57 protein-coding genes (1 of these 57 running past the window's edge) are annotated in these 56,007 nt (G+C 68.2%); 16 read left to right on the forward strand and 41 right to left on the reverse strand.

Annotated elements, in window-relative coordinates:
• Positions 1–32 precede the first annotated feature (32 nt).
• Complete coding sequence (locus HQ314_RS06570) at positions 33–176, forward strand: hypothetical protein (RefSeq protein WP_197027742.1); 144 nt, start codon at positions 33–35, stop codon at positions 174–176.
• Between the two features lie 87 nt (positions 177–263).
• Positions 264–1,076, forward strand: a complete 813-nt coding sequence (locus HQ314_RS06575) for a formate/nitrite transporter family protein (RefSeq protein ID WP_222630622.1) — start codon at positions 264–266, stop codon at positions 1,074–1,076.
• A 63-nt stretch (positions 1,077–1,139) separates the two neighbouring features.
• Here the strand turns inward: HQ314_RS06575 and HQ314_RS06580 are convergent, their stop codons facing one another.
• The 3 genes from HQ314_RS06580 to HQ314_RS06590 are packed head-to-tail and all read right to left on the reverse strand — an operon-like array spanning position 1,140 to position 5,189.
• Positions 1,140–2,849 carry a glycerol-3-phosphate dehydrogenase/oxidase gene (locus HQ314_RS06580; RefSeq protein WP_222649651.1) on the reverse strand — a complete coding sequence of 570 codons (1,710 nt, stop codon included), beginning with the start codon at positions 2,847–2,849 and terminating at the stop codon, positions 1,140–1,142.
• The gene (glpK, locus tag HQ314_RS06585) at positions 2,846–4,357 is read right to left on the reverse strand and encodes a glycerol kinase GlpK (RefSeq protein ID WP_222649652.1); all 1,512 of its coding nucleotides are present in this window, start codon (positions 4,355–4,357) and stop codon (positions 2,846–2,848) included. Before glpK ends, HQ314_RS06580 begins: the two co-directional genes overlap by 4 nt.
• Before the next feature lie 31 nt (positions 4,358–4,388).
• The gene (locus HQ314_RS06590; protein ID WP_222650043.1) at positions 4,389–5,189 is read right to left on the reverse strand and encodes an MIP/aquaporin family protein; all 801 of its coding nucleotides are present in this window, start codon (positions 5,187–5,189) and stop codon (positions 4,389–4,391) included.
• Between the two features lie 191 nt (positions 5,190–5,380).
• Between HQ314_RS06590 and HQ314_RS06595 the strand changes: the two genes are divergently transcribed.
• Positions 5,381–6,373 carry a sugar-binding transcriptional regulator gene (locus tag HQ314_RS06595; protein WP_222649653.1) on the forward strand — a complete coding sequence of 331 codons (993 nt, stop codon included), beginning with the start codon at positions 5,381–5,383 and terminating at the stop codon, positions 6,371–6,373.
• A gap of 1 nt (position 6,374) precedes the next feature.
• Here the strand turns inward: HQ314_RS06595 and HQ314_RS06600 are convergent, their stop codons facing one another.
• The 7 genes from HQ314_RS06600 to HQ314_RS06630 form a co-directional block, all read right to left on the reverse strand.
• Positions 6,375–7,250 (reverse strand): hypothetical protein, encoded by an 876-nt coding sequence (locus tag HQ314_RS06600; protein ID WP_222639013.1) that lies wholly within the window; start codon positions 7,248–7,250, stop codon positions 6,375–6,377.
• Between the two features lie 45 nt (positions 7,251–7,295).
• Positions 7,296–8,045 (reverse strand): ABC transporter permease, encoded by a 750-nt coding sequence (locus HQ314_RS06605; RefSeq protein ID WP_222649654.1) that lies wholly within the window; start codon positions 8,043–8,045, stop codon positions 7,296–7,298.
• Between the two features lie 5 nt (positions 8,046–8,050).
• Positions 8,051–8,827, reverse strand: a complete 777-nt coding sequence (locus HQ314_RS06610) for an ABC transporter permease (RefSeq protein ID WP_308119286.1) — start codon at positions 8,825–8,827, stop codon at positions 8,051–8,053.
• Complete coding sequence (locus tag HQ314_RS06615) at positions 8,824–9,726, reverse strand: ABC transporter ATP-binding protein (protein ID WP_056442941.1); 903 nt, start codon at positions 9,724–9,726, stop codon at positions 8,824–8,826. Before HQ314_RS06615 ends, HQ314_RS06610 begins: the two co-directional genes overlap by 4 nt.
• A 112-nt stretch (positions 9,727–9,838) precedes the next feature.
• Entirely contained in the window at positions 9,839–10,489 is a 651-nt protein-coding gene (locus tag HQ314_RS06620; protein WP_222633000.1) for a response regulator transcription factor, read from the reverse strand.
• 5 nt (positions 10,490–10,494) lie between these two features.
• Positions 10,495–11,613 carry a sensor histidine kinase gene (locus HQ314_RS06625; protein ID WP_222632916.1) on the reverse strand — a complete coding sequence of 373 codons (1,119 nt, stop codon included), beginning with the start codon at positions 11,611–11,613 and terminating at the stop codon, positions 10,495–10,497.
• A gap of 84 nt (positions 11,614–11,697) precedes the next feature.
• On the reverse strand, positions 11,698–12,147 hold the full coding sequence (locus tag HQ314_RS06630; protein ID WP_056442946.1) for an Hsp20/alpha crystallin family protein: 450 nt from the start codon (positions 12,145–12,147) through the stop codon (positions 11,698–11,700).
• Positions 12,148–12,388: 241 nt separating this feature from the next.
• On the opposite strand from HQ314_RS06630, the gene HQ314_RS06635 reads away from it, so the two are divergent.
• Positions 12,389–13,081 (forward strand): tellurium resistance protein, encoded by a 693-nt coding sequence (locus tag HQ314_RS06635; protein ID WP_222649655.1) that lies wholly within the window; start codon positions 12,389–12,391, stop codon positions 13,079–13,081.
• Positions 13,082–13,085: 4 nt separating this feature from the next.
• On the opposite strand, the gene HQ314_RS06640 is transcribed toward HQ314_RS06635, so the two are convergent.
• Positions 13,086–13,967, reverse strand: coding sequence for a LysR family transcriptional regulator (locus tag HQ314_RS06640; RefSeq protein WP_235578888.1), 882 nt, complete (start codon positions 13,965–13,967; stop codon positions 13,086–13,088).
• 102 nt (positions 13,968–14,069) lie between these two features.
• On the opposite strand from HQ314_RS06640, the gene HQ314_RS06645 reads away from it, so the two are divergent.
• Genes HQ314_RS06645 through HQ314_RS06655 form a run of 3 tightly spaced genes read left to right on the forward strand, consistent with a single transcriptional unit; the run spans position 14,070 to position 17,010 of the window.
• The gene (locus tag HQ314_RS06645) at positions 14,070–15,383 is read left to right on the forward strand and encodes a CitMHS family transporter (protein ID WP_222649656.1); all 1,314 of its coding nucleotides are present in this window, start codon (positions 14,070–14,072) and stop codon (positions 15,381–15,383) included.
• A complete protein-coding gene (locus tag HQ314_RS06650) occupies positions 15,380–16,714 on the forward strand; it encodes an acyclic terpene utilization AtuA family protein (protein WP_285184481.1) in 1,335 nt (444 codons plus the stop codon). The genes HQ314_RS06645 and HQ314_RS06650 overlap by 4 nt, the downstream gene beginning before the upstream one ends.
• On the forward strand, positions 16,711–17,010 hold the full coding sequence (locus tag HQ314_RS06655) for a hypothetical protein (protein WP_222649657.1): 300 nt from the start codon (positions 16,711–16,713) through the stop codon (positions 17,008–17,010). Before HQ314_RS06650 ends, HQ314_RS06655 begins: the two co-directional genes overlap by 4 nt.
• Before the next feature lie 8 nt (positions 17,011–17,018).
• Here HQ314_RS06655 and HQ314_RS06660 read toward each other — a convergent pair whose 3' ends face one another.
• The 6 genes from HQ314_RS06660 to HQ314_RS06685 form a co-directional block, all read right to left on the reverse strand.
• The gene (locus HQ314_RS06660) at positions 17,019–18,539 is read right to left on the reverse strand and encodes an alkaline phosphatase (RefSeq protein ID WP_222649658.1); all 1,521 of its coding nucleotides are present in this window, start codon (positions 18,537–18,539) and stop codon (positions 17,019–17,021) included.
• 41 nt (positions 18,540–18,580) lie between these two features.
• Positions 18,581–19,597, reverse strand: coding sequence for a hypothetical protein (locus HQ314_RS06665; protein ID WP_222649659.1), 1,017 nt, complete (start codon positions 19,595–19,597; stop codon positions 18,581–18,583).
• A complete protein-coding gene (locus HQ314_RS21680; protein WP_222632921.1) occupies positions 19,594–20,772 on the reverse strand; it encodes an ATP-binding protein in 1,179 nt (392 codons plus the stop codon). The genes HQ314_RS06665 and HQ314_RS21680 overlap by 4 nt, the downstream gene beginning before the upstream one ends.
• Entirely contained in the window at positions 20,769–21,401 is a 633-nt protein-coding gene (locus HQ314_RS06675; RefSeq protein WP_222649660.1) for a response regulator transcription factor, read from the reverse strand. The genes HQ314_RS21680 and HQ314_RS06675 overlap by 4 nt, the downstream gene beginning before the upstream one ends.
• 94 nt (positions 21,402–21,495) lie before the next feature.
• The gene (kynU, locus tag HQ314_RS06680; protein ID WP_222649661.1) at positions 21,496–22,701 is read right to left on the reverse strand and encodes a kynureninase; all 1,206 of its coding nucleotides are present in this window, start codon (positions 22,699–22,701) and stop codon (positions 21,496–21,498) included.
• Positions 22,698–23,543: a tryptophan 2,3-dioxygenase gene (locus HQ314_RS06685; protein WP_222649662.1), complete on the reverse strand. Its 846-nt coding sequence runs from the start codon at positions 23,541–23,543 to the stop codon at positions 22,698–22,700. Before HQ314_RS06685 ends, kynU begins: the two co-directional genes overlap by 4 nt.
• A gap of 48 nt (positions 23,544–23,591) precedes the next feature.
• On the opposite strand from HQ314_RS06685, the gene HQ314_RS06690 reads away from it, so the two are divergent.
• Positions 23,592–24,599: an alpha/beta hydrolase gene (locus HQ314_RS06690; protein WP_222649663.1), complete on the forward strand. Its 1,008-nt coding sequence runs from the start codon at positions 23,592–23,594 to the stop codon at positions 24,597–24,599.
• 3 nt (positions 24,600–24,602) lie between these two features.
• Here the strand turns inward: HQ314_RS06690 and HQ314_RS06695 are convergent, their stop codons facing one another.
• Both HQ314_RS06695 and HQ314_RS06700 read right to left on the reverse strand, forming a co-directional pair.
• On the reverse strand, positions 24,603–25,004 hold the full coding sequence (locus HQ314_RS06695) for a cupin domain-containing protein (protein WP_222649664.1): 402 nt from the start codon (positions 25,002–25,004) through the stop codon (positions 24,603–24,605).
• A gap of 102 nt (positions 25,005–25,106) precedes the next feature.
• Entirely contained in the window at positions 25,107–25,637 is a 531-nt protein-coding gene (locus HQ314_RS06700; protein ID WP_222649665.1) for a TetR/AcrR family transcriptional regulator, read from the reverse strand.
• Positions 25,638–25,709: 72 nt separating this feature from the next.
• Here HQ314_RS06700 and HQ314_RS06705 point away from each other — a divergent pair, with 72 nt between their 5' ends.
• Positions 25,710–26,624 carry an alpha/beta hydrolase gene (locus HQ314_RS06705; RefSeq protein ID WP_222649666.1) on the forward strand — a complete coding sequence of 305 codons (915 nt, stop codon included), beginning with the start codon at positions 25,710–25,712 and terminating at the stop codon, positions 26,622–26,624.
• Here HQ314_RS06705 and HQ314_RS06710 read toward each other — a convergent pair.
• From HQ314_RS06710 to HQ314_RS06725, 4 genes are read right to left on the reverse strand one after another with little or no spacing between them, the layout of a single operon-like run.
• Positions 26,572–27,360 (reverse strand): cytochrome c oxidase assembly protein, encoded by a 789-nt coding sequence (locus HQ314_RS06710; RefSeq protein WP_222649667.1) that lies wholly within the window; start codon positions 27,358–27,360, stop codon positions 26,572–26,574. The genes HQ314_RS06705 and HQ314_RS06710 overlap by 53 nt on opposite strands.
• Positions 27,357–27,875, reverse strand: coding sequence for a DUF2243 domain-containing protein (locus HQ314_RS06715; protein ID WP_222649668.1), 519 nt, complete (start codon positions 27,873–27,875; stop codon positions 27,357–27,359). The genes HQ314_RS06710 and HQ314_RS06715 overlap by 4 nt, the downstream gene beginning before the upstream one ends.
• 42 nt (positions 27,876–27,917) lie before the next feature.
• Positions 27,918–29,303, reverse strand: a complete 1,386-nt coding sequence (locus tag HQ314_RS06720) for an acyl-CoA dehydrogenase family protein (protein WP_222632930.1) — start codon at positions 29,301–29,303, stop codon at positions 27,918–27,920.
• A gap of 60 nt (positions 29,304–29,363) precedes the next feature.
• A complete protein-coding gene (locus HQ314_RS06725) occupies positions 29,364–32,174 on the reverse strand; it encodes an FAD-binding and (Fe-S)-binding domain-containing protein (protein WP_222650046.1) in 2,811 nt (936 codons plus the stop codon).
• Between the two features lie 337 nt (positions 32,175–32,511).
• Between HQ314_RS06725 and HQ314_RS21685 the strand changes: the two genes are divergently transcribed.
• Both HQ314_RS21685 and HQ314_RS06735 read left to right on the forward strand, forming a co-directional pair.
• On the forward strand, positions 32,512–32,985 hold the full coding sequence (locus HQ314_RS21685) for a DUF3558 family protein (protein ID WP_222649669.1): 474 nt from the start codon (positions 32,512–32,514) through the stop codon (positions 32,983–32,985).
• Positions 32,986–32,995: 10 nt separating this feature from the next.
• Entirely contained in the window at positions 32,996–33,319 is a 324-nt protein-coding gene (locus HQ314_RS06735) for a hypothetical protein (protein WP_222649670.1), read from the forward strand.
• Positions 33,320–33,322: 3 nt separating this feature from the next.
• Here HQ314_RS06735 and HQ314_RS06740 read toward each other — a convergent pair whose 3' ends face one another.
• The 11 genes from HQ314_RS06740 to HQ314_RS06790 all read right to left on the reverse strand — a co-directional run bounded on the left by HQ314_RS06740 (position 33,323) and on the right by HQ314_RS06790 (position 44,620).
• Entirely contained in the window at positions 33,323–34,588 is a 1,266-nt protein-coding gene (locus HQ314_RS06740; RefSeq protein ID WP_222649671.1) for a DUF4185 domain-containing protein, read from the reverse strand.
• 258 nt (positions 34,589–34,846) lie between these two features.
• Positions 34,847–35,248, reverse strand: coding sequence for a hypothetical protein (locus tag HQ314_RS06745; protein ID WP_222649672.1), 402 nt, complete (start codon positions 35,246–35,248; stop codon positions 34,847–34,849).
• Positions 35,249–35,274: 26 nt separating this feature from the next.
• Entirely contained in the window at positions 35,275–36,462 is a 1,188-nt protein-coding gene (locus HQ314_RS06750) for a CaiB/BaiF CoA-transferase family protein (RefSeq protein WP_222649673.1), read from the reverse strand.
• On the reverse strand, positions 36,459–37,925 hold the full coding sequence (locus tag HQ314_RS06755) for a dihydroorotase family protein (protein ID WP_222649674.1): 1,467 nt from the start codon (positions 37,923–37,925) through the stop codon (positions 36,459–36,461). Before HQ314_RS06755 ends, HQ314_RS06750 begins: the two co-directional genes overlap by 4 nt.
• A 12-nt stretch (positions 37,926–37,937) precedes the next feature.
• Complete coding sequence (locus HQ314_RS06760) at positions 37,938–39,305, reverse strand: FAD-binding protein (protein ID WP_222649675.1); 1,368 nt, start codon at positions 39,303–39,305, stop codon at positions 37,938–37,940.
• Positions 39,302–39,934 (reverse strand): hydantoin racemase, encoded by a 633-nt coding sequence (locus HQ314_RS06765; RefSeq protein ID WP_222632938.1) that lies wholly within the window; start codon positions 39,932–39,934, stop codon positions 39,302–39,304. Before HQ314_RS06765 ends, HQ314_RS06760 begins: the two co-directional genes overlap by 4 nt.
• A 28-nt stretch (positions 39,935–39,962) precedes the next feature.
• On the reverse strand, positions 39,963–40,667 hold the full coding sequence (locus HQ314_RS06770) for an ABC transporter ATP-binding protein (RefSeq protein ID WP_222649676.1): 705 nt from the start codon (positions 40,665–40,667) through the stop codon (positions 39,963–39,965).
• Positions 40,664–41,383: an ABC transporter ATP-binding protein gene (locus HQ314_RS06775; RefSeq protein ID WP_197027740.1), complete on the reverse strand. Its 720-nt coding sequence runs from the start codon at positions 41,381–41,383 to the stop codon at positions 40,664–40,666. Before HQ314_RS06775 ends, HQ314_RS06770 begins: the two co-directional genes overlap by 4 nt.
• Complete coding sequence (locus HQ314_RS06780) at positions 41,380–42,423, reverse strand: branched-chain amino acid ABC transporter permease (protein WP_222649677.1); 1,044 nt, start codon at positions 42,421–42,423, stop codon at positions 41,380–41,382. Before HQ314_RS06780 ends, HQ314_RS06775 begins: the two co-directional genes overlap by 4 nt.
• The gene (locus HQ314_RS06785; RefSeq protein ID WP_027504755.1) at positions 42,420–43,403 is read right to left on the reverse strand and encodes a branched-chain amino acid ABC transporter permease; all 984 of its coding nucleotides are present in this window, start codon (positions 43,401–43,403) and stop codon (positions 42,420–42,422) included. The genes HQ314_RS06780 and HQ314_RS06785 overlap by 4 nt, the downstream gene beginning before the upstream one ends.
• Entirely contained in the window at positions 43,400–44,620 is a 1,221-nt protein-coding gene (locus tag HQ314_RS06790) for an ABC transporter substrate-binding protein (protein WP_027504754.1), read from the reverse strand. The genes HQ314_RS06785 and HQ314_RS06790 overlap by 4 nt, the downstream gene beginning before the upstream one ends.
• A 244-nt stretch (positions 44,621–44,864) precedes the next feature.
• Between HQ314_RS06790 and HQ314_RS06795 the strand changes: the two genes are divergently transcribed.
• Together HQ314_RS06795 and HQ314_RS06800 are read left to right on the forward strand one after the other, a co-directional pair.
• The gene (locus HQ314_RS06795; RefSeq protein WP_222645593.1) at positions 44,865–45,665 is read left to right on the forward strand and encodes an IclR family transcriptional regulator; all 801 of its coding nucleotides are present in this window, start codon (positions 44,865–44,867) and stop codon (positions 45,663–45,665) included.
• Between the two features lie 8 nt (positions 45,666–45,673).
• A complete protein-coding gene (locus tag HQ314_RS06800) occupies positions 45,674–46,486 on the forward strand; it encodes a CoA ester lyase (RefSeq protein WP_222649678.1) in 813 nt (270 codons plus the stop codon).
• Here the strand turns inward: HQ314_RS06800 and HQ314_RS06805 are convergent.
• Positions 46,483–47,898, reverse strand: coding sequence for an MmgE/PrpD family protein (locus HQ314_RS06805; protein ID WP_222649679.1), 1,416 nt, complete (start codon positions 47,896–47,898; stop codon positions 46,483–46,485). The two genes, HQ314_RS06800 and HQ314_RS06805, sit on opposite strands and share 4 nt — an antisense overlap.
• Positions 47,895–48,707, reverse strand: a complete 813-nt coding sequence (locus tag HQ314_RS06810; RefSeq protein ID WP_222649680.1) for a cyclase family protein — start codon at positions 48,705–48,707, stop codon at positions 47,895–47,897. Before HQ314_RS06810 ends, HQ314_RS06805 begins: the two co-directional genes overlap by 4 nt.
• A gap of 169 nt (positions 48,708–48,876) precedes the next feature.
• Here HQ314_RS06810 and HQ314_RS06815 point away from each other — a divergent pair, with 169 nt between their 5' ends.
• On the forward strand, positions 48,877–50,229 hold the full coding sequence (locus tag HQ314_RS06815; protein ID WP_222649681.1) for an MmgE/PrpD family protein: 1,353 nt from the start codon (positions 48,877–48,879) through the stop codon (positions 50,227–50,229).
• A 98-nt stretch (positions 50,230–50,327) separates the two neighbouring features.
• Positions 50,328–50,888 carry an excalibur calcium-binding domain-containing protein gene (locus HQ314_RS21690; RefSeq protein WP_222649682.1) on the forward strand — a complete coding sequence of 187 codons (561 nt, stop codon included), beginning with the start codon at positions 50,328–50,330 and terminating at the stop codon, positions 50,886–50,888.
• Between the two features lie 2 nt (positions 50,889–50,890).
• On the opposite strand, the gene HQ314_RS06825 is transcribed toward HQ314_RS21690, so the two are convergent.
• From HQ314_RS06825 to HQ314_RS06835, 3 genes are all read right to left on the reverse strand, one after another.
• Positions 50,891–52,006, reverse strand: coding sequence for a cellulase family glycosylhydrolase (locus tag HQ314_RS06825; protein WP_222639510.1), 1,116 nt, complete (start codon positions 52,004–52,006; stop codon positions 50,891–50,893).
• A 108-nt stretch (positions 52,007–52,114) separates the two neighbouring features.
• Positions 52,115–53,605 (reverse strand): fatty acyl-CoA synthetase, encoded by a 1,491-nt coding sequence (locus HQ314_RS06830; RefSeq protein WP_222649683.1) that lies wholly within the window; start codon positions 53,603–53,605, stop codon positions 52,115–52,117.
• Positions 53,606–53,615: 10 nt separating this feature from the next.
• Entirely contained in the window at positions 53,616–54,077 is a 462-nt protein-coding gene (locus tag HQ314_RS06835) for a hypothetical protein (protein ID WP_056442050.1), read from the reverse strand.
• 94 nt (positions 54,078–54,171) lie between these two features.
• Between HQ314_RS06835 and HQ314_RS06840 the strand changes: the two genes are divergently transcribed.
• A complete protein-coding gene (locus tag HQ314_RS06840) occupies positions 54,172–54,660 on the forward strand; it encodes a hypothetical protein (protein WP_222649684.1) in 489 nt (162 codons plus the stop codon).
• A gap of 70 nt (positions 54,661–54,730) precedes the next feature.
• On the opposite strand, the gene HQ314_RS06845 is transcribed toward HQ314_RS06840, so the two are convergent.
• The gene (locus HQ314_RS06845; protein ID WP_222639501.1) at positions 54,731–54,970 is read right to left on the reverse strand and encodes a hypothetical protein; all 240 of its coding nucleotides are present in this window, start codon (positions 54,968–54,970) and stop codon (positions 54,731–54,733) included.
• Positions 54,967–56,007: the 3' portion of a hypothetical protein gene (locus HQ314_RS06850; RefSeq protein WP_222649685.1), read on the reverse strand. 234 nt of this gene lie beyond the right edge of the window; only the last 1,041 of its 1,275 coding nucleotides appear in the window; its start codon lies beyond the right edge, outside the window — the gene reads right to left on this strand; the stop codon is at positions 54,967–54,969. The genes HQ314_RS06845 and HQ314_RS06850 overlap by 4 nt, the downstream gene beginning before the upstream one ends.

The raw sequence follows: 56,007 nt of genomic DNA on the forward strand, positions 1-56,007 counted from the left end.
CATCTGGTTCCCTTGATCAAGGGGCTGACACCATGGCTGACAAGTCTCCGCGCAACTCGATGACACAGAAATCGGGCAAGTCGCTGAAGGAAAAGCGACTCGACAAGAAGACGAAGGCCGCGGGGAACATCGCTGCCGACGACGCCTCCGCCGCGGTGAACAAGAAGAAGCGCTGACTTCTCGATCGTGGACGTTCACCCCTTCCCAGCGGGGGTGAACGTCCACGATCGTCTGGTGGCAGCCCGTGCGGGGTACACCGAGAGATGAGCGAAGAAGCGCGCCGTAACGACGGCGACAATGACGGTCCCGTCGAAGAGGAGCTCGAAGAGAGCTTCGACTCGGTGGTCACCGAGGGTGCCGAGCGTCTGCACCGCACCGTCCGCGCCGTGATTGTCACCGGACTGTTCGGCGGACTCGAGGTGGCGCTGGGCGTGATGGCCTATCTCGCGGTGCTGGACGAGACGGGCAGCCATCTTCTCGCCGGGCTCGCGTTCGGGATCGGCCTCGTCGCAATCTATCTCGCGCACAGCGAGCTCTTCACCGAGGACTTTCTCATGCCCATCGCCGCGGTGGTCTCGAAGGACGGCACCCCGGCACAACTCGCGAAGCTCTGGATCGGCACTCTTCTGGCCAACCTGGTCGGCGGGTGGGCGGTGATGTGGCTGGTCGCGCAGGCGTTCCCGCAATGGCTGATGGTGCTGTCCGAATCGGCACACCACTTCGTCGACGCGCCCTTGAACACGCAGTCGATCTGTCTGGCGATCCTCGGCGGCAGCACCATGACGCTACTGACCAGGATGCAGCAGGGAACCACGTCGGACGTCGCCCGCATCATCGCTGCCATGGCGGCCGGCTTCCTGTTGGCGGGGCTGCAGCTGTTCCACTCGATCCTCGACTCGCTGTTGATCTTCGGCGCGATCCACGCCGGCGCGGACGTGGACTACCTGCAGTGGATCGAGTGGTTCGGATACACGGTGGCGTTCAACATCGTGGGCGGCGTCTTCCTGGTGACGGCCCTGCGCCTCGTGCGGACGAAAGAGCTGGTGAAGTCCGAACGGAAGGACGAGGCGGCCTGAGACAGCAGAACACCCTCCCCAGTCGACTGGGGAGGGTGTTCTGGTCGTGCGGGGTGCGGAGGGTCAGCCGCCGACGCCCACGCGCACGTCGGGAGCCCCGAGCCGTGCGGCATCGGCGGTCTCGTCGTCCGGCTGCGCCTGCGATTCACGCTCTGCCGCAACGCGCTTACGGTAGTGCTCGATCTCGTCGGACACGTGCTGCTCGTCCCACCCGAGGATGGGTGCGACCAGTCCGGCGACCTCGGCTGCGGCAGCTTCGCCGCGGTCGGCCAACTCGATCGACACGCGGATGCGCCGCGTCAGGATGTCGTCGAGGTGCTGCGCGCCCTCATTGCTCGCGGCGTAGACGGCCTCGGCCTTGAGATAGTCGGGTGCGTTCTCCAGCGGCTTGCCGAGCTCCGGGTTCTGATCGATCAGGTCGAGGACCTCACCGACCAGGGTGCCGTAGCGACCGAGCAGGTGCTCCATGCGTCCGACGCGCATCCCTGCGCGGTCGGCCGCGAGTTGGCGCGCGTTCCAGGCGCCGTAGTACCCGTCGGCACCCACGAGCGGGATCTTCTCCGTGACGCACTCCGGAACCTTGCGCTCCATGTTGTGCACCGCGGAGTCGACCGCGTCCTTCGCCATGACCCGGTACGTCGTGTACTTGCCGCCGGCGATGACGGTGAGGCCACGTACGGGGCTGGAGACGGCATGCTCGCGGGACAGCGTGCTGGTGGAGTCGGATTCGCCGTACAGCAACGGACGCAGACCGGCGTAGACACCGACGACGTCCTTGTGGTCCAGCGGATCCTGCAGCAGCTTGTTGACGTGCCCGAGGATGTAGTCGATGTCGCTCTTGCTGGCTGCGGGATGCGCCAGGTCGAGCTTCCAGTCGGTGTCGGTGGTGCCGATGATCCAGTGGCTCCCCCACGGGATCACGAACAGCAGCGACTTCTCGGTGCGGGTGATGATGCCCGTCGAGCTGTTGATGCGGTTACGGGGCACCACGAGGTGCACGCCCTTGGACGCGCGAACCTGGAACTGTCCGCGACCGCCGACCATCTCCTGGATCTCGTCGGTCCACACACCGGCAGCGTTGATGACCTGCTTGGCGTGGATCTCGAACGACTCCCCCGACTCGAGGTCCGTCGCGACGACGCCGATCACGCGGTCGTCCTCGCGCAGGAAGCCCGTGACGCGAGTGCTGTTGGCGCACAACGCTCCGTAGGCCGCGGCGGTGCGGGCGATCATCATGGTGTGGCGGGCGTCGTCGACCTGGCCCTCGTAGAAGCGCACGGCACCGCGGATGGCGGAGCGCTTGCCCGACGGGAAAGATTCCAGCGTCTTCTTCTTGCCCAGATGCTTGTGGTGCGAGGGCACACCGCGGCCGGCACCCATCACGTCGTAGACGCCGATACCGAGGCCGACGTACGGCCGGTCGATCAGCTTCTCGAGGGGGTAGATGAACGGCACGGGGCGGGCGAGGTGCGGGCACAGGTCGTTGAGGACCAGCGACCGCTCCTTGAGCGCCTCGAAGACCAGCGCGAAGTTGAACTGCTCGAGGTAGCGCAGGCCACCGTGGAACAGCTTGCTGGACCTGCTGGACGTCCCGGCGGCGTAGTCACGCGCCTCGACCAGGCCGACCTTCAGGCCGCGGGTGACCGCGTCGAGGGCAGCTCCGGTACCGACGACACCCCCGCCGATGACCAGAACGTCCATCTCCTCCGTGGCGAGACGTCGGAGTGCTTCCTTGCGTGCTTCGGGGCTGAGAGCTGTTGTGGTGGAATTCATTCGGCATCGACCCAATCGAGTGTTCGTGTGACGGCTTTCTTCCAACCGGCGTAGAGCTTGTCTCGCTCCGCGTCATCCATGGACGGTGTCCATGTCTTGTCCTCGGCCCAGTTCTCGCGGATCTCGTCCTCGCTCGCCCAGAAACCGACGGCCAGGCCCGCTGCGTACGCCGCGCCCAGTGCGGTGGTCTCGGCGACCACCGGCCGGACGACATCCACGTTCAGAATGTCGGACTGGAACTGCATCAGCAGCTCGTTCACCACCATACCGCCGTCGACCTTGAGCACCTCGAGGTCGACGCCCGAATCGGCGTTCATGGCCTCGATGACCTCGCGGGTCTGGTAGGCGGTGGCCTCGAGCACGGCTCGCGCCAGGTGGCCCTTGTTGACGAAACGGGTGAGTCCGACGATGGCGCCGCGGGCGTCGGAGCGCCAGTGCGGGGCGAACAGACCGGAGAATGCGGGCACGAAGTAGGCGCCGCCGTTGTCGTCGACGGAGCGGGCGTCGGTCTCGATATCTGCTGCGGTGGAGATCATTCCGAGGTTGTCGCGCAGCCACTGCACGAGCGATCCGGTGACGGCGATGGAACCCTCGAGGGCGTACACCGTCGGCTGGTCGCCGATCTTGTAGCAGACCGTGGTGAGCAGTCCGTTCTTGCTCATCACCTTGTCGGTGCCTGTGTTCAACAGCACGAAGTTGCCTGTGCCATAGGTGTTCTTCGCCTCACCGGGCGACAGGCACGCCTGACCGAACGTGGCGGCCTGCTGATCGCCCAGGATGCCGGCGATGGGGACAGCGCTGAGCGAACCGCGCTCGCGGACGTTGCCGTACACCTCGGAGGAGCTGCGGATCTCGGGGAGCATGGACATCGGGATGCCCATGTCCGCACAGATGCCCTCGTCCCAGGACAGGGTGTCGAGATCCATCAGCAGCGTGCGCGAAGCATTGGTGGGATCGGTGTAGTGCAGACCGCCGTCGACACCGCCCGTCATGTTCCACAGGACCCAGGTGTCCATGTTGCCGAAGCACAGCTCGCCGGCGTCGGCCTTCTCCTGCGCGCCCTCGACGTTGTCGAGGATCCACTTGACCTTGGGGCCCGAGAAGTAGGTCGCGAGCGGCAGGCCGGTCTTCGCGGTGTACTTGGTGGCGTCGCCCCCGCCGAGCTTGGTGACGATGCGGTCGGTGCGAGTGTCCTGCCAGACGATGGCGTTGTAGACGGGCTTGCCGGTGGCGCGCTCCCACACCAGCGCGGTCTCGCGCTGGTTGGTGATGCCCACGGCCGCGATGTCCGACGGGGTGAGGTCGGCCGCGGCGAGTGCGCCGGCGGAGACGCTGCGGACGTTGTTCCAGATCTCCACAGCGTCGTGCTCGACCCACCCGGCCTGCGGGAAGATCTGCTTGTGCTCGCGCTGATCGGCGGCGACGACGGTGCCCTTGTGATCGAAGATCATGCACCGAGTCGAGGTGGTGCCCTGATCGATCGCTGCGACGTAACGGGTTTCGGTCATGAGTGGTTCCCCTGGGTAGTGGAGTGGACGATCATGCGGACTTCTCGGGCAGACGGCTGGGCTCTTGCTCGTCGTCGCCGTCGGGATCGGCCGGCAGGAACCGACCCACCAGGTTGTCGTACAGCAGGACGCCGATGGGGCCGCCGATGATGGGCCCGAGGATCGGCACCCAGAAGTAGAGGCTGCCGTACTGATCTCGCCATGCCCCACCGTATCCCGTGATGAACGACGCCAGGCGGGGTCCGAAGTCACGAGCCGGGTTGATCGCGTAGCCGGCGTTGGTGCCCCATGCGAAGCCGATGGCCACGACGATGAGACCGATGATCAGGGGCGCCATGTTGGCCAGGGGCGGGCTGTTGCGCGTGTCGGTCACGGCGACGATGAGGAAGAGCAGGATCGCGGTGCCGATGATCTGATCGGTGAGCGCCGAGCCGAGGCTGACGGGCAGCGTGCCGTTACCCGGGAGCGTCGAGAAGATCGTCTGCGTGGCGGTCGTGTGCTCGGGGTCGATCGCGTTGAGCATGTCGTTGTAGTTCCAGCGCACCAGCAGAGCGGCGACGAAGGCGCCGACAGTCTGGGCGAGCACGTACGGCGCGACCTTCGACCACGAGAAGCCGCGGAACAACGCGAAGGACAGCGTGACAGCGGGATTGAGGTGCGCGCCGGTGGCGCGGCCGGCGACGAAGACGCCGAACATGACACCCAGGCCCCAGGCCCAGGCGATCGAGTCGTGGTCGCCGAGGCTTCCGGACTCGCCGCCCGAGACCACCTGCGCCACGACGCCGGCACCGAACAGAATCAGAATCATCGTTCCCGCGAACTCGGCTGCCATCTCTGCGGGCAGCCCCCACTTCGCGCGTTTGTCCGTCACGCCATCTCCTCCGTGTTTGTGATCCAGGCCATAAAGAGCAACTGGAAGCCATGCTAGGTGACATGCACGTTGTCGCAAATTACGTGCACATATGTGCAACTCGGACCGGATCGCGATACTGCGGCGGTCCCGATGTGGTTTAGCGTGGGCTCATGTCGGAGCTGCAGATCTACGGGGAACACCTGCTCCCCGACGCGACGGATCCGCGCACGATCGACGCGGTGCAGGCGGCGCGGCTCTACTACTTCCAGGACTTGACGATGGCCGCGATCGGCCGCGAGATGGGCGTCTCCCGCAGCACGGTGTCGCGGCTGATCACCTTCGCCCGCACGTCGGGACTCGTGGAGATCAAGATCAGCACCGCTCTCGGCCAGGCACCCGGGCTCGAGCGCGCCTTCGCCGATCGGTACGGCGTCCGTGCCCACGTCGTGCCTGTTCCGGAGACCGTCAGCGACGTCGATCGCCTGGACCGGGTCGCCATGTTCGCGGGCCGCCTGCTGACGACGTTCTTCGCCTCCGACCTGGTCATGGGCGTCGCGTGGGGCACGACGGTGAGCGCGGTCAGTCGACACCTCGCCCCGAAGCGCACCCACAACTCGCACGTGGTTCAACTCAACGGCGCAGCCAACACGCGCACCACCGGAGTGTCCTACGCGACGGACATCGTCCGCACTGTCGCCGACGCGTACGGCGCTCTCCCCCAGGGCTTTCCGGTTCCCGCGTTCTTCGACTACCCGGAGACTCGGCAGATGCTGTGGCGCGAACGCAGCATCAAACGCGTGCTCGACCTGCAGGACCGGATGGACCTCGCCGTGTTCAGCATCGGCGTGCACGGCGGCGCTGTACCGAGCCACGTCTACAGCGCGGGATACCTGGAGAAGTCGGATCTCGAGGAACTCGACCGGGACGGCGTCGTCGGCGACATCGCCACCGTCTTCCTCCGCTCCGACGGCAGCTACGACCGCATCGCGCTGAACGAACGTGCAAGCGGCCCACGCTTGGACCGACTCAAAGCCGTGCCGCGACGCGTGTGCATCGTCGCCGGCGAGTACAAGCTCACCGCGCTGCGAGCGGCCCTCGCGGGAAAGATCGTCACCGATCTCGTGATCGACGACCTCAGCGCGGCGACCCTGCTGCAGGCGTAGGTCAGCCCTTCTTCTTCGTTCCCGGCAGGATGCCCGCGGAGATCACGGCCTTGACGTAGGGGCGCGCGGAGGAGATGAGCTCCTCCGCGTCGTCGACACCGCGCCACGCGGCGGCGGCCATCGCATCGGTGCGGTCCTCGATGTGGCGGTCGAGTGCGACACCGTCGTCCGTCAGCGTCTCGACGCCGTCGGCTGTCGTGACGAGACCGCGCGCGGCGAGACGCTCGGCCGCCGAGTCCCACTGTTCGTCCGACCACTCGCGCGTCAGCTGGGTGATGCGACGCCCCAGCACCCGACGAGCACCGGGCTCGGGATGCTGGGCCTCGTGGAAGACACCGGCCTCCGTCGGATCGAGGTCTGCGTCGAGGAGAGCCGCGAGGTGGCCGTCGCCGCGCCATTCCCGCAGAACCGCGATGGCGTGCCACAACTGCAGGTGCGGGACGTCGGGCGCCGACGACTGATGCCACGCTGCGGACAGTGGGCGGCCGGCGAAGGTGAGCGTGTCGCCGATGCCGTGCAGGCGGTCGGCCAGCGACGTGAGGCCCGGGTCGGACACCGACTCACCCAGCGCACCTCCGAGGACGGTGTCCAGCGCGTCCCATCGGCGCCGAGCCACGGTGTCGAGGCCGGCGGCGATCGCCGCGGGCCAGGAGCGCTCGATCAGCGTGGTGTTGAAGCTGTAGAACGCGGCGGCGACCACCCCGGCGGCACACGGCCCCATCGGCTCGGCGCGCGAGCCCACGTACCAGGCGTGTCCGTCGAGACCCGTGTCCCGGCCCGCCGCTCCGAGTTCGGGATTGAAGTACGCCGAGATGTGGAAGGGCTCGAACGTGCGGTACGCGGCGCGGGCATGGGCGGCTGCCGTGGAGTCGGTCATGGGTCGAACCTACTGATGACTCGCCCGCGCGGTACACCGCCTCCTTCATCGCGTGTGCACGTCGCGGCGATCGAGCAATCGGGTCGTGGCCGCCACCACGACCCCCGTGAGCAGAACGGCGGCAGTGACCACTGCGGTGGCTGCGCCGGTCGTCAGCGCCCCGGGGTCACCGAAGGCACCCGACGCGAGCTGGCTCGCCCGCGTGGTCACGGCGTAGGGAAACACGAACACGGCAGCGTGCCACTCGGCTGTCATCGCGACGACGGCAACACCTGCACCCACCATCGCCACCGCGATGGGAGCGGCGAAGGACCGCATCGTCATCGACAACGTCGACTGCAGTGCAGCGAGTGGGATCACGGCGATCGCGGTCAGTGCACCGACCGCGACGTACCGCGTCGGCAGCATGCCCGGCAGCCCGAACACCAGCTTGCCGAGAATCACGACGGCCACCAGTTCCACTGCCAGCATCGCAATTCCGAGCAGTGCCACCGCGACGGTCTTGGCCACCACGATGCGTCCAGTCGGTGTCGCACTCGCCATCAGCGCGTTCCAGTTGCCACCTCGGTGTTCCGGTCGCCACACCAGCGATGCCAGCACGGCGACTCCGAGCGCGACGGGGAAGAGTCCGAAGAAGACGGTGGTCCGGAGCCACAACGTGTTCCAGCCGTCCTCGAGACCGGCGCCGGACGCCGCGGTGTTCACGACGCCGAGTGCCGCCATGACGAGTGGGAGGACGACCACCACCGCCCACACCTGGGAACGCCTGAGCTTGAGCACTTCTGCAGTGAGCATGAGCTTCATCCCTCCTGCCGGTCGAGCCGACGAGTCGCAAGTGTGAACACCACCGATGCGAGTACCGCGAGGACAGCGACGCTGCCGTAGGACGGCGTGAGCGTGACCACCGCGTCGCCCTGGTAGTCCGCGGACGCGATGAGCGACCAGTACCCCCACGGGGTCAGGTGCGCCGCCCACACAGGCAGCCCGAACGAGCACAGCGCGACGACGGTGCCGACGATGCCGTTCCCCAGCGCGACGAGTTGATTGTCGAAGCGCGCCGAGACCAGCACCTGCAGGGCCAGCACCGCCAGCGCGACGACGAGAGCGGACACGGTCTGACCGAGCCACAGTCCGGCGGGCGGTGTGTCCGAGATGCCGCCGAGAACTCCGAGTGCGAGAGCGCCGATGCTTCCGAGGGAAGTCGCGACGACCACGTGCACCGCCGTGCACCAGAACTTGGCGCGGCACAGTCGCCCGGGTGTCACACCCGACGTCCGCGCGAGCAACCACCCGTTTCCCTGATGCTCGATCTCCACTGCGCGGCTGGCGATCACCGCGATGAGCAGAGGAGACGCGAGGGGAAGTGCCAGCGACAGTCCTGCAATGGGAAGGCCCCATGTCAGCGGTTCCCCCTCACCCTGTGGGGCGCCGCCGAGCATGCCCACCATCGTCAGGGCGATGATTCCCAGCGCGAGCGCGGCACTGACTACGCCCAGGCGCAGGTGGCGATACTTCGCGAACTCGTTGCGCACCGACGACGTGCCGGACGTCGTCGACGGTGACAGTGTCGTGGTCACAGCCGACCCCCGCTCGTCAGGTTCATGAAGACGTCCTCGAGGGACTGCTCGTCACGGCGCACGCCGTACACGCCGGCCCCCGCCCCGACCAGGTCCTCCACGACACGCGCCGTCGTGCGATCGTCGATACCCGTCACCCGAACGGTGTGGCCGTCGACACGGGTCGGAAGCTTCTCTCGCAGAACCGCTCCGGCACGATCCGGGTCGACGGTGTCGATCAGCACGTCCGGTGTGGCCGCGCTCGTCAGATCGGAACGCGATCCCTGGAAGATCATGCGCCCGCCACTGAGAATCCCGAGTACGTCGGCGGTCCGGTCGATCTCACCGAGTAGATGACTCGACACCATGACAGTCACTCCGTGTGACGCCAGATGACGCAGGAGCTCACGGATCTCCTCGATTCCTGCGGGGTCCAGTCCGTTCGTCGGTTCGTCGAGGACCAGCAGGCGCGGTTCGCGTGCGAGCGCCATGGCGATACCGAGGCGTTGCTTCATGCCCAGGGAGTAGTTGCGGACCTTCTTGTCGAGCTGGTCCTGCAAGCGCACCGTCCGGACAGCCCGGTCGATCTGGTCCGCGCGCAGTCCGAGACTGCGCTGGACGACGCGCAGATTCTCCGCACCCGTCAGGTGCCCGTATCCCGGCGGTGCCTCGATCAACGAACCGACCTGCGCGAGCTGGTCGCGTCGCGTCTCCCGCGTGAGAGGGCGGCCGAAGAGTGATATCTGACCCGACGAGGGCGTCACCAGCGACAACAACATCTTCATCGTCGTCGACTTACCCGAACCGTTGGGCCCGAGGAAGCCGTAGACGCAACCCTCGGGAATCCGCAGGTTCAGGTCGTCGACGACGGTGGTCGATCCGTACCGCTTGCCGAGGCCCTGTGTGTTGACGATGTCCATGACCCACACTCTGCCGACGGTGGGCGCGAAAATCGTCAGTCCGGGGGCGGATATTCGGAGGTATACCTGAGTAGGAGATCAGGCCGGACAGTGCATCGGCCAGGGCGTCGCATCAGCGGGGGCGCTGCATCAGTCCGGCCTCGTACGCGACGATCACCGCCTGCGTCCGATCGCGCAACCCAAGCTTGGCGAGGATCCGTCCCACGTGTGCCTTGACGGTCACCTCGGAGACCCCCAGCGACGCGCCGATCTCGGCGTTCGACAGCCCGGAGGCGATCGCGTACAGCACCTCGGTCTCCCGCGCGGTCAACTTCTCGAGGTCGGCCGACCTGGTGAACGACGGCGCCGAGCCTCGGGTCACGTGTTCCACCAGGCGCCGCGTGGTCGACGGTGCCACGACCGCGTCGCCGTCCCGGACGTGGCCGAGCGCGGCGACGAGTTCGTCGACCGGGCCGTCCTTGAGCAGGAAGCCGCTCGCGCCGCACCGCAGCGCCTCGAAGGCGTACTCGTCGAGGTCGAACGTGGTCAGTATCAACACCTTCGGAGAACCGTGATTCTGGCAGAGTGCACGCGTGGCGGCGACACCGTCCATGACGGGCATGCGCACGTCCATCACGACGACGTCCGGCTTCGCCGAGCGTGCGACCTCCAGGGCTTCCCGACCGTTCGACGCCTCGCCGACCACCTCGACTCCTCGGGACTGCAGAACCATGCGCAGGCCCGTCCGGACGAGTTCCTGGTCGTCGACGAGGACGACACGCATGGTGGTCACCTCGGCACCGGCAGACGCGCGTGGACGCCGAACCCGGAGTCCGTGGGGCCGACCTCGAGGTCCCCTCCCTGAGCCTCGACTCGTTCGCGCATCCCGATCAATCCGAGTCCCCCGGTTCCGGTTCCGCTCTTCCCATCGTCCACCACGCGAATGTCGACTCCGTCGTCGTTCCAACACAGCGACACACGAACATCGTGCACCTCGCCGGCGTGCTTTCGGACGTTGGTGAGTGCTTCCTGGATCACACGGTAGACGACCGCGGCGGCACCCGCACCGAGCTCGCGCGGTGTCCCTTCGTCCACCCGTACGACCGGGATGCCCACGGCGCGTGACTCGTCGAGCAGCGCGTCGATTCGATCGAGACCCGGTTGCGGGCCGACGGGGTCGTCGTCGGATCTCAGCACGGTCAGCATGGACCGCATCTCACTCATCGCACCGCGGCTGGTGTCGCGCACCGAGCGCATCGCCTCGGCCGCACGGTCCGGATCCGCGTGAGCGATCGATGCCGCACCCTCCGACAGCAGAACGATCGCACTGAGACTGTGCGAGACGACGTCGTGCAGTTCTCGTGCGATGCGTGTGCGCTCACCCAGAACGGCCATGCGGGTGCCGGTCTCGCGCTCGCGCTCGGCCTGCGCCGCACGCTCCTCCAGAGACTGCACGTACAGGCGCCGGGTTCGGGCCAACGTGCCGATGAGCCACGCGACGGCCATGGTTGCGACGAACAGTCCGACGTCTCCCGGCGACAGGTCGTTCGCCTCTCGGTCCGGCAGCGTCACGAGAAGAGTCCACCCGGCAGCGACGACTGCCGCCGGTAGCGAGATCTGCCAGGCGCGAGCGGACGCGACGGCGAACAGGGAGAACACCACCATCACGTCCGCCACCAGGGGCCCGAGGCCGAGGAGTACCTGCAGGTGAGCTGCGGCGATCACGACGGCGAAAGAGCCGACAGGATGGCGACGACGCCACACGAACGGCAGACACAGCCCCACCGGCACGATCAGCTCGAGGGGACTCGATGTGCCCTGAACCGGCAGGTTGTAGGCGAACACCGCCGCGGCGATCGCGATGTCGGTCGCGCGCCGTCGTCGTCCGGATGTCGTCTCCGTCGCCATCGGTCTCGACACTACGACATGGGCACTCACGACGAACGCCGTGCGCCCCTACCGAGGTGCACGGCGTTCGTCAGCGTCGAGTGCTCAGGACGCCGAGGCCTCCAGTGTCGTCTGTCCGCCGGTGTTCTCGGACTGCGCGATGCTGATCTTGCGCGGCGCGGCGCGCTCGGACAGCGGAATGTGTACGGAGAGAACACCGTTGTCGTACGACGCGGTGATGCGCTCGGTGTCGATGCCGTCACCCAGCGCGAGCTGGCGACGGTAGGTGCCCGTGAAGCGCTCCGAGGTGAGCCACTGCCGGGAGTCGCCGCTCGGCGCCGAACGGTGGGCCGTCACCGTGAGGGTTCCACGGTCGACGTCGAGGTCGATCGAGCCCGGATCCACACCGGGGAGGTCCGCGTCGAGGACGTAATGGTCGTCGACCTTGTACAGATCCATCGGCATGAACCGCGGCGAACGGTCGGTGCCCGACCCGGCTCCCAGCAAGCTCGAGGTCACGGCGTCGAGGTCACGGAAAGGATCGAAGCGAAGCACAGCAACACACCTCCTGTATCTCGTGGACACCGAGCCCGTCATGCTCGGCTCCTCTGTGCGTGACACCGAATTTAGCACTCTCCACCCGAGAGTGCCAAGTACCCTCCAGAAAAATTTCTGGCCGAAGTTGCTCTCGCAGTGCAGGACTGGTCGACGGTAGGTGCGGCCCGCTCACGGCGACTACGCTGAGGGAAGTGCGCGAAACGGACACCGCCGTTTCCGGAAGAAAGGCCTCCCATCCATGGCGATCGACTACACCAAAAGGCCGTCCAGCCCCGCCCCGGCAGCGGGCGGCGTCAATCTGAGCAAGGTGACGCTGTCGAAGGCCGCGCCGACGGTGAATCTGGCCAAGAAGGGCGAGAGCCAGGGCGCGATGCGCGTCAACCTCAACTGGTCGCAGGGCGCGGCCGCACCCGAGCCGAAGAAGAAGGGCTTCCTCGCGAAGCTCGCCGCCGCGTCCTACGGCACCGGCGGCGTCGACCTCGACCTCGGCTGCCTGTACGAGCTGGCCGACGGGTCGAAGGGCGTCATCCAGGCACTGGGCAAGAGCTTCGGCGCGCTGGAGAGCGCACCGTTCATCCAGCTCGACGGCGACGACCGCTCCGGATCCGTCACGGGCGGCGAGAACATGCACATCAACCTCGCGCGGCCCGACGCCTTCAAGCGCATCCTCATCTTCGCGATGATCTACGACGGCGCCCCGAACTGGGCCGCGGTCGACGGCGTCGTCACGCTGTTCCCCACCAGCGGCCCGCAGGTGGAGGTGCGCCTGGACTCCGACAACAACTCCGCCCGCATCTGCTCCATCGCGCTGATCCAGAACACCGGCCAGGGCATCACGGTCACGCGCGAGGTCGAGTACATCCAGGGCAGCCAGGCGGATCTGGACAAGAAGTACGGCTGGGGCATGCGCTGGGCGGCCGGGCGCAAGTAGCCGGTCACGCGGTCAGGCACCGCACGAAGTTCTTCACGCTCGCCGTCTCGTGTCGGCCCTCGACCCGCACGAGCGAGATGGTCCGCTCGACGGTCGGTGACAACGGGGCGTGACGCAGCCCCGCGAACTCCATCATGGGCAGGACCAACTGCGGAACGGCGGTGACACCGAGACCCGCCGCGACCAGACCGGCGACCGCACCGACGTTCTGCGCGTGCATCACCGGCCCCGTGCGGACGTCGGCGTCGCCGAGCGCACGGGCGACGGGTCCGGCGATGCTGCTCTGGGACCCGAACGCGATGAACGGCTCGCCGGCCAGTTCCGCCCAGTCGATGTGCTCCCGGCCGTCGAAGGGGTGGCCGGCTGCGAACGCACAGTGAAACGAGTCCGCGGTGAGAGTTCGGTGGACCAGTCCAGGTTCGGTCGTCGGCGCCGAGACGAGTGCCATGTCCACGGTGCCGGTCAGCAGGGCGGTCAGCGCTTCCTGACGCAGCCCGTCACGGATCTCGAGGAGAACATCCGGGTGGTCGCGGCGGAACTGCACCACATAGGGCGGAAGGAAGGTGGCGGCGAGCGAGGGCAGGCAGGCGACCGACACGGTGCCGCGATCCCCAGTGACGAAACGGCCGATCTGCGCGAGCCCCTCGTCGAAGTCCTGCACCATCTTCCGGGCGTATTGCGTCACGGCGACACCGTCGGGTGTCACGACGACCCTGCGCGTCGTGCGCTCGAACAGCGTGACGTCCAGTCGGCGCTCCGCCTCTGCGACCGATCTGCTGAGCGAAGACTGCACCATGCCCAGTGCCGACGCTGCGGCCGTGAAGCTCTCGTGGTCGGCAATCGCGACGATGCAACGAAGGTGCGTCATCCCCAGGTTGAGGTTCACCCGCCAAGTCTATGCATGGGCGCCATCAATGCATCGGCAATTGATATTGGACTTGCAATTGTGATGTGAGCAACATGTGACGGAGTCCTTGGAGGAGGTCACATGGTTGCCGCGCTCGGCTTCGCCACGATCATCACGTTTCTGGCCTTGACATTCACCCGCCGGGTGTCGGTGTTGGTCGCACTCGTGCTGGTACCCATCGGTTTCGCGCTGGTCGGCGGCTTCGGCGCCGACCTGGGCGACATGATCGCGGAGGGGCTGATCAAGGTCGCGCCGGTCGCGATAATGATCGCCTTCGCGGTGCTGTATTTCAGCCTGATGGTCGACCAGGGGCTTTTCGATCCCGCGATCCGCCGCGTCGTGCGGTGGGCCGGAGGCAGCCCCACCAAGATCGCTGTCGGCACCGCGGTGCTCACCCTCATGGTCGCTCTCGACGGCGACGGCACCTCGACCTTTCTCATCATGGTGTCCGCGATGCTGCCGATCTATCAGCGCATCGGCATGCGGCCGCTCGTACTCACCGGCATCATCGCCCTGTCCGCCGGCATCATGAACATCATCCCGTGGGGCGGCCCGACGGTGCGCGCCATGGCGGCCCTCGACGCGACGAGCGCCGACATCTTCACGCCCGTCATCCCGGCCATGGCCGCGGGCATCGTGTGGGTGCTGTTCTCCGCGTTCATGATCGGCCGCATGGAGAGCAAGCGGATCGGCGCCCTGACGGAGACCGCCACGCCCGTGAAAGCCGGCCCCGGTACGCCCCATGTCGACGACTTGCCGGTCCGCGCCACAGTGCATCCCGCCGTCATGGCATTCAACGTCGTGCTGACACTGGTGCTGCTGGTCATCCTCCTGTTCCAGTTGGCCCCGCTGCAGGTGGCGTTCGCCATCGCCTTCGCCCTGGCGGTCCTGGTCAACAAGCCGAGGTGGTCGGCGCAGCAGGAAGTGTTCGCCAAGCACGGCGGCAACGTCACGATGGTGGTCGTCATGATCCTCGCTGCGGGCGTGCTCACCGGAGTCCTCAACGGCACCGGCATGATCACCGCGATGGCGGAAACCTTCGTGTCCTGGATCCCCGACTCCTTCGGTTCCTCCATCCCCGTCATCACCGCGATCACATCGATGCCGCTGAGCCTGGTCTTCACGCCCGACGCCTACTACTTCGGTGTGCTCCCGGTTCTCGCCGAGACCACGGCCTCGTTCGGCGGCGACCCGATGGAGACCGGCCGCGCCGCCATCCTCGGCCAGATGACCACCGGCTTCCCGCTCAGTCCGCTGACCGCCGCGACGTTCGTGCTGATCGGCATGACGAAGGTGGAACTGGGCAAGCACCAGCGCTTCATCTTCGGGTGGGCGTTCGGCACCACCATCGTCATGACCGTGGTGGCCCTCCTGACAGGAGCGATCTCGCTGTGAAAAAGACGATTCGCCTCGGCGCCGGTTCCGGCTTCTCCGGCGACCGCATCGACCCGGCCGTGACCCTCGCCGATCGCGCTGACCTCGACTACCTCGTCTTCGAGTGCCTCGGGGAACGCACCGTCGCCGCGGGCAACGCGAGACGGCTCGCCGATCCCGACACCGGGTACGACCCCCTCCTGCTCGCCCGCATCAGAGCGGTGTTGCCGCACGTGCTTCGCCGGGGAACCACAGTGGTGACCAACGGTGGCGCAGCACATCCCCTCGCAGCGGCGCGGCGCATCGCGGACCTCGTCGGCGGTCGGGCTCGAGTCGCCGCCGTGACCGGCGACGACGTCCTCGACGCCGTCCGCACACTCGATCCCCTCGTGTGGGAGACCGGTAAGGCCCTCTCCGCTCATCCCGAGAAGTTGGTGTCCGCCAACGCCTACATCGGAGCGGACGCGGTGCTTCCGGCACTGAGCGCCGGTGCCGACATCGTCGTGACGGGCCGACTCGCCGACCCGTCGCTGTACGTCGCGCCGCTCGTCCACGAGTTCGGCTGGGACCTCGACGACGCCCGCACCATCGGTGCCGCGACCGCGGTGGGGCACTTGCTCGAGTGCGCCGGTCAACTGACGGGCGGCTACTACGCCGACCCCGTCACCAAACCGGTTCCCGGCATGGCCGACCTCGGCTTCCCGTATGCGGACGTGTCCGCCGACGCGGACGCCGTCTTCGGCAAGGTGGACGGCACGGGCGGGACCCTCACCACGCGCACGGCCACCGAGCAGCTGCTCTACGAGGTCGGCGACCCCACCACGTACCTCACACCCGACGTCACGGCCGACTTCGGGGCGGTGACCTTCGAGCAGGTCGGCCCCGACAGGGTGTCCCTCACCGGCGCCACCGGTCGCACCCGACCGGACGAGCTCAAGGTGACGCTCGGCTTCCTCGACGGGTGGATCGGCGAGGGCCAGATCAGCTACGCGGGACCTCGCGCGTACGAGCGCGCCCGACTCGCCGCGGACATCGTCACGCAGCGCCTCGCCGACGTCCACGGACTCGACCCCGACGGTGTGACCGTCGAATTGATCGGTGCCGGAGCGGCTTTCCGTGGCCTCGCCACCGACACCGCACCGACCGAGGTGCGGCTCCGCGTCACCGGGCGGGCGGGGTCACGGGAGGATGCCGACGTGGTCGGGTGGGAGGTGGAGAGTCTGTACACCAACGGTCCTGCCGGTGGAGGCGGTGCACGACGATCTCATGCGGAGGTCCTGTGCATCCGATCGACATCGCTTCCACGGCACCTCGTACACACCGAGGTTCACCTGATGGAGGGCACACGATGATCGTCGACGACCTGGCCGACGTCCGCACCGGGGACAAAGGCGACACCCTCATCCTCTCGGTCTTCGCACGGGACCGAGCGGCCTTCGAGACGCTCGAACGTGAGCTCACCCTCGATGTGGTGGTCGCGCACTACGGCGATCGCACCACCCGTGCGCCGCGGCGCACGGCACTGGACAGCGTCTCGGCACTCGTGTTCGAGCTGCCAGGCCAGCTGGGCGGTGGGGTCACAGGATCGGCGGAGCTGGACGGGCACGGCAAGGCGCTGAGTTACCACCTGTTGGGCCTCGAGATCTGATCGCGCGGTCAGGGCGCCGGCAGCACCTGTGTGAAGAGAACCGCCCCGGTACCGTCGCACAGGTTCACCGTCAGCGACCGCGAGTCCTCGTCGATCAGCACCTCACCGAAGTGCTGGAAGGTATCGAGTGGTGAGGCGTTCGGCTCCGGCGGTGCGTGCACGAACACAGCCTCCGGGCCGAAGGTGGGATCGAGGTCGTTCGGCCCGAACGCACCCGCGTTGAGAGGCCCGCTGACGAACTCCCAGAATTCACGGAACTCCTGGTAGGCGGCGCGCTCGGGTGAATACCGATGCGCCGCCGTGTAATGCACGTCGGCGGTGAGCCACACTGTGCCGGTGACGTCGTTCCGGTCGATCGCGGTGAGTACCTGCGCGATGTCGGTCTCCCGGCCGAGCGGGGCACCGGGATCACCGTTGCCGACGCCCTCCTGCGCCGTCTTCCCGTCCGGCACCACCAGTCCCAGCGGGAGGTCGTTGGCGATGATCTTCCACGTGGCCTTCGAGCGCGACAGCTCGTCGATCAGCCACCGCCGCTGTGCATCTCCGAGAATCTCCCCGGTCGGGGCAGTGTTGACACTGTTCGCATCCTTGTAGCTCCGCATGTCCAGGACGAAGACGTCGAGCAGCGGACCGTAGGCGATCTTCCGGTACACCCGCCCGTCGACGGCCTCGGCGGGAGCGACCGGGAGCCACTCGTGAAAGGCCTGCAAAGCCCGCTGCGACAACAGGTTCACATCTTTCACGGTGTACTGCTCGAGGTCGAGAATCTCACCGGGATACCAGTTGTTGACGGTCTCGTGATCGTCCCACTGCACCACCTGCGCGACCGAGGAATTGAAGCGCCGGTAGTTGTCGTCGGTGAGGTTGTACGCGTACTGCCCGCGATACTCGTCGAGGGTCTCCGCGACCTTGGACTTGGCCTCGGACATCGTGTTCCGCCACACCCGGCCGTCGGGCAACGTGACGCTCTCCTCGAGCGGCCCGTCGGCATAGATGACGTCGCCGCTGTGCAGGAACAGGTCCGGTTCCCGATCGGCCATCGCTCCGAAGATGGTCATGCCGCCGATGTCAGGATTGATCCCGTAACCCTGGCCCGCCGTGTCGCCGCCCCACAGGAGGCGAATGTTCGACGGGCTGTCGGGAGCCGTGGAGAACACCCCGGTGACGGGCTCCGACGTGGCGCCGTCCTCGCCCTCCAGCGTCACGCGGTAGTGCACTCGCTGTCCCGCCGGCAGACCCGTGAGGCGCAGCACGCCGGTGCCGTCGGACTGCGGTGTGAGGAGAGGTCCCCGCGTCGTCGTGACGGAGGAGAACGCGTCGGTGGCCGACGTGTCGACGATCATCGTCGCGGGCGTGTCCGACCGTGCCCAGACGAGCGCACCATCGGCACGGACGTCGCCGCTCGCGACGCCGTGGGTCAGCGACGGGCGCGCCCGCACCAGGGTGGGCCCGGTGCTGCAGGCGAGCAACGGCGTGGCCGCGGCACCGAACGCGGCGTAGCGGAACAGGGAGCGTCGCGACATCTGCATGCTCCGCACCGTGCCGCACGGACTTGAACGGGGCATGACTCTCAGGAGGACAGCCGGGTGCCCGATCGGTCGAACTCGGACCGGTGCGTTCCGTCCGCTCCCGTGACCAGGATGGACGCCGCCGAGTCCCGGTCCTGCGGGAGAAGACGCACCGTCACCGCGCTGGTGGAGTCGCTCTCGAGGGCGGTGATCACCGAGGTCACGATGTCGCGATCGACCACGCCGGTCGCGTCCGCGCCGCGGTCGTCGAGCAGGACCACGTCGACTCCCCGACTCCGCGCTGCCCGCGCCGCACTGCTCACCTCGGAATCGGCCAGTCCGGCAGCACGCAGGGTGTCCCGCAGATGGAACTCGAGAAGACGACAGCTCAGTCGCTCGTCGTCGGACAGCGGCTCACCCGAGGCGATCCTGGTGAGGAGAGGGCGGGCCAACTCGTCGAGCCGCGTCAGCTGCAGGTCCCGCTCGTGCAGTGCCGCGGCGGCCGCGGCTTCCTCCGCTGCCTGTCTCGTGGACTCCTCCCGTAACCGGAAGATGTCCGTGACGGGTGAGCGCAGCGCGAACGCGAAGAACGTGCCCATCAACACCAGCGCGCCGCTGGGCAGCACGTACAGCACGGCGTCGACCGCGCTCTGCTCGGTCAGCAGGCACCAGACGAGCGTGACGACGAAGATGCCGAGGAACCCGGCCCACGCCCACCACGTGCGCCCACGGACACAGAGGAAGGTGTAGATCCCGGCCGCCGTCCCGATCGGCCACATCTGCAGAGGGTTCCCGATCGGCACCGGAAGCGCGGCGAGGACGATCGCACACGACAGCGGGCCGGTGAGCGTGACGGCTGCCGTCGCGCCGAAGGGGATCGGATCGCCCGGGACGCGGAGGAGTGCCGCTACGGACACGGCATGCAGGACGACCGCCGCCGCGACGAGCGCCGGCTCGGTGACGCCCTCGAGTGTCGAGGCGGCGGCCAGAACGACACCGGCGACGTTGAAGGCGACCACCACGAAGGCTGCACGCGTGTGCATGCCCAGCAGAGTCGTGACATCGTTCGTTCTGCTCACTGTGCCTCCCACCGCAGTTCGACGACGGTGCCCCGACCCACCGCGGTGTGGAGCGCGGCGGAGCCGCCCGGAAGCCGGTGCATGCGGTCGAGAATGCTGACCCGGACGCCCAGGCGATGTGCCGGTATCGACGACAGATCGAAGCCGGGGCCGTCGTCCGTCACCGTCACCCGGAGTCCGAGTGGGGAGAGCGCAGCCACGACCGACCGGTGGGCATCGGGGCCCGCGTGCCGCAGGCTGTTCCGCATCGCCTCGGCCATGGCGGCGCCCACGGTGCGGACGGTCTCGGCCGGCACCGTCCGTTCCGCCGCATCGGCCTCGAACCGGAAGCTCAGTGTCGCCGATGCGTCCACTGCCGCGGCCGCGGCACGAAGGTGCGCGACCACGTCCTGCACCTCGAAGTCCGAGACCGGCAGCGCGTCCCGTCGCAACGTGTCGAGCTCCGCCAACGCGACGCTCGCCTGGTCGACGAGACGCTGATCCATCGGACCGCGCGATGCGGCGAGGAGCGTGGACATGACGTTGTCGTGGATCAACCCGTCGAACCGTCGACGTTCGACCGTCCGCGCCTGCACCGCGGCAGAACTGGCGGCCTGCGCGTAGGTGGACTCGCGGGTGCGATCGAGAAGGAAGCCCGTGCGCGACGCCGTGATCGACGCGGCGACGAAGATGAGGCTGAAGCCGAAGCTGTAGACGATGTCTGCCACCAACGGACTCCGGTCACCGGCGTCACGCAGATAGTGGTTGACCAGTTGGACACCCGTGACGGCCACCGCGAGATGGAGGAACGCCCAGCGCGGCCTCATCGACACCGCAGCCCCCAGAGAGGCCAGGGCAGGGAAGAGGGAGAACCAGGCAGCCTTCCCGTCGGGCAGGGTCTCGCCCGTCCATCCGAGCGGCCAGGTGAGCAACCCGAGCAGAAAGACCACGGCGCAGGCCGCCGCCAGTGGCCGGAGCGCACGCTGACCCCGCCGGCCGAACGACGCGGCGCCCAACGCCAGTCCGGGTCCGAAGAACAGGACGAGCCCGACCGGAGTCCACCAGGACGCCGACACCCCCTCCAGATCGCGGATGAGCGGAATCGACACGAGCAGGTAGAAGACGTAGCCCACGCCGATGAAGCGGCCGAACATCGTGAGGATCTGATCGGCCGCGCTGCGCTCCGCCGTCGTCACGACTTCCTGCGTCGACGAGGAAACGGCAACCACCCGTCCTCCAGTGCCCGTTTGTAGAGGTCGGTCTTGGTCGGGGCGGGCCTGCCGGCGTCGGCGTACTTGAGCCGGATGCGGCCGAGATAGTCGTTCACCGTCTCGGGTGAGATACCCATGGTCGACGCGACCCGCGTGGCGGTCTCCCCGGCCGCGTAGAGCGTGAGGAGCCGTCGATGCTGCGGGCTCAGATCCACCGCGGCGAGGTCGGGATCCCCGTCGATGGCCGCCGCCCAGTCGATGGTGGGCACCATCTCGCCCCGGGCTGCACTCCGCACGGCGTCCACCACCGCGTCGATCGGCTGGGACTTGCGCACCACACCGAGCACACCGGCGCGGGCGGCGGAGCGCACCAGGAACGGATCCTCGCCCGAGGTGAGAACCAGCACGTCGAGACCGCGGGCGCGGATGGCCTCGACGTTGGACACCGGCGACGATCCGTCACGCAGTCGAAGATCGAGGATCACCAGACCGAGGTCCGTGGTCGCGTCGAACAGCTCGGCGACCGTGGGGGCGCTCGCGACGAAGTCGAGGTCGGGATGATCGGCGAGGGAGTCCCGCAACCCCCGGATTGTCAGCTCGTGATCATCGACCATTCCGATACGCGCACGTTCGACCCCCACCGGACCCCCTCAGCCACAAAGTCGTCAGAGCATAACCATCTGACCGGTCGTGTTGTGGTGCCAGGTGTCAACGCCGGAGCTCCTCGGCGATCGCGAGAACGCCGATGCGCACCTCTTCGAAGCTGGTGCTGAGCGGGCTCAGGCCGAGCCTGATGCCGCTCGGGGCCCGGAAGTCGGGGATGACGCCGCGCTTCCACAGCCGCGCCGTGACCTCGCGGAAATCGGGGTGATCGAGCGTGACGTGTCCCCCGCGCTCGTCCGCGTTCTCCGGCGAGGCGATCTCCACGCCCAGTGGCACCAGCTCCGAGCGCACCAGCTCGAGCGCGTACTCGGTGAGAGCGACCGACTTCGCGCGGATCGCGTCCATGCCGACCTCGCCGATCATGGCGAGCGTGTCCTGCATCGCGATCATGCCGAGCACCGGCGGGGTGCCGCTGATGACGCGTCGCACGCCCTCGGCCGGGACGTATCCCTGCTCCATGGCGAAGGCGTCGGCACGCCCCATCCATCCCCATACGGGCTGCCGAAACTCGGGCAGATGCTCCGCGCGGACGTATGCGAACGCGGGCGAGCCGGGACCACCGTTCAGGTACTTGTAGGTGCAGCCGACGGCGAGATCGACACCCCACTCGTCGAGACGGAGCGGCACGGATCCCACCGAGTGCGACAGGTCGAGCACCACCAGGGCGCCGACGTCGTGCGCGACACGGGCCGCCGCGGACGCGTCCGCGAGAAAGCCCGAGCGGTAGGCGACATGACTGAGAAGCACGAAAGCTGTTCGCTCGGTGACGACATCGGCGATGTCCGCAGTCCGTACGCCCGACCGCCGGTCCGAGTCGATCCACACCAGCGTCAGGCCGAGTTCGGACGCGATGGACTCGAGGACGTAGCGATCGGTCGGAAAGTTGTCGCGATCGAGCACGATCTCGGTCCGGCCCGGCCTCAGCGCCGCCGCCCCGCGCGCGATCTTGTAGAGCAGGACGGTGGTGGAGTCACCGATGACGGTCTGCCCGGGTGCTGCACCCAGGGCCACCCGACCGAGCGTGTCGCCCAACGTGATGGGCAGCTCGAACCATTCCTCGTCCCACCCGCGGATCAGCCGGCCACCCCAGTCCTGCGTCATGAACGTCGAGACACGCTCGATGCTCGCCGTCGTCGGCCGACCGAGCGAATTGCCGTCGAGATAGGACACGACGGGATCGGCGTCGTCGGTGTGGAAGCGAGAGCGGTACTCGCGCAGGGGGTCCCGTGCGTCGAGGTCTGCTGCGGTCATGGCTGTCCGATCTCGGTGCGGGCGGCGAACAACTCGGGGAAGAACGTCAACTCGAGGGCACGCTGGAGGAAGCCGACACCACTGGAGCCACCGGTGCCGCTCTTGTGCCCGATCGTACGGAGCACCGTGCGCATGTGCCGGAACCGCCAGAGCTGAAAGTTCTCCTCCAGGTCGACGAATTCCTCGAACGCCTCGTACGCGGCCCAGTTCTCGGTGGGGTTCTCGTAGACGTGCGTGATCAGTGGCATCAGATCGTCGTTGCGCGCGTACGGCGCGGTGACGTCGCGCCGCAGCGCACTCTCCGGAACGTCGAGTCCTGCGCGGGCCAGGCACCGCCACAGGGCGTCGTACACACTCGGCTCGCGGTGCACCCGCGTCAGCAGTTCGGTTGCCACCGAGTCGGATTCGAAGACCGTCAGCATCGCCGCGTTCTTGTTGCCCAGCACGAACTCCACCGCGCGGTACTGCGCGGACTGGAACCCCGACGAGTTTCCCAGGAACCCGCGGAACTGCGCGTACTCGGTGGGCGTGAGTGTCGCGAGCACCGACCACTGCTCGGTCAGCGTCTTCTGAATGTGCTTGACACGAGCGACGCACTTCAGCGCGAACCCGAGGTCGTCGGCGTCGAACGCGTCGCGTGCGGCGAGCAGTTCGTGCAGCACGAGCTTGAACCACAGCTCGGTGGTCTGGTGCTGGATGATGAACAGCAACTCGTCGTGATGCTCCGGGACACTCACCGGCTTCTGCGCGCTGAGCAGAGTGTCGAGATCGAGGTACGCCCCGTAACTCATCCGCTCGCGGAAATCGGTGACGATGTCCTTCTCGATGGCGCGCTCGTCCATTGCTCCTCTTCCGTCGATTCCCCCGAGCCTAGGACGTAGATTCGAGGGATGAGCGAGTCCTCGGAACGAATCGACGTCGTCCTGCACCCGGACGCCGTTCGAGACCTCGGCACGGTGACCGACCTGGTGCAGTCCGCGCTCGCTGCGCGCGGCGCCACCGGGGAGGTCCACGTGTCGGACGACGTCTCCGTGGCATCCGGTGACGTGATCGTGGTCCCGGCCGCGGGCGGACGCGTCGGCACGCAGGCGAGCGACCGGTGTGTGGTGCGTGTCGACTACGGCTACGTGGCCGCGGACCTCTCGGCGGGCCTGCACGCCCACATTCGCGGACGGGGACTCGGCGGGCTCCGCTACGCCGTCGATCGGATCGTGCATCACCGTCGGCACCCGGCGACCGTCGATCGGTACGGCGAGCACCCCGAGCAGTTCGCCGAGGTGCGCGGCACCGGCGGACCCGTCGTCGCTCTGATCCACGGCGGGTACTGGCGGGCACCGTGGCGACTCGACTCGCTCGACGCCGCGGCCATCGATCTCGCCGACCGCGGCTACACCACCTGGAATGTCGAGTACCGCAGCCCCGACGAGCACGGGTGGGAGACGACGGCGGCGGATGTCGCCGCGGCCCTGAAGTACGCTGGTGCGCAGGCCGTCCTCGGCCATTCGGCAGGAGGTCAGCTCGCGCTGCGCTGGGCCGCCGATGCCCGTCCCGCACTGGCCGTGAGTCTCGCCGGAGTCCTCGACCTACAGATTGCCGACGACCGCGGCCTGGGTGACGGCGCGGTGCGTGCCGCCCTGGGCTCGCGGTACACCGATGCTCACGCGGAGTCGTCCCCCCGAGCGCGACTGCCACTCGGGGTTCCGCAGATCGTCGTGGTCGCGGCATCGGACGATCCGAACCTGAACGACATCGGCCGCGAGTACGTCACCGCAGCATCGGCCGCAGGTGACGATGTCACGCTTGTCGAAGGCCCCGGAGACCACTTCAGTGTCGTCGACCCGCGGTCGGAGATCTGGCCTGCCATCGTGGAGCGGATCGAGGGACGTCTCCCCCACTGATCGTCACTCGTGCGCGGTGTACTCCGCGTCGGTGACGGGGTCCATCCACACGACGACGTCGTGCTCGTCGTCGCCCTCGTTGATGGCGAGATGCACCATCAGACGATCCGGTGCGGCGCCGTGCCAGTGCACCTCGTCGGCCTCGAACAGCACGCGGTCGCCGGGACGGATGACCTCGACCGGCCCACCCTGCCGCTGGCACAGACCGACGCCCTCGGTGACGAACACCGTCTGGCTCAGCGAGTGGCGGTGCCAGTGCGTACGCGCCCCCGGCATGAAGTGGACCAGGTTGGCGGAGACCCGCGACGGGGTCGGAGCTGCGGCAACGGCGTCGATGTAGACGACGCCGGTGAACCAGTCGGCCGGACCCTTGGTGGTCGCGATCGAGCTTCGGGTGATCTGCATGCGCGGTTCCTCTCGTCGGTGGTGCTGGTGTCCAGCATTCGCGGTGCCGGTCCACGGGGGAAGTCCCTGCCGAGGAGCGCCCCGGCAGGGCACCCCGGTCGTCTAGGTGAACAGGGCGTCGACGATCGCAGCCTTGTCTGCAGCGCTCTGCGGATGCGTCAGCATGCCCTCGACCGCGAACACCACGACCTTGGTCCGCGCGGCGATCCGCTCCTCGGCGACGCCGACGTGGCGCAGTTCCTCCGCGACCAGCGCATCGGCCATGGTATGGAAACCGTTGTGCCACTCGTTGATCGGACCCGATACCGCAGCGCGGGCGTGCACGGTGTCCACCAACCGGTGGTAGCGCTCGAGTTCGGTCACCACCCACGTCAGCCGTTCCTGCGGTGACGTCACCTCCAGCTCCGCGAAGCGCGTCAACGCCGTCGCCGTGATCTCGGTGAGGGCGGCGACGAGCAGTTCGTCCTTGTCGGAGAAGTACCAGTAGATGGTGTTCGGCGTGACGCCGGCGCTCTGCGCTATCCGGCTCAGCGGGGTGCCGTCGAATCCGGCCTCGACGAACAGGGCCGTCGCGGCGTCGACGATCTCGGCCCGTTTCTCTTCCCGATCCTGCGGACGTCTGTTCCGAGGCATGCGGTCACCCTATCTTGATGCTCGATCAAGACGCTGCTACGTTCTCTTGAACGTCAATCAAGAGGAGCCCGCATGCCTGACACCGTTCGCGACGACCTGTGGTTCGACTCCGGTTCCGATCGCTGCGCGATCTCGGTCCTCCGACCTGCCGGGCTCGACGGTTCCGCGCCGATCATCGTCATGGCCCACGGCTTCGGATCGGTGCGCGCGTTGCGTCTCCCCGCCTACGCGGACCAGTTCGTCCAGGCGGGCTACGTCGTCGCGCTGTTCGACTACCGGCACTTCGGCGACAGCGAAGGAACTCCGCGACAGCTCCTGGACGTGCGCAGGCAGCTCGAGGACTGGCGCAACGCGCTGGCCTTCGCCCGGCGACTCGACGGCGTCGACCCCGACCGCGTCGTCGCATGGGGCACCTCGTTCGGCGGGGGCCACGTCCTCACCCTGGCGGGCACGGGCGAACGCCTGGCCGCGATCATCGCGCAGGTCCCGCATGTCGACGGCATCGCCGCCGTCCGTTCCGCCGGCCTGCGCCAGACCCTGCGTCTCGCACCGGCGGCCCTCTCGGACCAGATCCGGGCTCTGCTCGGTCGCGAGCCTCGCTACATCGACTCGATCGGCGAACCCGGTGCCCTCGCCGCCATGGTCTCGCCCGACGCCGCCGTCGGACGTGACCGTTTTCTCGACGCGTCGGGACTGCGGACCGGTGACTACCCCGAGACGGTCGCCGCCCGCATCCTGCTCCACATCGGCCTGTACTCGCCGGGGAAGACCGCCGCGAACATTCAGTGCCCCGCCCTCGTCCAGATCGCCACGAACGACGCCATCACCCCGACGGACATCGCGCTGCGCACCGCACGAAAGATCCCCCGCGCCACCGTGGTGACGTACGAGGGCGGACACTTCGATCCCTACGTCGAGCCGCTCTTCCCCCGGATCATCGCCGACCAGCTGGCGTTTCTTCGCGACGTCGTGCCGGTCGCCAGGTGAGCAGAAGCGCCAGCGCCAGAAGCAGTTCGGCGATGTCGCCGCCGTAGTACATCAGCTCGCCGGCGCCCTGGCGCTGATCGGCGGGCACCGGGATCTGCACGAGGAGTCCCGCGTACATGAGCTGCGACAGGACGGCATGGCCGAGAATCGCTGCCCCGAGTATCCAGAGTCGGGCGGGTACAGACGGCCTGTCCGGTGCCGGATCGGGGCCGGCGACGACCCACGCGAACAGATACCCCCCGAGGAAGAAGTGCACCTGCACCAGTACGTGGAGTGCGGCGCTGTGTGTCGTCGCCACGTAGAGCGGGGTGAAGTACAGCAGCGCGAGACCACCGAGGTTCAGGGCCAGCGCGACGACCGGATTCGCGATCACGTGCACCGGCCGCGAGCGCAGGACACGTCCGATGGCGCGGCCGGTCGACGACGACACCGAACGCAGCACCAGCGTCATCGGGGCACCGAGTACCAGCGCCAACGGCGCGTACATGCCGAGTAGCAGGTGCTGGTGCATGTGGCCGCGGAAGTCGCCGTCCGGGTAGGGCGACAGTGCAGGGACCACGGCGAGGACGAGGAGCCCGATGCCGACGAGGAAGCTCGCCGTACGCCAGGGGTTCCACCCCCGCGGCTCACTCCTGCAGCGCTCCGCCGCAACGACGTAGGCGATGGCCACCACGACGAGGGTCACGACCGGTCCGACACCACCGCTGCCGTGATGGGCGTCGTGCGCAAACATCATCGCGATCGACGTGCGCTGCGCTGCAGGAGCCAGCCGCCGGCGATCAGGAGGACACCGAGTGAGAGGAAGCCGAGGTCCCACCACAGTTGGTTCGGACCGCTGCGGACATGGTGGATGCCCAGCAGATGGTGATCGACGATGCCCTCGACAAGGTTGAACAGGCCCCACCCGACCAGGACCCACCCCCACAGCACGCGGGACGCCCATACCCGCCCGCGCGACCCGGTGACGCGCGAGTACAGCAACCCGAGTCCGAGCAGCACGGCGAGCCAGGTGACGGTGTGGAAGATGCCGTCCCACAGCGTGTTGATCTCGAGGCCGTGCACCGTGTCGACAGGGTAGGGCTGCAGCCCGATGTTGTCGTCGCCCGAACTGCTCAGCAGGTGGTGCCACTGCAGGATCTGGTGCAGCAGGATGCCGTCCACGAAACCGCCCAGCCCGACACCGAGAACGATGCCGGGCAGGGTGATGCCGCGATCGGGTGAGACGCGTCGCGGACGTTCCGAGGTGACCATGCGCAGGGCGGTACCCGGCGGCAGGGCCTCGAAACGACGCGGCTACTTGCGGCTGGGCGGCTGCAAGAACTTCATGGCGCCGCGCAGGACCGGCTCGGGCACCTTGTCCTTGGCCGCCATCGCCTTGTCCATCACCTTCGTGCGCGTCTCGGTTCCGCGGCCGAACGCCTTGTTGAGCGCCGACCCTTCGGCATCCATCTGTACGTGCAGCGGCGGAGCGCCGTCCTGCTGCGCGATCGCATTGCTGATGACGACGCGCTGGATCTCGCTGGTGCCTTCGAAGATGGTGTACAGCTTGGCGTCGCGGTACCACTTCTCCACCGGGTGGTCGGTGATGTAGCCCCACCCGCCCATCGTCTGGATCGCTCGCTCGGTGGAGGCCACCGCGACCTCGGTGGCGGCGAGCTTGGCCATCGACCCCTCGCCGCGCTCGAAGGCGACACCCGTGGCCGCCATCCAACTGGCGCGCCACGTCAACAGGCGCGCCGCGTCGATCCGCATCGCGAGATCCGCCAGCGGGAAGGCGATGCCCTGGTTGTCGATGATCGGTGACCCGAACGCCTCACGCTCGTTGGCGTACTTCGTCGCGTATTCCAAGGAGGCACGGGCGATTCCGAGGGCCTGAGCGGCCACCATCGGTCGCGTCTGCTCGAGCGCTCCGAGAGTGGCGGAGCGACCTCTGATTCCGGTCTTCTCCGCTTCGCGGGCCTTGGCCAGCTTGTGCTCGAGCTTGTCGAGACCGCCCAGGAGGTTCGCACCGGGAATGCGGACACTGTCGAACTTCAGCTCCGCGGTGTGCGAGGCGCGGCACCCCAGCTTGTCGAGCTTGCGCACGAGTTCCAGTCCGGGGGTCCCGCCGGGAACGATGAAGAGCGCCTGACCCTTGTGACCGAGTTCGGGGTCGACGTTGGCATTGACGACGTGGACGTCCGCGATGCCGCCGTTGCCGATCCACATCTTGTGGCCGTCGATGATCCAGTCGTCCCCGTCCTGCCGCGCCGTCGTCCGCAGATTGCGAACGTCGCTGCCACCCTCGGGTTCGGAGATCGCGAGCGCTGCCAGCTTCAGGTCGTCCGGGGTGCCGAAGCACTGCGGTGCCCATTCGAGCATCTGCTCCGGCGTCGCCGCCTGGCCGATGGCCGACAGCGCGAGCGCCGGCATCACCACCGCGAGACCGATTCCCGCACAACCCCAGAACAGTTCCTCCATGAACACCGGCAGCGAGAGCCCGGTCGGGTCACCGATGAGGTCGCGGTAGAACAACGGCGAGTAGAAGCCCGCCCGCGCCGCCTCCTGCAGCACCGGCCACGGGAACTCCTGCTCCTTGTCGTAGTGCTGCGCGACGGGTCGCACCACGTTCTCGGCGAAGTCGTGAGCACGACCGACCAACTCGTGTTGGGCCGGTGTGAGCGTCAGATCGAAAGCCATGATGTCCCCCCAGGACGGTTGTTTCGGCAGGGCATACCCCACCTCGACGAGTGTTACACGTCACTCCGTCTCATCAGGCAACGCGCTCGCCAACACTTGCGCGAGGTGATCACCGCGGCGATCCGTGAGATCGGACAGCTGGGTACGGCAGGAGTAGCCGTCGGCCAGAATCGACGCGGTGTCCGCCGCCGACTGCACCGCCGGCAGAAGTTGCTGACCGGCGATGGTGACCGAGACGTCGTAATGCCCCTTCTCGACGCCGAAATTCCCGGCGAGCCCGCAGCAACCACCCAGGCGCTGCACATCGGCGCCCGCTCTCTCGAGCAGAGTCGCGTCTGCGCCCCAGCCCATCACGGCGTGATGGTGACAGTGCGGCTGCGCCACCACCTCTCGGCCGTTCAGGGACGGCGGTTCCCACCCGCGCTCGGTGAGCAGTTCGGCCAGCGTGCGGGTGGCCTCGGCGACCTGCGAGGCGCGCTCCTTGCCGAGCAGTTCCGTTGCGTCGCTTCGTAGTACACCGGTACACGACGGTTCGATACCCACGATGGGAACACCGCCGTCCGACGCCTCGGTCACGGCGTCCACGGTGCGTCCCAGGATGCGCTTCGCGGCGTCCAGTTGACCGGTCGAGATCCACGTGAGAGCGCAACACTGCTGCTTCTCGGTCAGCCGCGGCCGGTAGCCCGCCGCCTCGAGCACACGCACCGTCGCCCGGCCCACCTCGGGCGTGAAGTGATTGGTGAAGGAGTCGACGAAGAGCACGACGGGATCACCTGTCGTGGGCCGGTGCGATTCGTGGAACCATTGCCGGAACGTCCTCGGGGCGAACTCGGGTATCGAGCGACGCGGATCGATGCCCGCCGCCCGCAGTGCCAGCGGACCCACACCCGGAAGCCGCGCCGCAGCGTTGACGGCGCGCGGCGCCCGAGCGGCGACAGCAGCCCAGCGCGGGAGCCACCCGAGCGAGTAGTGCGCCACAGGGCGTAGCCGACGTCGGTAGCTCTGGTGCAGCACCTCCGCCTTGTACGACGCCATGTCGACACCGGTCGGACAGTCCGAGGCACATCCCTTGCAGGACAAGCACAGATCCAGGGCATCGTGCACCTCGGGCGAGCGCCACCCGCCGGTGACGTCGGTGCCGTTGATCATCTCCTGCAGTACCCGGGCGCGACCGCGGGTGGAGTCCTTCTCCTCCCGAGTCGCCAGGTACGACGGGCACATCACCCCGCTGGTGCCGGTGGTGTCCGCGCGACACTTACCGACGCCCGTGCACCGGTGCACGGCCTGACTGAAGTCGCCGCCGTCCTCGGCGTAGGCCATCGCGAGCAGCGTCCGAGGCTTCGCGGCCGGGACGCGGAGATCCGCATCGAGCGGTCGAGGATCCACGAGCACACCGGGATTGAGGATGCCGTCGGGATCGAACGCATGCTTGACGGCACCGAACAACGCGAGTGCGTCCGCCGAGTACATCAGCGGCAAGAGCTCACTGCGCGCACGGCCGTCGCCGTGCTCACCGGACAACGACCCGCCGTACCGCGCCACCAGCGTGGCGGCGTCGACGAGGAACCGGCGGAACACCCCTGTCCCACCGGGCTTGTCGAGCGGCAGGTCGATGCGCACGTGCAGGCACCCGTCACCGAAGTGCCCGTACGGCAGCCCGGTCACCCCGTACTGCGTCATGAGGTCGTCGAAGTCGCGCAGGTATCGGCCGAGCGATGCCGGCGGTACCGCCGCGTCCTCCCACCCGGCGTGTGCCGGCAACCCCGCGGGACTGCGCCCCGCGAGTCCGGCTCCGTCTGCTCGGATCTGCCACAGCCGAGCGGCGCGTTCCGCGTCGGTGACCACCAGGGAGTCGACCGCTCCGCAGCCGCGTGCGACCGCGTCGGCTCGGTCCGTGGCCTGCTCGCGGGTATCGCCGACGACCTCGACGAACAACCACGCGGCGCCGCCGGGAAGCGGCGGAACCGCATGGGGTCCGCGGCGTTCGCGGACGACGTCGACGATGCGCGAATCGATGCCCTCGCATGCGGTGGGCGTGAACGTCAGGACGGTGGGCGCGGCGTCACCGGCGGTGGCGATGTCCGGGTACCCGAGAACGACGAGGATGCGGAACGCAGGCTCCGTCACCAGGTCGACGGTGGCGCGCGTGGTGACCGCGAGCGTGCCCTCGCTGCCCACCAGCATCCGGCAGACGTCGAAACGGTTCTCCGGCAACAGGTGCTCCAACGCGTAGCCGGAGACCTGGCGGCCGAACATGCCGAATTCCGTTCGGACGGTTCCGAGTCCGCCGGCGACGATCTGCCGCAGCGCATCGAGAGTCGGAGACGTGGTGTCCCTCGGCAGGTGCAATTGCTCCCCGCTGCCCGTCACCACGTCGAGCGCGGAGACGTTGTCGGAGGTCCGGCCGTAGCCGAGAGTGCGCGAGCCGCACGCGTTGTTCCCGATCATGCCGCCGACGGTGCAGCGCGTGAAGGTGGACGGGTCGGGACCGAACCGGAGCCCGTGCTGCGCCGCTGCCTTCTGCACCACCGACTGCACGGCGCCGGGTTCGACAGTCGCGGTGCGCGCCTCGGGGTCGACGTGGAGCACCCGGTTCAGGTGCCGACTGACGTCGAGCACAACCCCGGTACCCACCGCGTTGCCGGCCACGGACGTGCCGCCGCCGCGCATGGTCAGCGGGACCCCGGTCTCGCGGCACACCGCGACGGCCGCCGCGATGTCCTCGGTGCGACGGGGCCGCGCGACGACGAGCGGGTGCACGCGGTAGAGCGACGCGTCGGACGAATAGGCGGCGCGGGTCGTGCCGTCGGTGAGCACGTCGTCGAGGCCCGCGCACTGCGCGGCAGTATGCGCTGGACGTGGCCTGCGCACGATGCTGGGCGGTGAGCGGATGGTGGTGCTCGCTTGTCCGCGCACGCTCCGGTCGGGTGCGCCGGTTGTGGTGAGCGGGGGTGCTGACGGTCGCGCGGATCGGCGCGTCGGTCGGCGCCGCAGACGCGCACCGTGCAGCAGTACGCGCAAGTCCGTGGCCTGCGCGCAGTGCTGGGAGCTGCGCGGCCAGCGGTCGCGGCGGATCCGAGCACCGTTCGGACACCCGCGCCGGTTGGACCGCGCGCGGCTGACCAGAACCCGCGCGGATCGGCATGGGAACCGCCGGGCCGCTGACCACGTCCAAGTTCGAGTGCGATCGATTCGAGGTGGGGTGGCCGTGGCTGCGCTCGTGTTCTGCGGCGCCTGCTCCCCCGGCGTCTCGGGCGAACCCGTCGCGGAGCTGTGGGATCCGTGCACTATTCCGAGTGACGCTCTGAGAAAGGCCGGGGTCACCCCGGAGGCGCTTGCGTCGGGCACCGTCGACCATAACGACAACGATTGGCTCTACTGCTCATATCGCCAGGGGGACCATGTGCTGAGCATTTCCTCCACTCACACGTCCATGGACACCATCGCGTCGAACACGCGCGCTTCCGGACTCACCAGCGAAGAAGTGTCCGGACGTGGCGCTCTCGTCTATTCCGAGCTCGTCGGCACGTCGGACGAGACTTGTTACGTCACGTACGGCACCACTTTCGGCGCCATCGAGTTCGCGGTCAACACCACGGGCACTGACGAAGGAACCGCAACTGATTTGTGCGACAGCGCCCGGCATTTCGCCGGAACCTTTGAGGAGCTCACCCCACAATGAACGGAGCACCGTGGCCAACCTGAACGAACTAGAAATCAGTGCAACGGCGGCAGAGCAGTGCGCGGTTGCGTGCAGAGCCTTCGCTGACGACATTCTCGGTGTGGTGACGATGGTGCAGCGAGCCGACCACGGCGGAGGCTTCGGCACCCTCCCCTCCGGCCTGGCGCTGGCGCGCAAGTACTCCGAGCTCGCGGTGGGTGGGCCGGGGTCTTTGTCGACCTTGCTTCAGGCGCACATCGCGATCGCGTCGTCGCTCGCCGACACTTTCACCGAGATGGGTCGGAACTACCAGTCCACCGACAGCGAAGCGGCACAACGCATCACGCCGAAGTAGCCGTCACTTCAGCGCATCGAGATCCGACTTCAACAGCATCACGTTGTAGTCGGACCAGCGCGAGGCAGTGAAGTACAGGTCACGCCGACTCGACTTCGGGTGGATGTACGGGGCGTAGACGCCGCCGATGGTCTCCGCACGCCCGAGCAGAGTTGTCATCGGGCTCCACGGTCCCTGCGGATCCGTGGCGGTGCGGGCGACGATCGAGCCCTGGTTCTCGTCGCCGTAGAGCATCACGTACTTCTTCAGGTACGCGTTCCACGAGACGCTGAGCTCGCTGACCGGTTCGTCGACGACCTTCTTCGCATCGGCGACATCGGTCGACCACGGGCGCGCGACATCACCGGTGGAGTACTCGTACTTCGTCAGGTCGAGGATGTCCGCCGGTTGCACACGGGCGAGAAAGGCTGCACCGAAACGGCCGTTGGGCGTTCCGAACTGGTACAGCCAGCCGTCGGGACCCTTGGCGTATGCGTTCATCTGGAATCGGCCGTTGGCCTCGTTGACCTGAGCGACACCGGGAATCGTGACGCCCTTGTTGACGCGAATGGTCATCGGGTCCGTCGTCCAGCTCTGCCCGTTGTCCCTCGACGTCGCGATGGCCGAGAAGTTGGTGACCCACCGGCCGGGGGCTCCCCAACTCTGCACGGACATGTAGTTCAGGTACTGCACGCCGTCGATGGCGATGGCGGCCGTCGGGATGGTGGTCACCTCGATCTCCGGCAACCGCAGCGTCGGGACGATCTGCTCGGCGTACCGAGGCGTCGCCGGCAGGACGACGGAGCCGGACGCGCTGTCGCCGGGAACGGCGTCGGGAACGGTGATGCCGTCGGAGAGGTTGTCGTCGCTGGACCGCAGCAGCAGGTTGTTGCGCCACTGCTGCCCGTTCACCGAGCAGTTGCCGAAGGAGTCACCGAACGCCATGAGCGTCTGGCCTGCGCCGTTGTCCCAGCTGATGCCGAGATCGGTACCCGAGATGCCGAAACGGTCGTACGTGTTGTTGGCGCTGAGAGGTCCGGTCACCCACCCCACGGACTGTGTGTTCCCACTGCGGATCGGGGCGAGCGGCTGCTGAGTCCCGCGCGGGTTGCTGCCCCCGCCGCCACTCGATCCGCTGCTACCAAAAAAGCTGCCCAGCAGTGACGAGCCGGGGCCACCGAGACCACCGCACGGTTCCGCGGACGCGACCGGTGCCGACAGCACACCCAGACCGCTGGCCACCAACGTCAGCGCGGCCCCCACCGCGATCTGCCGACTTCGTGCTCGCATACTCCGACCCCCACCGATCGACTGTGTGACTCACGTGACTCATGTGACTGATGTGGTGAGTGTTACCGAAAAGTGGGCATGCCGCAACAAATGCATGTGTCGGTACTTGACAAATGAGAATTACACGGTGGGTATTTCAGCCGCACAATGAGGGCGGCCGGTGCGCCCCCGACGGACGCACCGGCCACGAGGCCCACGTCGGTCCGCGGACTCCAGTCCAGTGTGCCCCTCGGACCGGACGGTATGCCGAGTCCTGAGTCACAAGCGTTTCGCGTGCACGCTGTCGAGCACCAGAAGAGCCGCACCCTGAACGACGACGGCGGCACCGTGCCCGGAGGACTGCTGCGGCGTCACCCTCCCGCCGAAGGTGGGCCGGTGGTACAGGAGATGTGCACCCAGGGCGACATAGACGACGTCGAGTCCGGTGTTGATCCACAACGTCTTCCGCAGCTTGTCGGCCGCGACCTCGGTGGACCGGGCCGCCCCGATCCCGGCGATGGCGAGATCGATGGCACCCCAGCCCGCGGTCTGGACGCCGAAAGCACGAACCGCGGGAGAGCCGCCGCCCAACGCTGCGGCGGCACCGACCGCGACACTGCCGCCGCCCCACCAGAGAAGCCGACGACCGAGATCCTTCGCGACACTGTGTGCTGACGTCATGGACACCAGTGTGCCCACACGAGCGGTCAGACGATGCCGGTCTCGTGCAGGGTGCGCACCTCGTCGTCGCTGAGGCCGAGCTCGGCGAGCACGATGTCGGTGTCCGCGCCGTGCTGACGTCCGGTGTGGCGGATGCTGCCAGGGCTCGCCCCCATACGCCACATGACGTTCTGCATGCGCACCGGCCCGAGAGCGTCGTCCTCGACTGTGGTGACCATCTCGATGGCGTTGACCTGCGGATCGTCGAGCAGCTCGCTCGGCTTGTAGACGGGTGCGACCGCCGCGCCGGCCTCCTCGAAGGCCGCGATCACCTCGTCGCGCGTGCGCTCGGCGATCCACCCACCGACGTATCCGTCGAGCAGGTCGGCGTGGGCCGCGCGCTGACGACCCGTCGCGAACCACGGCTCGTCGAGAACCTCGGGGTGACCGACGAGGCGGAGAACGCGCTCGGCGATGGAGTTGGCACTGGTGGAGATCGCCAGCCAGTGCTCGTCCTTGGTCCGATAGAGATTGCGGGGCGCGTTGTTGCTCGACCGGTTACCGGTGCGCTCCTGGTCGATGCCCAACTGGTCGGCGTAGATGATGCCGGGCCCGACCGCCGTCATGATGGGGCTCAGCAGATCGAGATCGATCTGCTGACCTCTACCCGTCTTCGTCCGGTGCAGCAGGGCCATCGAGACCGCCGACGATCCCGCGATACCGGCCAGCGAATCCGCCAGACCGAAGGCAGGAAGCGTCGGCGGTCCGTCGGCCGAGCCGGTGAGGTGGGCGAACCCGCTCATCGACTCGACCAGAGTGCCGAACGCCGGCCTCGTGGAGTAGGGCCCGGTCTGGCCGAAACCCGTGACACGCAACAGGATCAGACCCGGATTGATCTCGGACAGCACGTCGTAGCCGAGGCCCCACTTCTCGAGGGTGCCCGGCCGGAAGTTCTCCACCACCACGTCGGCGTCCGCGACGAGCTTGCGGAAGACGTCGGCCCCCTCGGGCTTGCCGAGGTTCAGCGTCATGCCCCGCTTGTTGCGGCTGACCATCGTCCACCACAACGGGTGCCCGTCCTTGTCCAGACCGTGCCCACGCATCCCGTCCGGCTTGGTGGGGTGCTCGATCTTGACGACGTCGGCACCGAAGTCGCCGAGGATCTGGGCGACCAGCGGACCGGCGAGGATCGTGGACGCGTCGAGAACGCGAATCCCCTCCAGGGGCCCGGTCACTTGTAGGGCCTGTGCAGGTAGCGGCCGGTCGGCTCCCCCGCGACAGCGCCGTTGTCGAGTACGCGGTGGCCACGCACGAACGTGTCGGTGACCTTCGCGCCGAGTTCGAAGCCCTCGAAGGGGGTGTACTCCTGCGTGGACTCCGAATCCTCGGGACGCACCGTCCACGTGTGATCGGGATCGACCAGTGCCAGGTCGGCGTCCATACCGACGGCGATCTCGCCCTTGCCCGGAAGTCCGTAGCGACGAGCGGGATTGAGCGACGTCAGCTCCGCGATGCGGCGCCAGCTGAGTCCGCGCTTGCGGCCCTCGCTGACCAGTCCCGGCAGCAGGTACTCGGCGCCGCCGAATCCCGACTTGGCCGCGAAGATGTCGCCGCGGTCCTCGGCGAACTTCTTCTCGTCCTTGCAGCACGCGTGATCGCTGACCACCCAGTCGATGTCGCCGCCGAGCAGGTGCTCCCACAGTGCCTCGACGTCGTCGCGTGGGCGCAGCGGCGGGTTGACCTTGCCGCCCAGTCCGTAGGCGGTGTCGATGTCGGCGAGCAGGTGACCGATGGTCACCTCGCGACGGAAGTTGACGTGCGGGAACGCCTTCGCCATCCGCATCGCGGCGGTGAGGGCCTTGCGGGAGGAGAGGTGCAGCAGGTTGATGTTGGGCAGCTGCGTCTCGTCGGCGAGGAACGACGCGATGGTGACCGCGAGCCCCTCGGAGTGCGGCGGACGCGAAGCGCTGTACGCCGCGAGGCCGGTGAGCGTTCCCTCCTCCTCGACGAGCTTGGTGTAGGCGCTCATGATCTCGGCGGTCTCGCAGTGCAGCGAGAGCGAGATGTGATCGGCCTTGTCACCGAGCTGCTCCCGTGCGGCCTGGATGCCGCGCATGACGAACTCGAAGTGCGCGAGGTCGTAGCGCTCGCCCTCCGGCGTCATGAGGAATTCGCTCTGGTCGGTCGAACGCCCGTGCAGCCCGTGGCTGCCGTAGAACATGAAGATCTTGAACGACGTCACACCGTGATCGGTGATGAGCGAGGGGATCTCGGCGATGTGCTCCTTCGACATCGGCGCGAGGTGGTACGCGTAGTCGACGAACGGCTTGCCCTCGGTGGCCTCGAGCACCGTCGGGAACACGTCGGCGTAGGAGCCGCCGGTGTTCATGTAGTACTGACCGGTGCGCATGTAGGACAGCGAGGTGGTGACACCGCCCTGCACGCAGGCCCTGGACTCGGTGTAGGCGTCCTCGCCCAACGGGTTGTAGATGCCCCAGTGTTGGTGCGCGTCCACCACTCCGGGGAACGCGACCTTGCCGGCGGCGTCGACGACGGTGTCGGCGCTGGACGGATCGATCCCCGCCTCGATGCGGGTGAACTTTCCGTCCTCGATCAGCAGGTCGAGGAATTCGCCGTCCTCGGGATGATCGGCGCCCGGACGTACGACTCGGGCATTGGTGATCAGAAGCTTCGTCATGACAATCCTTCTCTAGTGATGAGTACCGGCCACGAGATCTGCGGCCAGATAAGCGAGTCCGAGTGCGGGCAGCAAGCCGTTGCCGGCGAGGTACCCCGCGGCGCCGTGGCCCGAGATGCCCATCGCAGCGCCGCCGGAGGCGAACAGTCCCTCGATCGCGGTGCCGTCGGGTCGCAGGACCCGAGCGTTCCCGTCGACGACGAGGCCGCCCTGGGTGTGGAACAGCGCGGGGACGATGCGGATCGCCGCGTACGGCCCGGTGAGCTCGTGCTCGAACGAGGTGCGCCCGTGCGGGTCCGACTCCTCACCCCGTGCGTACCTCTCGACGGCCGCGAGTTCGTCGACGACGGCATCGGCGGGGAGCCCCAGCGCGTCGGCCAGCTCGGCCGGCGTGTCCGCCCACACGACGGCGCCCGAATCGACCGTCTGACGAAAGTCGGTGAAGGACAGACACTTGTCGTGGATGTCGCGGTCGATGACGATGACGCCCTCGGACTCCGGGCGGGCCGCGAGATGGGCGGCGTACTCGGAGTAGCCCGTCGTCTCGTCACCGAAGCGTCGTCCCGTGAGGTCGAGGACGACGCCCCCGTGCATGACGGTGGCCCACCCGACCAGGGTCGAGGCCTTCTTCGACAGCGCCGCATGCCCCTGGTACGCATCGAGATACGCGGTCGCGGCGCCGAGACGGTCACCGATGGTGAGCGCGTCTCCGCGGGAGTGCTCGCTGCCGTGGTAGCGAGCCTGCGCGATCTCGGGGACGTGGGTGGCGACCCGCTCGTGGTCGCCGCCGTACCCGTTGGTGGCCAACAGCACCGCGTCGGTGGGGATCGTCTCGGTCGACCCGTCCGGGAGCGTGATCACCGCGGCGGTGACGCGACCGTCGTCGACGCGGACGTCGATCAGCCGGGCCGGTGCCAGAACGTCGATGCGCGGCTCCGCCGTCACCGCGCGCACCAGGTGCTCGAGCAACACGCTTCCGTGCCGACCCTCGACGGTGTGGCAGCGCAGTGCCGAGTGACCGGGGTAGGCGAAATCGGTGACCAGCGACAACGGCACCTCGAGGTGATCCGCCATCCACTCGACGAGTGGCGCGCTCACGCGGGCGAGGGCTCCGGCGAGTTCTGCGTCGGCCGTGCCCTTCGTCTTGCGGAGCACGTCCTCGACGAACGTCTCCGGGGAGTCCTCGATGCCCGCCTCACGCTGCCAGCGAGACCCCGCACCGGGGATCATGGCCGTCGACATCGCAGTGTTGTTGCCGCGCTTGAAGTGGTCGCTGGCCTCGACGACCAGCACGTCGAGTCCGTGCTCGGCGGCACGCAGCGCGGCGATCAGTCCGCCGCCGGCGCCGGCGACGATCAGATCGGGTCCGTCCGCGCTCACGATGCCGGCTCCAGCTCGTCGCGCAGTGCGAGCAGGCGCAGGGCGGTGGCCGTGGGATCCACGACCAGCGGTGTGGTTCGCGGCCCGGTGAGATCGACCGCCGAGCACGCGTTGATGGCCACCGAACACGTCAGCGCACGAGCGTGGACGGTGACCGCATCGGCCCAGGCCCGCGAGTCCGCGATGTCGTCGAACGACAGGTCCATGACGACGGTCGGCTCGGCGGGGATGCCGTAACCCGCCACGCGGCGGTCGAGTTCGGCAGCGATGGCGGCATTGCGGGCGAGGGCGCCGAGGCGGTGGCCCTGCGAGGCGTAGAACGACGCGGTGAGTCGCGTCAGTCCGTACAGGGGACGCTCGAAGGAGTCCGCCTCCTCCGCACACGGATCGAGCACGCAGTCGGGCAGGTACCCGTCGAACTCGTCCGGATCGGAGGCGCGGAAGGCGGCGGCCAGCGCCACTTCGGACGCTCGGACGTCGGCCTCGGTGTCCAGCGCGCGCGGAGCATCGGGACCGATGTTGCGCAGGACGACGGACACGCCCACCGGGCTCAGTGCGTCGTACCGCTCCTGACGTCGCCGGAACTCGGCGAAGTCGACATGGATGGGGGTGTATGCGAGCAATCGCACGAAGAAACTCCTGACGAGAGGTGCGGCATCAGATGCCGAGGTACGCAGCCTTGACGCGGTCGTCGTGGGCGAGCTCGACTCCCGTACCGGTGAGCACGATGGATCCGCTCTCGATGACGTAGGCGCGGTCGGAGATCGCGAGTGCCTGTGCGGCGTTCTGCTCGACGATCAGCACCGTCACCCCGGTCTCGCGGATCCGCACGATGGCCTCGAGAACCTCGGCGGCGAGCTTCGGCGCCAGGCCGACGGACGGTTCGTCGAGCGTGAGCACACGCGGCTTCGACATCATGGCGCGGCCGATGGCCAGCATCTGCTGCTGACCTCCGGACATGGTGTCCGCGCGCTGGGTCCGCCGCTCGGCGAGAATGGGGAACAGATCGAAGACGCGGTCGAGCGACTCCTTCGTGGACCCGCGCTTCTGGGTATACGCGCCCATCTCCAGGTTCTCGGAGACCGGCAGCGAACCGAAGAGTGCGCGGTCCTGGGCGACGTGCACCAGCCCCGACCGGACGATGCGATCGGCGCGATTGCCACTGATGTCGTTGCCGTCCAACATGATGCGGCCCTTGCTGGGCGTGACCAGACCCGACAGGGCGCGCAGCGTCGTGGTCTTGCCGGCGCCGTTGGCTCCGATGAGAGAGACGATCTCGTCCTTCTCCAGATGCATCGTGACACCGTGCAGGATCTCCAGTCGCCGGTAGCCGGCGTGCAGATTGTCGATCTCGAGCATCATGCGGTCTCCTCACCCAGATAGGCCTCGACGACGCGGTGGTCCTCGATGACGGTGCGCGGATCCCCCGCTGTGAGGACCGCGCCCTCGTGCATGACGACCAGGCGCTCGGACAACGCCATGACCGCGGCCATGATGTGTTCGACGAACAGGACGGTCTGCCCGCCGCTGTGCAGGGAGCGCAGCAGCTCGATCATCGGCGCACGTTCCGCCGGAACGAGTCCCGCGAGCACCTCGTCGAGCAGGACCACCCGCGGTTCCATGGCAAGAGCGCGGGCCAGCTCCAGGCGCTTCAGCCCGGCCGTCGACATCGTCGACACCGTCCCGCCCACCTGGTCGGAGAGCTGCACCCGGTCGAGTACCTCGAGAGCGTGCCGACGCGCGTCCTTCCGCGACTTACGCTTGGACAGTGCGGCGATGGTGACGTTCTCGAGAACGGACATCGACTCGAACGGCCGCATCAACTGGAACGTACGCACCAGACCTGCGCGGGCGATGCGGTCCGCAGGCCACCCCGTGATGTCGGTGCCGTCGAAGATCACCCGACCCGACGTGGGCGGCTGCTCGCCGGCCAACAGCGAGAACAGGGTGGTCTTGCCGGCGCCGTTGGGGCCGATGATGCCGAGAAACTGCTCGTCCGGGACGTCGATGCTGACGTCGCGCACCGCGTGGATGCCCGAGAACGACTTGCTGAGATTCTCGATACTCAGGACGCTCACTTGCGCCACCTCTCGCGAATCGTGCCGAAGATCCCCTTGGGCAGGAAGATCACGATCAGGATGAGAATCACCGAGTAGACCGCCACGTCGAGTCCGATGGATCCCTGGAGGAACTCGAGGAACGCGGGCGGGTTGCGCAGCAGCTCGTTGATGAGCTCCGACAGCGGCCCGATGACCGCGGCGCCGAGCACCGGTCCCCAGATGGTCCCGATGCCGCCGATGACGGCCGGGACGATGGCCTCGACGGACACCGCGGATCCGAACGCCTGCTCGGGGCCCACGAAGAAGTAGTACTGCACGTAGTACACGCCGGCCACGGCCGTGAGGGCGCAGCTCGCCGCGACCGCGATGAGCCGGTACTTCATCGTGTCGATGCCGAGAGAGGCTGCCGCGGTGGCGTCGTCACGGATCGCCTGCACGTACTGCCCCGGCCGGGACCGGACGTAGAAGATGGTGCCCAGCACCGCGAGCGCCAGGATCACCAACGGGATCCACAGGTAGTTGGCACTGCCCTTCTCGAACTGCTGCATCCACCACGAATCACGGGGCAGGATCGGCACGTTGAAGCCCTCGGTCTTGTTGAAGACCTCGAGGTTCTGCACGAGCAGCAGGAACATCTGCGCGAAGGCGAACGTCGCCAGGGCGAAGTACGACCCTGCCAGCCGGTAGCGCAGGCAGAGGTAGGCGATGGTGGTGCCCACCGCGGCGGACACCACGGCGCCGACGAGCATGGAGATCCACGGCGAGATGCCGTGCTCCACCAGCAGATACGCACCGGTGTACGCGCCGATGCCGAAGAACGCCGCGTGACCGAAGCTGAACATGCCGCCGAAGCCGCTCATGAGGTTCCAGCCGACCGCCATGATCGCGAAGATCAGCGTCCGGACCGCGACCGTCTGCGCCTGCTCGCCGAGCACGAGAGGGAACGCGGCGACGACCACGAATCCGATGACGAGCGTGAGCAACTGGCGTCGCAGCCAGGAGTCCTTCAGCCGCGTGTCGGACGCGGAGTCCGTCGAGACATCCGTCGTGGTGGTCATCGGCGTCCTCCGTACAGACCTTCGGGCTTGAGAAAGAGCACCATGACGAACACGGCGAAGACGAGGATCAGCGATCCAGTACCGGGGAGGTACAGGGCGCCGACCGTCTGGACCAGACCGATGACGATGCCGCCGACCATGGCTCCGACGACACTGCCGAGACCGCCCAGCACCACGATGACGAAGGCGAGAATCGTGAACTGCTCGCCCACCGACGGGGTGAGAGACGTGAACGGTGTCATGAGACCGCCGGCGACGGCCACGCAGGCCGCGCCGATACCGAACGTCAGCGCGTAGACGCGGCCGATGTCGACTCCGACGAGCTTGGCGCCCTCCGAGTTCGACGCCACCGCGCGGATCGACAACCCGAGGCGCGTGCGTTCAAGCACCGACTTCAGCGCAATGGCCACGACCGCGGCACCGACGAACGCGAGCACCCGAGGCCAGGCCGCGACGGTGCCGAGGATCGAGATCGATCCGTCCACGGGCGCCTCCACCGACTTGGGCCGACCACCGAAGACCATGAGGAGCACGTTGATGATGAGCAACGACAACCCGAGGGTGACCAGCAGCGGCCCCTCGTGGCTCCCGCCGATGGTGAGCTTGGTGAGCAGGGTGGCCTGCACGATCATGCCGAACACGAACATGACGGGGACTGCGAGAAGCGTTGCCACGTAGACGGGCAACCCCGCCGTCGACAGCGCGTACACGATGTACATCGCCAGGGTGAGCATCGCGCCCTGGGCGAAGTTCACGATGCCGAGCACACCGAAGATGAGTGTCAGGCCGACCGAGATCAGCGCGTAGACCCCGCCGAGCAGCAGCCCCGACACGATGGCCTGGCCGACCAGACCCTGGTCCTTGCCGCCGACGAAGAAGATGACGGCGAGGATCACCACGAGCGCTCCCCCGACGGCGACGCCGGGATTCACGGCGCGCCGGGTCTTCTCCGTGGCCGCGCTCTCGGCGACGACCGTCACCGGCCCGCTCCCGCGGGGAACTCGATGGCCTCGGTGGCGAACTCGTCCGGGAAGACCTGGGTGACCTGGCCGTCGCGCACCTGCATCACGATGACCGTCGCGTTGGAGTTCTGACCGGTCTCGTCGAACTGGATGGGACCGGAGAAGGCGAGCAGCGGATCGTCGATGGTGACCCCGGAGATGGCCTCGCGCAACGCTTCCGGATCCGCGTCGGCGCCGTCCTCGAGTCCGGCCGCGATGACCTCGACGGCCTGGTAGGACAGCATCGCCGCCGTCTCCATCGGACGGCCGTACTTCTCCTCGAAGCGCGAGCGGATGTCGTTGACCCGGTCGCTGGTGGCATCGAAGTGGTAGTTGGCGGACAGCACACCCTCACCGGCGGTGCCGGCGGCAGCCGGGAAGGAACTGTCGTCGAAGGCGCCGTTGGCGATGCCGTACACACCCTTGACGTTCACGTTCAATTGCTCGACGGCCTTCGCGATCAGCAGACCGTCCGGGTAGTAGCCCGTCGCGACGATGACGTCGGGGTTGGAGACCGCGGCCTCGCGCACCTGCGTCGTGGCGTCGGAGAAGTTGGTGGCCGGGTACGTGATCTCCTGCACCGAGGAGATGCCCTGGTTCGCGGCCTCCTTCTCGAAGGCGTCGAACACGCTGTCACCGAACGAGCCCTCGATGTGCAGGTACGACACGCGATCGATCGGCTGGCCGGTCTGCTCCTCGATGGCCGCGAGCGCCTTGGCGCCGTCGGTACCCATGCTGGAGGCGTTCGGCTGGATGCGGAATGCGTACTGGTAACCCTGGTCGAGGATCTTGTCGTCGACCGCGACGTCGATGACCAGCGGCACCCGCGAGCGCTCGGCGACCGACGCGACGTTCTGCGTCACGTCGCTCTGATAGGTGCCCACCAGTGCGACCGCGCCGTCGTCGATCAGACGCTGCGCCTCACTCTGGCCGACCTCCGCCTTGCCCTGGCTGTCACCGGTGACGAGTTCCAGTGGACGCCCCTCGAGCGAGGAGATGCCGCCGGCACCGTTGATGTCCTCGACGGCCAGTGCGGCACCGTCGTTCATCAGTCCACCGACACCGGCCAGCGCACCGGTGGTGGGGTGCACGGATCCGATCTTGATGGGACCCGAACCGTCCGATCCGGACGAGGATCCACACGCAGCCGTGCCCAGAAGGGCCACTGCGGCGAGCACGCCTACGACTTTTCTCATGATTGGATCTGCCTTCCGCGCCGATCGAGGCGCCGAGTCTCGGGAAACCGTGTGACCGAAGGACACGGCCTGTGTTCCGCTCAGCGCACCACTTAGTGGGTGGCTATTCCCTGCAGTACTGAGTATTACACGCATCACTGGGTCAGAACAGGCTCTTTGATGACTTTCTTGTTACGGGTATGGTTCGCTCAGCGGAACGCGCCGAAGCCGCGCACGTACTCAGCGAATGTGGAAGGTTGGCCCCATGGCCGCAACTACCAGCTCGACCGGCACCGACTCCGCGTCGACGGGAACCGAATCGGCGGATCGGGTGGCCGACGTCCTGCTGTCCTTCGCGCAGTCCGACCGGGCACTGGGAGTCACGGAGCTCGCGCGCCGCCTGGACCTGAGCAAGGCTGTGGTGCACCGGATCCTGCAGTCCCTGGCATCGCGCTCGATCGTGCAGCCGGTGGCGGGCGAGTCCACCTACTCCCTCGGCCCGGCGGCCATCGGACTCGGTACGAAGGCATGGAGCCAGCTCGACGTCCGTTCCATCGCCGCTCCCATCCTGCGCCGACTACGTGCGCAGACCCTCGAGACGGCGACGTTGTCCGTCCTGGTGGGGCATCGGCGGGTCTACCTGGACCAGTACGAGAGCCCGCAGGAGGTGAAGATGGTGGTGGAGATCGGCCCGCAGTACCCGCTGCACTCCGGCGCCTCGAGCCGCGCCATCCTCGCGTTCCTTCCGCCGCACTACGCGCACGAGGCCTTCGAGGAGCTGCGGGGCAGCACTCCGGACGCCGACGAGACGACGTTCCTGGCCCGGCTCCAGGAGATCAGGGACACCGGCTACGGGACCTCCATCAACGAGCGCAACACCGGCGCCGCCTCCATCGCCGCCCCGTTCTTCGACGCGGCCGGCCACGTGCTCGGCTCGGTCAGCTCCTCCGGACCGGCCTTCCGCTACTCCTCCACCGCCGACGACGATCACGTGGCGCACGCCGGTCAGGTGCTGGCCGCCGCGCGCGCGATCACGCAGAGCCTCGAAGCGCGGGCCGCCCGATGACCCGCCGCATGCCGCGCTCGTTCCTCTACGTGCCGGCCGTGAAGCCCGCCTTGTTCGACAAGGCCGTCTCGGGACCGGCCGACGCCGTCATCCTCGACCTCGAGGACGCGGTCCCACTCGCGCAGAAGAACACGGCGAGAACCGATGTCGCGCAGTGGCTGGACCGTCCGCGCGACGGTGGAGCGCAGGTGTGGGTTCGCGTGACACCCGAGTTCCTCGCCGCGGACCTCGCCGCGGCGGCGCGACCCGGCGTCACCGGGATCATCGTGGCCAAGTGCGGGGCGGCCTCCCTCGCGGAGGCGGACGAGCGACTCGGAGACGCGGACATCGCGATGGTGGGTCTGGTGGAGACCGCGGCCGCCCTGCGCGGCCTGACCGACCTGGCGAGCAGTTCCCGACTGGTGACCGTCGGCATCGGCGAGGTGGACCTGCTGGCCGATCTGCGGATCACCCGCGCGGCGGACACCGAGCACGTGGTCGACGCCATCCGCGCGGACATCGTGATCGGCTGCGCAGCAGCGGGTCTGGAGGCACCGATCGCACCGACCTCCACCGAGTTCCGCGACCTCGACGCGTTCGTCACCACTACCGCGCACTTCGTGCACATGGGCTTCCGCTCCCGCACCGCGGTGCATCCCGGTCAGGTGCCCGTGATCAACGATGCCCTGACACCGGCGGCAGACGACGTGCGCCAGGCCGAGCGCCTCGTCGACCTGTTCGACCGGGCGGCCGGCGGGCCCACGGTCGACGACGACGGACGCTTCGTCGACGAAGCCGTGGTCCGCGGCGCCCGGGAGATCCTGGCCCGGGTCCGACTCTAATTCCCCAGAGTACGAATCGAATCGAACAGCACGCCCGGGTCCTCGAGGTCGGCGAGGCCGGCGCACTGCGCTGCGAAGGCGTCGGCTGCCTGCACGCTCAGCAGGCCGTCGACGTTGGCCGTGAACTTCGCTCGAACGTCCTCGAACGACAACGGCCGCTCCGGTCCGCCGCGCGTGGTCAACACCTCTTCGACGACGGTGGTGCCGTCGCTGAGATACGCAGTGAGAACGGCCGGGAACTGGTGCGGGAAGATGGCGTCGCACTGTGCGTCCGGGACGACGTCGACGCGTGCCATGATGTCGCGACGCTCCGTCGACGTGGCCTTCTCGTCGGTGTAGTCGTCCAGTACCGCACCGAGTCCACCGCCACCGAGTATGCCCACCGCCACCGCGTAGGGTCCGCTGAACTGAGCCATGTACCCGGTCTGCGGTGTGCGCTTGACCTCGATGGGTTCACCGATGGTCCGGAGGTTGGCAGCGGGGACACCGAGGACGAACCGCTCGACGTCCGCGGGCGTGATGCCCCGACTCCGCAACGCGGCCGCCGCGTCGAGAGCCGCGTGCGTGAAGTGGTTGGCCGGGTAGGGCTTCACGAAGAGACCCGGCGCGGCCCAGGTGCTGCCCAGGCCGTCGGTGATCTCGGCGGCGCGCCCGCTCTGGTGCAACCACGCCTGAAAGAATCCGAACCTGCCCTCGAGCACCGTCGGCGGTCCGGTGATGCCGTGCCGAGCGAGACCCGCCGCGGACACGCCGGAGTGCGCCGCCCACCCGCAGTGCATGCGCTTGACCGTGCCACCGGTGCGGTTCGCCTCGATGATGCCGGCCGCCATCGACGCCGCGATACCGAGCGTGTCGACGATGCCGTCGGCCGAGGCGCCGCCGATCACCGCGGCAGCGGCCGCACCGCCCATGGCTCCACAGATGGACGTGGCGTGCTGCCCGTTCTCGAAGAACACCGAGTTCTTCGTCTCCGGATCGAAACCCGCCATGCCGAGGCGGACACACACCTCAAGGCCGATCGCAATGCCGCGCACCAGGTCCCGGCCGGAGGCACCGTGCTGCTGCGCCGCGGCGAGTGCGGCCGGTACCACCGACGCGCTGGGGTGCAGTACCGAGGGCAGGTGGGTGTCGTCGAAGTCGAGGGAGTGCGCGAGCACCCCGTTGACGAAGGCCGCGAGTGTCGGCGGGAGGTTCTCCTCCACTCCGACGGCCGAGGCGACGGCTCGACCGCCCTGCTCCCGCGCCCACGCGGTGGCCATCGCGCTGGTGTCGAGTTCCGTGGCGGCGATCGCGATCCCGAGCGTGTCGAGGACGCGGAGCCCGATGCTGTCCACCACGTCGGCAGGCAGATCGTCGAACGAGTGCTCGACCGCGAACTCCGCCAGCGTGCGGGCGAGTGTGGACTCGGTCATGCCGACACCACCGCGAGGGGGCGCACCGGCGATCCCGTGGCGCCGAAGATGTTGAGCGGCACCAGGACGAAGGTGAACTCGTACGTCCGGGTGCGTGCGAGCTCCTCGAGATCGAGGGCCTCGATGATGTAGATGCCGCTCTCCACCAGCAGGACTCGGTGAGCGGGAAGCAGCGCGTGGCCACCGCCCGGCGCGAGGCGTTCGAAGGCGATGGTGTCGGCGCCCGCAGCGTGCACCTCTCGGGCCGCGAGCCACTGCGCGCCGGGCTCGCCGACGCCGGGAACCCCGGACGGACCACCGACATAGGGCTGACCCTCGTCGAACAACTGTGCCCACCCACTGCGGATCAGCACGACGTCGCCGGCCGACACCTCGACACCCTGAGCGGCGCAGGCGGACTCGAGGTCGTCGACCGTGATCTCGTCGCCGCCCTCGAGTCGCTCGGTTCCGCGCACGGCCGGAATGTCGAGCAGGATGCCGCGGCGGATCATCGGCGCGATCGTGTGCACGCCGAGCTCGACGTACTTGCCGCCGACACCGGCCTCGGCCGCGTCGACACCGCCGTGCATCTTCCCCTCGTGGGAGACGTGGGCGAGCGCGTCGATGTGGGTTCCGACATGCGTTCCGGTGGTGATCATGTCGTTCGCGGCGCTGCCGCCGTCCGACCGGGTCATGTCACCGTGCCGACGCGGAAGCGTGTGCCAGAACTGCGGGTGATTCGGCGACTGCGGCATACCGACCCGCAGCTGGCGTCCGAGATCGACCGTGCGTACACCGGCCGTGACGGCCTCGAGAAGTCTGTCCGACATGGCTCGATTCTCTCCTCTGGACTGGGGTTCACGGCGAGCTGTGTTCCGCTGAGCGGATCGCCACCGAAGACACCGCGATGCCTGACTGTTGTCGATGCCGACCCTAGCAGCCCTGATCACGTCCGGCAGATGTATTGACCAGCACGAGCGTCAGTCCTAGCGTTGCCGCATGACCGACTCGACGGCGTTCCTTCCAGCGGAACAGGTGCGGATGCGCATCGACGATCTGGCGCGGTTCTGCGTGGACCTACCCGCGACCGGTACCGCGTACGAGAGTCGGATCCGCACCGTGCTGCTCGACCTTCTGGGTGTCACCCTGGCGGGAGCGCGGACACCGGAACTGACCGCGCTTCTCACGCGGTGGCGAACCGAACCGGGCACGACGGCCACCGTCGGTCGCGGCGCCCACACCGGCGTGGAGACGGCGGCCTACCTGGACGCGATCGCCTCGTGCTGCCTCGAACTGGACGAGGGCAACAAGTACGCGGCGGGTCACCCTGCCGCCCATGTGCTTCCGGCCGCCGTCGCAGCGGCCCGCCTCGGCGCGCAGCCGGTGTCGGGCGCCCGGTTCGTCGCCGCCGTGGTGGCCGGTTACGAGGTGGCCACCCGCTTCGGTGCCGCATTAACCCGCGACCCGAAGTGGCACACCCACGGACACTGGGGAGCGACCGGCGCCGCCGCCGCCGCCGCCGTCGTGTGGGATCTCGACGCCGAGCGCACGGCGGCCGCGATCGACGCCTCGACCGCGCTCGTGCACGTCGCACCGTGGGCCGTGGTGCTCGCGGGCAACTTCGGCCGGAACCTGTGGATCGGCGGCGCCGTCCGTGCGGGACTCGACGCCGCACGGTTGTCCTCGGCAGGACTGGTGCACAACAGCGGCGCGGCGGCGACGACCCTGGGGGACATCGTCGGCACTCTCGATGCCGACAGGCTCGCACCCGCGCCGGACGGCACGTTCGCCCTCGATCAGGGGTACGCGAAGCGCCATGCCAGCTGCTCGTACACCCACGCCGCCGTCGACATCGTGCACGCTCTGCGCACGAACCTGGATACCGCCGACATCGCGAGCGTGCGCGTCCGCACCCACGCGCTGGCGGAACCCCTGTTCGGTCGGCACCCCTCGACGCGGCTCGGTGCGATGTTCTCGCTGCCGTTCGTCGTGTCCGCCGCGGTGGTGGCCGGAAGCATCGACGTGGAGACCCTGACGCCCGGCAGCGCGACCTTCCGTGCGGCGGAGGAGTTCAGCGCGCGGGTGGACGTCGAGTCGTCGCCCGCGCTCACGGCGCTGCTGCCCGACCGACGCGCCGCGGAGGTCGACATCGTTCTCGTCTCCGGCGAGACCGTGTCGGCGGGTTCACCTGATCCGGTGGGCGACGTCGACCATTTCCCGTTGGACCACGCACAGATACTGGAGAAGATCGAACGGCTCGTCGGCGCGGAGGACGCCGGGCGGATCGATCGCGTGGTCACCGATGTCCTGCATTCTTCGGACGTGGTCCGAACTCTGACCGCACTGCCCTGAGCAGCGCGTTCCGGCGGAAACCAACCACCCTGTAACGTGACGCGCGACCCGCGCGACGTGTGGTGTGACCCGTTGCTGCCATTCACCTGAGGACCTGCATGACCGCGTATCCGCCGCCGTTCCAGCCGCCCCACATCGAGGCCCGCAAGAAGGGCAACAAGGGCAAGATCACGGCCGCTGTCGCCGCCTTCGTGGGCCTGTCCGCCGTCGGACTGGGGCTGATGCAGGAACCCGAACCCGTCGCCGCGAGCGCGGAGACCACCCTCACCACCACGTCGGCCGCACCGACCACCACCCCGCGGCCGACCACCACGACGTCGACGGCCACTGCCGTCACGACCACTCCCGAGACCGTCACCGTGTACGCACCGCCGCCCACCACGACGGTGCCGTACGTCGAGACCCCGTACGTCGAGACCCCGTACGTCGAGGTGCCGGACGTCGACCGCGCCTACGTCCCGGCGCCCGTGCCGTTCGTCGCGCCGGTACCCGCACCGGCTCCGTACGTCGCGCCGGCCGCCGTTCCCGAGTCGTCCGGATCGACGTACTACACGAACTGCACCGCGGCTCGGAACGCCGGCGCAGCGCCCGTCCGCGTGGGCGACCCCGGCTACGGCTCGCACCTGGACCGCGACGGAGACGGCGTCGGGTGTGAGTGAGCTCAGCGCACGCTCTTGAGCACCGTCACCGCCGGCTTGGCCACCCCGTTCGAGCGGTAGACCCCGAAGTAGTTCTCCTTGTCGGGGTTCACCGCGGTCATCGCGGCGCGGTCTGTGGTCTCGTAGAAGAAGATCGGCCCGGCCCACGAGTAGGACAGGCGGTTGTCGACGGCCTGTCGGTAGGCCGTCGCCTGTACCTGCTCGCTGACGCTCGGGTCGCCCGCAGTGGCGGCGCCGGCCTCGGTCATGACGATGAGCTTCCCGGCGTCGCCGTTCTCGGTCATGATCGTGCGCGCGCTCTTCTGGTAGATCGTGCCGTCGGGATTGGTGAAGTCGACGCTCATCTGCGACCACGCGTTCCAGTCGGCAGTGTCGTTCGGCAACGCGGGCGCGGTGTACGGGTGCCAGCCGACGGCGTCGAAGTACGGTCCGGCGCCGAGGTCGTACATCTGATCGAGGTAGGTGATCGGTGAGACGGCGTGCCCTTCCGGGCTCTGACCCGTGGTGCCGTAGGGGGACAGTCCGGCGGCCACGATGCTGATGGTGCTGGTGGTGGCGGCCTTCATCTTCGGGTAGGCCGCCTTCAGCAGATCGACGTAACCCTGCACGTTCGGCTTGCCCGTCACCGGGTCGGCCCAGAACATCCACAGGTTCGGCTCGTTCCACACCTCGAACGACCGAACCCCCTGCGGCGCATACCTGCTCACGACCTTGGCGGCGAACGTCGCGTAGTCGTCCGGGTTCGTGGGCGGTGTGCTGCCGTCGCTGGTGGTCCGAGCCCACGGCGGTGTCTTCTGGATGAGCAGCAGGACGTTGAGGGACTTCGCTTTGGCCGCCGCCACAGCACCGTCCGGACCCGACCAGTTGTAGGCGGTCGGCCCACCGTCCTGGACGTACCACCAGTCGATCTCGATGCGGACCCACTTGGCGCCCGTACCCGCGACCCGGGTCGCCTGTGCCTGCTGGGCGCTCGAGCTGCTCCGGAAGTCGATGCCGTTGAGCCCGATGCCCTGGCGTCCGACATACGGACTCGCCGCCGACGCGGTCGGCACCGACAGGGTGGCGATCACCGTCGCCACCACCAACAGAATCTGCGCAACGCGTCTACCGACCTGCATGACCGACTCCCCGACCGATTCGGCTACCGCGACACGCGGAAGCTCTCGGTGTCAGAGGTACCACCAGTCACACCAGTCACACAGGTAACACGCCGAACGCCGGTTCGATCACCTCAGCGCGCGCTTGAGCAGCTTGCCGCTCTGGTTACGCGGCAATTCGTCCATGAACCGCACCTGCTTGGGGATCTTGAACGGTGCGATGCGACCCGAGACATGGGCGATGATCTCCTCGGCGGTCACCGCACGACCGTCCTTCACCGTCACCACCGCCGTGATCGCCTCGATCCACTTCTCGTCCGGAACGCCGATCACCGCGACCTCGGCCACCGCCGGATGGGTGTAGATCGCGTCCTCGACCTCCCGCGACGCCACCAGGATGCCGCCGGTGTTGATGACGTCCTTGATGCGGTCCACCACCGTCACGAATCCCTCCGCGTCCCGGGTCACCAGATCACCGGAGTGGAACCATCCGTCGCGGAAGGCCTCGGCCGTGGCGTCCGGGTTCTCCCAGTACCCGTCGCACAACTGCGGTGAGCGGTAGAGGATCTCGCCGGGTTCACCGTCCGCCACGTCCTCACCGTCGGCGTTCACCACCCGCGTCTCGACGAAGAAGACGGCGCGCCCGCACGAGGCGGGCCGTGCATCGTGCTCCTCCGGCTGCAACACCGTCGCCAACGGACCGATCTCCGACTGTCCGAAACAGTTGAAGAACCGAAGATCCGGATACCGCGCCCGCAGCCGCTCCAGCACCGTGACCGGCATGATCGATGCCCCGTATTGCGCCTTGGTCAGGGACGACAGATCGCGGGTCTCGAGATCCGGGTGTCCCGCCAGAGGGACCCAGACCGTCGGCGCCAGGAACAGCGAACCGATGCGGTCGGCCTCGACGCGGCGCAGGATCTCCGCGACGTCCGGCTTCGCCATCAGGCGCACCGTCGCGCCGACCGACAGGTACGGCAGGGCGAACACGTGCATGCCGGCCGAGTGGTACAGCGGCATCGCGATGAGCGGGGCGTCGTCGGCGGTGAACGCCAGTGCCAGGACGGACGAGACGTACTCGCTCACCAGCGCACCGTGAGACATCATCGCGCCCTTGGGCTTCGACGTCGTTCCCGAGGTGTACAGCAACTGGGCGAGATCGGTGGTCCGCACCGTGGGCAGCGCGACCGACGCGTCGGGTAGGTCGAGAAGCTCCTGCAGAGAGAGCACGACGTCGAGATCGAGACCCGTCCGCACGGCGTCGACCGCCGGCGCCAGAGCGTCGTCGACCAGCAGCGCGCGAGCACCTGACTGGCGGACCAGGTAGGTCAACTCGTCCTCGACGAGGGCGTAGTTGATCGGCACGTGCACCAGCCCGGCACGGCAGCAGGCGAGGAACCCGACGATGTAGGAGTCGGAGTTGGTGCCGTAGGCCGCGACCCGCTCTCCCGGTGCGAGCCCCGTCGACACCAGGTACCGAGCGACGCGGGACACCGCCGCGTCCAGTGCCGCATAGGTGTGCGTTCGACCGTCGAACTCCAGGGCTGCCCGGTCCGGGTACCGACGCGCCGACCTCGTCAGGACTGCGTCGACCGTGCTCGCGCGAACATCAGCTGTCATACCTCGGACACTAGAGAAGGCCGGGCGCCTCCGGTGCCCGTTCGAGACGAGCGCGAAGGAGCGACCACTCCGAGGCGGTGACCACGGACGGATTCGACTGCTGGGGCGACCGGAGCATCTCGAGTCGGTCCAGCCCGGCCGTCCCGGCGCACTCCGCGGCCGTCACGGGCTCGCCGAGCGTGGTGATCTCGGTGGGAACGTGAAGGCGCGGATCGTCGGGATCGTGCATGTCGACAGCGGGGCCGAGCACGGTCCCCACGCCCCAGAATCCCCGCGCGGGGTGCACGCCGGATCGGTTGCTCACCCACAGCAGGATGGGCTGACCGGCCGCCATGAGGCGCGAACGGTAGTTGGGCGCCACGCACCAGTCACCGCCCGCGTGCCCGTCGGCGAGCAACGAGGCGACGTCGGTCCTGCGGGGATTCACCGTGATGACCCACGCCCCGAGAGTCCGGGCCGTCACCTTCTCCATGCGCGCGTCCTCCCTGATTCCTGTGAGACTGCAGTAACATTCTGCTCGGAAATGGGTATAAGTCAGCGACTGACCCACCAACCGAGGACACGTGATGCCAGCACATCGGCGACCGACTCGCACCGGACGACGGATCGCGGTGATCGGCGCCGCGGTGACCGTGCTCGCCGGCGCAGCCACCGCCACCATGGTGCTGTCCGACAGTGCCCCCGCCACGGCCAGTGCCTCGGACGCCCCCGCACCCGCCGCGCCGGTCACCGCAGTCGACTCGCCCGTCGCCCTCGACACTCCGGCGGTGCAGATCGCTCCCCTCGCCCAGCAGGCCGCCGAGGAACCGTTCGACGCCTTCGCCGAGATCATGCAGATGGCCGGCTACCCGACCGACCCGGACACCGCCGCCTTCATGGACACCTCGGTCACCTCGATCTGCCGAGACCTCGCCGTCGGACGCACCGGAGTCGACATCCTCGCCGACACCGCCGACCGGACGCGAGTGCGCGGATGGTCGGACGAGCAGTCGGACGGACTCGTCTACATCGGCGTCGCCTCCACGTGCTCCGCGTACTCGCACCTGCTCCCCTGACACTGGAGATCCACCGACCGGCCTCCGGCCTTCCCGCAGTCCACCGACCGGCCTCCGGCCTTCCCGCACGTCAGCGCCGGAGTTGCCGTGCGCCGTCCCAGCCGGGCGGCGGCGGTGCCGTCGAACTCCACGGATGCCCGCGGTCGATCCACAGCCGGCGCCAGGATTCGGGCGTCACCCCCAGATCGTCGTCGGTGACACCGAACTCGTAGCCGCACGACGGGCAGATCTCGTACGACGCTCCCGCCTCCGACCACGGCGGGTCCGCGAGACCGGGGTAGTGGCAGACCGGGCAGAGGTGAGTGGTCATTCCGGAACTCCTGGTTGGCGGTCCCAGTACGACGCACCGGATCCGGGCTTGAAGTATGTCTTGGTGGTGCCGTCCGGCGTGTAGGACGCGAACGTGTTGGTCTCCGGGTCGTACATCCGCACGGTGCCGTCCGGGCCGACCTTGACCTGATGCGAGCCCTCCGTGCGGAACCGCGCCGCGAGGTCGGCGTACTCGTCGACCGACCGTGCACCCACGTCGGCGCCGTGGCGCGCGAAGTGGTCGTCGAGCGCACGAGTGGACGACCACCCTGCCGGCGGCGGACCGGCAGCACGCTCCGCCGCACTGACGTCGTCCAGGCCGACGGGCACACGAGTGGTCAGATCCTCCACGTCGTCGGCAGCTCGTCGCACCGTCGCCATCGACGTCTCGGTGCGCCGCATCCGAGCGAACGCGTGCAGCGCCGCGATGACCGCGCGCACTCTCGAGGCGGTACGTGCGAAACGACCGGCCGTGATCGCCGCTCCCGCCGCGGCCGACAGTCCCGCGGACACGAAGGCCAACCCGATACCGACCGCGACGGCCGCCGCCTCCTCCACTGCGAACTGCTCGATCAGGTCGCGGATGTCGCGGCGCGTCTTCTCGAGCTGCTCGGCGTAGTCGTGGCACGCGGCGGCCAGCCCCGAGCACGCACCCGCCACCGCTTCCACTGCCTCGGACAGTCGACGGAGGTCCCGCACCATCGCGTCCCGCTCCGGCACGTCCACGGCACCCAGATCGGCCGCGGCACCGAGCACCTCGGACCGTGCGTCGAGCATCGCCTGCCCCAGCACGATCCACGCGTTCGACGCGTCCCGCAGTGCGTCGGTGTCGCCGTTGGGGCACGGCACGCCGACCGCGTCGGCCAGCTCCACCGCACCCTGGAGCCCCGGGCCGAGGTCACCCACCGCGCTGGGGTACTCGAGCTGCCGCGCGGCGGACGGTGCCCGTCCTGCCGGCGGCGGGGTACTCGCAACCACCGCGATCGACTCCGCCGCAACGTGATTCGCACCTGCCTGATCGACGAGCCGCGCCAGCAC

The sequence above is a fragment of the Rhodococcus sp. BP-332 genome (genome assembly GCF_019836065.1).
Lineage (GTDB): Bacteria > Actinomycetota > Actinomycetes > Mycobacteriales > Mycobacteriaceae > Rhodococcoides.

Coding starts and splice junctions, on each gene's coding strand:
- HQ314_RS06580 (WP_222649651.1), bottom strand. CDS start 2,849: ATGAATTCCACCACAACAGCTCTCAGCCCCGAAGCACGCAAGGAAGCA.
- HQ314_RS06645 (WP_222649656.1), top strand. CDS start 14,070: ATGGTTGCCGCGCTCGGCTTCGCCACGATCATCACGTTTCTGGCCTTG.
- HQ314_RS06720 (WP_222632930.1), bottom strand. CDS start 29,303: ATGGCTTTCGATCTGACGCTCACACCGGCCCAACACGAGTTGGTCGGT.
- HQ314_RS06655 (WP_222649657.1), top strand. CDS start 16,711: ATGATCGTCGACGACCTGGCCGACGTCCGCACCGGGGACAAAGGCGAC.
- HQ314_RS06790 (WP_027504754.1), bottom strand. CDS start 44,620: ATGAGAAAAGTCGTAGGCGTGCTCGCCGCAGTGGCCCTTCTGGGCACG.
- HQ314_RS06635 (WP_222649655.1), top strand. CDS start 12,389: ATGGCGATCGACTACACCAAAAGGCCGTCCAGCCCCGCCCCGGCAGCG.
- HQ314_RS06675 (WP_222649660.1), bottom strand. CDS start 21,401: ATGGTCGATGATCACGAGCTGACAATCCGGGGGTTGCGGGACTCCCTC.
- HQ314_RS06605 (WP_222649654.1), bottom strand. CDS start 8,045: ATGCTCACTGCAGAAGTGCTCAAGCTCAGGCGTTCCCAGGTGTGGGCG.
- HQ314_RS06620 (WP_222633000.1), bottom strand. CDS start 10,489: ATGCGTGTCGTCCTCGTCGACGACCAGGAACTCGTCCGGACGGGCCTG.
- HQ314_RS06685 (WP_222649662.1), bottom strand. CDS start 23,543: ATGGACGAGCGCGCCATCGAGAAGGACATCGTCACCGATTTCCGCGAG.
- HQ314_RS06595 (WP_222649653.1), top strand. CDS start 5,381: ATGTCGGAGCTGCAGATCTACGGGGAACACCTGCTCCCCGACGCGACG.
- HQ314_RS06660 (WP_222649658.1), bottom strand. CDS start 18,539: ATGCAGATGTCGCGACGCTCCCTGTTCCGCTACGCCGCGTTCGGTGCC.
- HQ314_RS06825 (WP_222639510.1), bottom strand. CDS start 52,006: ATGCAGGTCGGTAGACGCGTTGCGCAGATTCTGTTGGTGGTGGCGACG.
- HQ314_RS06830 (WP_222649683.1), bottom strand. CDS start 53,605: ATGACAGCTGATGTTCGCGCGAGCACGGTCGACGCAGTCCTGACGAGG.
- HQ314_RS06570 (WP_197027742.1), top strand. CDS start 33: ATGGCTGACAAGTCTCCGCGCAACTCGATGACACAGAAATCGGGCAAG.
- HQ314_RS06755 (WP_222649674.1), bottom strand. CDS start 37,925: ATGACGAAGCTTCTGATCACCAATGCCCGAGTCGTACGTCCGGGCGCC.
- HQ314_RS06815 (WP_222649681.1), top strand. CDS start 48,877: ATGACCGACTCGACGGCGTTCCTTCCAGCGGAACAGGTGCGGATGCGC.
- HQ314_RS06600 (WP_222639013.1), bottom strand. CDS start 7,250: ATGACCGACTCCACGGCAGCCGCCCATGCCCGCGCCGCGTACCGCACG.
- HQ314_RS06615 (WP_056442941.1), bottom strand. CDS start 9,726: ATGGACATCGTCAACACACAGGGCCTCGGCAAGCGGTACGGATCGACC.
- HQ314_RS06740 (WP_222649671.1), bottom strand. CDS start 34,588: ATGCGAGCACGAAGTCGGCAGATCGCGGTGGGGGCCGCGCTGACGTTG.
- HQ314_RS06625 (WP_222632916.1), bottom strand. CDS start 11,613: ATGGCGACGGAGACGACATCCGGACGACGACGGCGCGCGACCGACATC.
- HQ314_RS06840 (WP_222649684.1), top strand. CDS start 54,172: ATGCCAGCACATCGGCGACCGACTCGCACCGGACGACGGATCGCGGTG.
- HQ314_RS06590 (WP_222650043.1), bottom strand. CDS start 5,189: ATGGCAGCCGAGTTCGCGGGAACGATGATTCTGATTCTGTTCGGTGCC.
- HQ314_RS06705 (WP_222649666.1), top strand. CDS start 25,710: ATGCCTGACACCGTTCGCGACGACCTGTGGTTCGACTCCGGTTCCGAT.
- HQ314_RS06695 (WP_222649664.1), bottom strand. CDS start 25,004: ATGCAGATCACCCGAAGCTCGATCGCGACCACCAAGGGTCCGGCCGAC.
- HQ314_RS06835 (WP_056442050.1), bottom strand. CDS start 54,077: ATGGAGAAGGTGACGGCCCGGACTCTCGGGGCGTGGGTCATCACGGTG.
- HQ314_RS06805 (WP_222649679.1), bottom strand. CDS start 47,898: ATGACCGAGTCCACACTCGCCCGCACGCTGGCGGAGTTCGCGGTCGAG.
- HQ314_RS06575 (WP_222630622.1), top strand. CDS start 264: ATGAGCGAAGAAGCGCGCCGTAACGACGGCGACAATGACGGTCCCGTC.
- HQ314_RS06700 (WP_222649665.1), bottom strand. CDS start 25,637: ATGCCTCGGAACAGACGTCCGCAGGATCGGGAAGAGAAACGGGCCGAG.
- HQ314_RS06780 (WP_222649677.1), bottom strand. CDS start 42,423: ATGACCACCACGACGGATGTCTCGACGGACTCCGCGTCCGACACGCGG.
- HQ314_RS21690 (WP_222649682.1), top strand. CDS start 50,328: ATGACCGCGTATCCGCCGCCGTTCCAGCCGCCCCACATCGAGGCCCGC.
- glpK (WP_222649652.1), bottom strand. CDS start 4,357: ATGACCGAAACCCGTTACGTCGCAGCGATCGATCAGGGCACCACCTCG.
- kynU (WP_222649661.1), bottom strand. CDS start 22,701: ATGACCGCAGCAGACCTCGACGCACGGGACCCCCTGCGCGAGTACCGC.
- HQ314_RS06795 (WP_222645593.1), top strand. CDS start 44,865: ATGGCCGCAACTACCAGCTCGACCGGCACCGACTCCGCGTCGACGGGA.
- HQ314_RS06845 (WP_222639501.1), bottom strand. CDS start 54,970: ATGACCACTCACCTCTGCCCGGTCTGCCACTACCCCGGTCTCGCGGAC.
- HQ314_RS06810 (WP_222649680.1), bottom strand. CDS start 48,707: ATGTCGGACAGACTTCTCGAGGCCGTCACGGCCGGTGTACGCACGGTC.
- HQ314_RS06710 (WP_222649667.1), bottom strand. CDS start 27,360: ATGATGTTTGCGCACGACGCCCATCACGGCAGCGGTGGTGTCGGACCG.
- HQ314_RS06690 (WP_222649663.1), top strand. CDS start 23,592: ATGAGCGAGTCCTCGGAACGAATCGACGTCGTCCTGCACCCGGACGCC.
- HQ314_RS06715 (WP_222649668.1), bottom strand. CDS start 27,875: ATGGTCACCTCGGAACGTCCGCGACGCGTCTCACCCGATCGCGGCATC.
- HQ314_RS06800 (WP_222649678.1), top strand. CDS start 45,674: ATGCCGCGCTCGTTCCTCTACGTGCCGGCCGTGAAGCCCGCCTTGTTC.
- HQ314_RS06770 (WP_222649676.1), bottom strand. CDS start 40,667: ATGATGCTCGAGATCGACAATCTGCACGCCGGCTACCGGCGACTGGAG.
- HQ314_RS06745 (WP_222649672.1), bottom strand. CDS start 35,248: ATGACGTCAGCACACAGTGTCGCGAAGGATCTCGGTCGTCGGCTTCTC.